The organism is Streptosporangium sp. NPDC000563, from assembly GCF_040299985.1.
Classification (GTDB): Bacteria; Actinomycetota; Actinomycetes; order Streptosporangiales; family Streptosporangiaceae; genus Streptosporangium.
On sequence record NZ_JBEPDA010000001.1, the window covers coordinates 689531 to 744496 of the forward strand.

Sequence of the window (54966 nt, forward strand, 5' to 3'; positions counted from 1 at the left end):
CGACCGGTAGCTGTGCGGCGGCGATCGTCGTCAACATCCGTGTCACCCCATTCCAAGCCGGGCGTTGAAGCACCCGGTGGTCAGGTCTCCGCCGAGTTCCACGAAGGAACTCGGTGACAGTTCCAGAATCCGGCCGCGCGGGGAGGTGCCGCACTCCAGACACCGGTCACAGAATCGGCCGGCGAGGCAGCCGCAGGCCACGATCGGCAGGAGCGAGGTGCGCCCGGCGCACACGTTGCGCACGTTGAGCATCGACCCCAGCGCCAGGTACGGCAACCCCGCGCAGGACACCCCGGTGTCGTCGCACGCCGTGTCGGCCCGCTCCAGCATGGGGTAGGCCACCCCCTGCTCTCCGTCGTCGAAGGTGTCCGACCAGGTCGCCGTGCCCGAGATCCGCGACTGCACGCCTACGTAGCCGGAGGGCGGTGGCGGTACGGCCGTCCACCGGTAGGGCGGCTGCGAGGTCGCGGGCAACCGCGCCCGCGCCGCACCGTCCTCGCGGACCCCGATGGCGTCGAACAGATAGCCGGGCTCGAACCGCGGATGCCTCACCCGCAGCCGGCCTGAGGAGCGGTAGGGGATGACGATCGTGCGCCGCCCGCGGTGCGGCCCGCAGTACAGCTCCACGGTGTGGTCCTTGCCCTCGGTACCGATCGACTGGATCACCCCGGTGATCCTGGTGATGTCCGCCCAGATCCGGTCCACGACCCGGCCGGACCGCAGCGCCTTGATGATCACGTTGGCCCCCCGGGGGAGGTCGGCGGGGCTGACGGCCTCACCGCGCCAGGCGGTCGCCCACGGGGCGATGACGAGCCGCTCCTCCTCGCCCTCCGGGGTGTCGATGACGATCAGATGCGGGCTGACGTCGAGGACGGTGCCGCTGACCGCGTGGAAGGACTCGCCTTCGAAGGGGAGAGGGCCCGGCTCCTGGACGGTCCGGCCAAGCGCGGCGGCAGCCAGCGTACGACGGCGATCGGCGCTGCGATAGGGCATCGTCGCTCCCCAATTCTGCGAGGTGTCGCAGCCAGCGTCACACGCTTCGCGGAATCCCGCTGTCCGCTCCACGAATAATCACGGCAGGTGTCCAACCAGGTACTAAAGTTCCCCTCCCTGGTGGAACGCATTGGCGCCCACCCCACAACAAACCGCTATCTAATGGTTCTTGCGTGCTCCATCGCCCATCGAAGCCGATCTTTACCTTTGATGGATGAAATATAGATTTCGGTTCAGCCGCAGTATGGGTTCGGGCTGCGATTCTGGCACCTAAGCACCTGGAGCACAGGCTGGTGATCGCGGTGATCGGCGGGACCGACGAGGAGTTCCGCGAGTATGTCCTTGCTCGCGGCCCCGCGCTGCTGCGTGCCGCCTACCGGCTCACCGGGCATCCGAGCGACGCCGAGGACCTGCTGCAGGCGGCGCTGGTCAAGACCTACCTCGCCTGGGACCGCATCCAGGACCGCGGCGCCCTGGACGGATACGTACGCCGGGCGATGGTCAACATCAACATCTCCTGGTGGCGGCGGCGCAAGCTGGAGGAGTATCCGTCGGGCGAGCTCCCCGAGCCGGTCGCCGCGGGCGGCCAACACCTGCCGGAACGTGTCGAGCAGGCCCTCGACCGGCTGCCCACCCGGATGCGGACCGCCGTCGTCCTGCGCTACTACGAGGACATGACCGAGCCGGAGATCGCCAAGGCCCTGGGGATCAGCATCGGGACGGTCAAGAGCACGGTCTCCCGGGGAATGGCCAAACTCCGCGGGGACCTCACGCCCTCCGAGCCGCGGCACCTGGATCGGACGGGATGAGCGCGCCCTCCTCCTGCCGGAAGTCCTCGGCCCCCGCGGTGGCGCACGGTCGTACGGCGTCGCGGATGGTCCTGAGGGTGGCGAGGAAGGAGTCGAGCTCCGCGGGAGGGAGAAGCCCGGTGAACCAGGTCTCGATGTCGATCAGGTGTTGCGGGAGGACCTCGCCGAGCCGGTCGACGCCGGTCTCGGTGATGGCCGCGTAGGAGGCCCGCCGGTCGGTGGGACACGCCTGTCTCATGACCAGGCCCTCGCGCTCCAGCCGGTCGACGACCCGGGTCGTCCCGCTCGTGGACAGGCTCGTCTGCGCCGCCAGATCACTCATGCGCAGCCGCCGCTGTGGCGAGCGCGCCAGCCTGACCAACGTCTCGAAGTCGACCTCCGAAAGCCCCGCGGCCGCGAAGGACTCGTGCGACTTCGCCGCGATGCCGCTGTAGACCTCGGCGAGGAGGCCCATCGCCGTCAGCCGGGGGTCGTCAAAGTGGTTCACGGTCATACCCTACCCGACAGTAGTTGACGAGAGGAATATTTCTCGTGTAGAAATCTGTTGACGCAACCATCCAATCGGCAAGCATCTCTTCGGGAGCAGAAAATGACCACTCGGACCTGGGAGAACCTTCAGATCCCCGCCCCGGGCACCTACGCTCTGGACGTCGCCCACACCCAGATCGGCTTCGTCGTCAAGCACATGATGGTGAGCAAGGTTCGCGGTCACTTCAACGAGTTCGCCGGCACCGTCACCATCGCCGAGAACCCCCTCGACTCCTCCGCGCAGCTTTCGATCAAGACCGCGAGCATCACCACCGGTGCTCCCGACCGTGACGGCCACCTGCGCAGCGACGACTTCCTCTCCGCGGAGAAGTTCCCCGAGCTGACCTTCCGCAGCACCCGCGTTCTGGGTCACTCCGGTGACGAGTTCACCCTCGTCGGTGACCTCACCATCCGCGACGTCACCAAGCCGGTCGAGCTCACCGTCGAGTACGGCGGCGCCGGCACCAACCCGTGGGGCCAGGACGTCTGGGGCTTCTCGATCAAGGCCGAGATCGACCGCGAGGAGTTCGGCCTGACCTGGAACCAGGCGCTGGAGACCGGCGGCGTCCTGGTCGGCAAGAAGATCAAGATCGAGATCGAGGGCGAGGCCAACCCGGCCGCCTGATCTCCGTGACCACCCGAGGTCCCACCGGACGGTCGGGACCTCGGAAGTGTTCACGTGGTGAGATGTAGCGTCTCGCAAACTGGGAATCCACAGGATTTCCGCCACACCCAGCTGCGGATTCCCCAGTTTGTCCACAGGGGCGAGGAGAGTTATCCACTGCTTGTGGATAACTCTCCCCCAACTCTTGCCCGAGACGTGATCGTTAACCACTTTGCCGCCTCGCCTGATGGCCGGTACTCTGTGCTGAGCCGAACGGCAACCAGGAGGCTTCGCCTAGTCAGGTCTATGGCGCCGCACTGCTAATGCGGTTTGGGTTTACCGCCCATCCGGGGTTCAAATCCCCGAGCCTCCGCACTTCAGAGGCCCTCTCCCGAGAGACGGGGAGAGGGCCTTTTTGATCTCTAAAGGTGCTGTAGTTGCAGTCCTAGTTGCAACGAGGGTTCAGGACTCCCCCCAGAGCGCGGAGGCCAGCCGTTCCCCGGCATCGCGCATCAACGGTGTGGACACGTGCGCGTACCTCTCGGTCGTGGTCACCCTCGTGTGGCCCAGGACCTCCTGAACGACGCGGATGTTCACACCCTGCTCGATGAGGAGTGTCGCGGCCGTGTGGCGAGCGTCGTGCACCCGGACGTCCCGAACCCCAGCCTGCTTGAGGATGGTTTTCCACACCTTCCAGTCCTCGGTGCGCTCGATCGGACCGCCGTGGCGGGTGGCGAACACGAGATCGTGGTCCTCCCAGCGATCCCCCGCCTTGAGACGCTCGGCGGCCTGGACCTTGCGGTGTGCCTTGAGGAGCGCGAGCAACTCGGGAGGGCATTGAAGGGTGAGCTTGCTCTTGCCCTTTCGCTGACGGAAGACGATGCCCCCGCCCGTGCGTTTCGGGCACTTGTCGGCGTGGCTCGTACAGTCCTTGAGACAGGTCCTCTTGAAACAGGTGTGCCCCTGCTTCTTGCAACCCTCCTTACAGCCGGGGTTGTGTCCGTGATCACTGCACTTCTTTTTGCAGGGCCAGCGGTGCCACCTCTCTCCGCATTTATGGGGATCGGCGCACCCGTGTTGCCATTCGGTGCGCTGGATCTGGAACCACGCCCTGATCACTCCGGTCTCCAGGTCGACGTACTGCCAGCGGAGCCCGAGCGCCTCGCCCTGGCGGATGCCGAGAGCCAGAGCGACCGACCAGCGCGCCCCGTTCCGCCGAGTGCCGGCCACGTCGAGGATATTGCGAGCTTCCTCGCGGCTCAGCGGTTCGATCTCGGTGGAAGCCGCCGAGGGAGCGTCGACGAGGGTTGCGACGTTCCGCGTGAGCTTGTTGCGGCGCACCGCGATGGTCAGCGCCCGCGACAGGATGCGATGAACCTTGAGCACGGTGCTGGTCGAGAGGTTCTTCTCAAGCATCGTGGTGTAGGCCGTGTCGAGGTGCTCGGGAGCGAGCCGGTTGAGCCGATGCCGTCCGAGCAGCGGAATGATCCAGTGACGCGTCTTGGACCGGTAGTCCGTCAACGTGCGCGGCGCCATCTTGCCGGAGATCACGAGCCGCTCACAGATCACGTCGAGATACTCGGTCATCCACTCGGCGACGGTGGGCGCACGGCCAGGCTTGGTGACCTGTCCCGACTCCCGGTTGTTCTCCAGTTCCCTGACCTTGCGGGTCACTTCGGCCTCAGTCGTGGCCATCCGGTGACGACGGTCGAGGGAGCCGTCCGGCTTGATGCCCAAAGTGACCCAGCCGTGCCAGTAGCCGTCATTGCCGAAGTAGATCGAGGACCGGCCGTCCGGTTTCTTCGCCATCATGCCGCCTCTTCCTGGGAGAGCCCCGCCTTGGCCTCCAGCGCGCGGGCGAACTCATGGAGCGCCCACCGGGGAACCAGCCGGTATCCCTCGTCCTTGATCGACTTGAGTTCGCCGGTCTTGATCAGCCGGAAGACGGCCGTACGACTCATGCCGAGCATCACGGCGGCATCCTTAGGCCGGTAGAACAGTGGTTCCATGTCAGGCCGCCTCTCCGATTATCGAAAGATCTTCGATTGGTCGTCCGTCTGCTCTGGCTTGGAGTTCGATCAGGCGTGCGCGGGTGCGCTGGCGGTTGGCGACCTCGCGCAGCAGTCGTTTGGCCAGCGGGGTGCGGTTGGGATCTTTGGAGGAGACCGGTCGCCAGACGTAGCGGTGCGGGTCGGTCACGGTCTCGTCGGGAAGGCCGAGCATGTCGAGCACCCAGGCCCGCCGATCCTGCTTGTGTTCGCGCAGGGTCTTGTTCGACCACTTACGCGAGACCAGGACGCGCCGTCCGGCGTAGCCGAGGTGTTCGGTCTTGTGGGCCTTGCCTCGGCAGCGGCCCGGCACCATGCCCGCTTTGGCGCCCTTGGGTTGCACGCCGTAGCGCAGCCAGTTCGCGCACGCCGGGGAGCACGGTTCGTAGCGCAGTGCTTCGACCATGCGGGTGACGTGGTCGCGACGGGCCTGGTTGTCGGTGTCTTTGGGGTCGAGGGGGTCGCCGAGGTTCTTGGTCAGGTACTTGGACAGGTAGATGAGGCACTGGTCGGCATCCGGCGACCCGGCCAGCACGCCCTGAACATCGGCTTGGGCACCGAAGCGGACCACGTGCAAGGGGTCGGCCGCCTCGTCGGTGCCGAGCTGGTCGAGGGCCTCGTCCCAGGTGGGCAGGAGTTCCCCGGTGGCCGGGTCGAGGTAGTCGCCGGCCTGGCTGTCGGGGTAGGGCTCAGCGCGTTCGGCCCGCTCGCTCCAGACCGGCAGGCGGTCGCCGTCGAAGCGGACTTCATCGACGGACGGCCACCACACCTGGTGGTAGGTCGCGGCGGCGATCGCTTTGACCTCCGCACGGGGCATGGTGCCGCGGATCGCCATGTGCAGATGGGGAGCGAGCCGCTTTTGAGGCTCCACGGTGGCGAAGTACTGCACGTCATAGCCCGCCACCCGGCGAAGGTTCTGCACGAACCGATCCACCAGCTTGGAGAAGTGCAACGCGTCGCGAGCCGCGCGAGCGTAGTCGTAGGTGGCCGGGTTGACCGGGACGCCGTTGTGGATGCGTCCGTAGGAGGGAAGCGTCAGGGTGATGAACATGGACGGCCGGTAGACCTTGCCGTCGGAGGCGATGAACGTTCGCCCGAGGGTGGTGTTCTGCTTGGCCCGCTTGGGCAGGTCCGGCGCATCCTGGCGACGCCTCGTGGAACGGGAGCGCTTGGGAGTCGACCGGCCGCCCAGGACGTTGCCGCGCATCCCGGCGGCGTTGATCTCCGCGTCGATGCCCGCGATGGCCTCGTCCCAGTCGAGGGTGTCGTCCCCGTCTCTCTCGGCCTCGTCCCGTTTGGCCTGGACGTCGGCCCGGAATTCGATCAGCCACCGCTGGTCGTCGGTGGAGGGGTGCGGTTCGGCGATGGGTTCGGCCTCCAGGTGCCAGCCCTCGCGGCACTGAGCCTTACGCAGCTGCTTGTTGCGTTGCGCGCACGGCGGGCATTTGGCTTCCTGCGTGGTCCCGCAGGGGATGTTGAACGACTCGACGGTGCCGGTGTGGGTGTCCAGGCGCCGCAGTTCGAGGGGGCGGATGCAGACGCCGTTGAGCTTGGCCACCTCGATTGCCACGTCGAGGGCGAAGGGCAGGGTGTCGCGCACTAGGCGGGGAAGGGTGCGATCAGCGCCGTCCGGCGAGGAGGAGGCGGGGGAAGCGGGGGTGTCGGTCACTGTTCCTTCTCCTCTCGGTCGAGTCGGTCGAGCACGTCGGCGGTGAAGCGGTAGGCGTCGCTGTAGGGGTCGCGGCGCAGCCGGATGTTCACCAGGTCTGAGAGCACCAGCTCAAAGCGCGCCGGGGAGTCGGACAGGGAGCCGAGGAGGCGGAAGGGGATCGCGTCGATCTCGGCGAGGCTGCCCTGAATGATGATCTTCACTGGGGTGCCTCCCCGGCGAAGTCGGCGACCATGGCGCGAATATCGGCGTCGGAGACGTAGCCGGCACGGGCACGGATCGGATCGGGCGAGGACTCCAAGCGGACGTAGCCGATGCCCGCCCCCTGCTCGGGAACCGGGGAGATGTGATCGGCCAGCGCGCCCCGATCCCGAGCGCCATCGCCGAGCACCATGTCCACCTGCTCGGACTCATCCAGCCGCAACGCGATCTTGTCGGGGAACAGGTTGCGGACGTTCATGACCTCCTTGCGCGGATCCTGAAGAGCCGCCATCACGCCGAACCCGACCGCCCGGCCCTGCGTCGTCAGCGTCGCCAACGCAGCCGAGATGCGCAGCTTGAGACCCTTGTCGGACTGGTAAGCGGTCAGAAACGCCACCTCGTCGACCACCACCAGGACGAACGGGTCATCGACGGTGGGGGTGTGGTTGCGCTGGAGCCCGGCGAACCGATCGGCCCGCTCCTGCATGACCTGCACTGCCGCTTCCAGCAGATCGGCGCAGTCGGCAGGGTTCGCCGCGTAGCGGGTGCCGAACAGGTCACGTCCGAAAGACAGTTCCATGCGCTTGGGATCCAGCGCCCAGACCTGGACCAGGCCCGCCCGCACCGCAGGCAGCAATCCCCGGATGGTGGACCAGATGATCGAGCCCTTGCCCGCTCCGGTAGCACCGGCCACCAGGACATGCGTGCCGTGCACGTTGAGCCGCCACGGGGTGCCGTCCTCACACCGGCCGATCTCGACCGGCCCGACCGAAGCCACCTCGGGAATCGGGAGCGCGGGTAACGGGGTGGCCAGCGGGTCACGCCGGGGGAAGGCCAGCAGCAACCGGCCCGATCGGGCGACGGTGACGCGGCAGGAGGTGGCGCCGAAGCCGTGGGCGAGGTGGTCGAGGCGGTCGGTCCAGTCCTTGACCGACTGTCCGCTGATCATTTTCACCGTGACCAGATCGGCCCACGAGGTACAGGTGACGCGGATGATGCGGGGAAGGTAGTCGCGGCCCCGCAGGTTCCGGCCGAGACCGGAGACGATCATCACCGGTTGCCAGTGACGCCGATACACCCACACCAGCCGCCAGAAGGCCAGCAGCCGCCAGCCCATCCACCGGTTGAACGAGGCCCGATCGAAGAACGGCCACGGCGCGAGGATCGAGAGCGGAACGGCGACGGCGACCAGGGCGACGCGCCAGCCGTACAAGGCGACGAGCACGACGGGAGCGGCGAGGACGGCGACGGCGATCGGGTGACGCCAGATGAGCCGGAGCATTCCGGCCAGCAGTCGCCCCAGGAAGATGGTGATGGTGAGGATGGCCGGGGTCGTGACCACGGCCGGGCGGAAGACGACGGCGGTGTCGGGGGTGGTGGTGACGAGGGTTCGTGTCTCGTCACCGGGCAGTTTTTTGAACATTAGGCTGGAGTCCTCTCTTGATTCGCTGTCTGGGGAGACGAGGGGCCGCCGGAATGCCAGTTCCAGCGGCCCCGCTTGCGTGTCAGGCCGCCTTGCCCTGCTCGGACTCGTCGACGACCTGGTGGGGGTTGGTGGACTGTTCGGTGTGCAGGCGCTCGCAGTCGGCCAGGTAGCGCGCGGCTGCTTCGGCGATCTGCCGGGCGAGGATCACGTCCCGTTCGGTGACCGGTCCGCCGCCGGTGGTGGAGATGACCACCTGGGCCTCACGGGAGGACAGGGACAGGAACGGCCGCCCGTTGTCGCCACCCAGCGCTCTGACCGACAGGTACGGAGTGCGAAACGAGGTGTCGAGCCGGGTGCCGTCCTCGTCGAGCGTCACCACGGCGCGGGTGTAGGGCAGGTACTCCCTCATGCCGCCACGTCCTTACCGGCCGCCGCAGCCTTGGCCGCAGGCGCAGCCGAACGGGGAGGACGCATCGCGGTTGCGCGAATCGACCAGGCCAGACGGCCGGTGTTCTGGCCGACGTAGGCGGTGGCGGTCATGCCGTCGAACTCCACCGGCACGAACGGCACCCCCGGCAGCGCCGCCGGGACGACCGGCTGAACCGGCGACAGGATCTTGACCGCCACCGTCTTCTGTCCGGCCTTCACGGTCGGATCGGCGTCCATCACCGCGACCTGCCAGACCAGTTCTCCGGTGGTCTTGTCCTTGGCGTAGACCGTGCGCCCCTTGGACGAGGCGTCGAAGTCCTTGACCTGCTCGACCTCACCGACGACGTAGCAGCCGTGCGGGAAGACCTGGTGAAAGCTGACGGGGATGGGTCCCTGAAGGGCCATAAAGCAACAACTCCTCTTCTTGACTGGCCAGACTGCTTGACTGACCAAGTTGCCTCTACATTAAGCACGAAGCCCGCTTGGTTAGTCAAGTGCACCAAGCGGGCTTCGTGAGGAAAGTTGGATTACCGGATCGGGTAGGCGTCTTCCAGCTCGTGAAGATCACCGGGAAGCACGGTCTCCACCACCACCCACGGCTTACCGGTCGCATCGCAGGCGACCGCGTACACGGCCAGCAGCGCCGCCGAGGGCTTCACTCCCAGGAGTTTGCGTTCCTCGGCCGTGGGGTTGCGCGCGGTGATGTGCTCGATGATGTGATCCAGCGAGACGCCGGCCGCACTCTCCACATACCGCCGGATGCCCTGGCGCAGATCAGCTGACTCCGCCAGCGCCGTCCAGTCGGCGACACTGGCCGGTACCCAGGTGGCGGAGATCTCGGTAGGTTCGCCGTCGCGCTCTACCAGGAGCCTGCGCAGCACGACCGCGGATTTCTGTTCCAGGCCGAGATAGGCGGCGATGCGGTTGGGAGCCTCCACCGGTCCGGCCGTCAGCAGCTTGCTCGCGGCCTGGGTCTCTGTCCGGTCGAGAAGTTCGCGGCCCGTGCGCGCCTTCTGGTCTTTGGAGATCGCCGGGCGACCGCGCACGAAACGGCCCTTGCCCTGTTGGGTGACGATCCATCCCTGATCGCGCAGAACGCCGAGAGCCTTGACCACCGTGGGCCGTGCCATGCCGAACTCCGCCATGAGCGTGTGTTCACTGGGCAGCAGCGAGCCCGCCGGATACTCGCCGGAGTCGATGCGCCGTTCAAGCTCGGCGATCAACTGCGCGTACTTGGGAGGCGTGTACTCAAACGACATTAGAGCCTCACAATCAACATGCTTGTCTAGCCAAGCAGGCTATCAGCGCATGTCAGTGATGCGAAGCCTTCGACCGACAGGAAGTTCTCACCCCGTGACGCGACGACACGACCAACCAAGGCCAGCCGTGCCGCCGCGTCCGCCTATCGGGCCTCCCCGGAGAGCAACGCCCTCCATATATCGCTGGCCTGCCGGATCGGCCATCGATAGGTCTCGTGAACTTCCGGACTGCCGTCCAGCTGGAGCGTGCGGCGGATGAACCCCTGTCCTCCGGCCTGGCACAGCTCATACAACGTGGCCCGGCACCGGCAGGTCCAGCTGATCACCCGCAGGCGCGCCGTCCCCCTGTCAGGGCTCAGCCAGACCAGCCGCGTGTGACCACGCTGCGGGGTGGTCACATGCGGACTCAGACAGCCCGTCAGTTCGATCACTGCGGAGCGCAACTCGTCGGGCCGGGAACCGGGGCCGGTCCCCGCTCGCGAAGCTCAATGCAACGACTCGCCACCCGGCGCGCGGCCGTCACCGGATCATTCGCCGGACAGAAGGCGTAGCGCCGACGACGAGCCCGGCCTGCCTCCTGCCCGGCCCACCACCGGAACACCTGGCCATCGGTCCACACCACCAGCCCGAACCAGACCGACACCAATGCCAGCCCGTACCCGTCGTGAACATCGGAGGCGATGTTCAACGCGGCCAACTCGTCGTGCAACCGCCGCGCGGCCCGTACCGGCGTGATCGCTTTCTGCCGACTGATGGCCGGAATCTCGTTGCCGCTCATCAGGCCGCCACCTCGCCAGAGCCCAGGCAGTCGAAGCACTTGATCCGGACCGGCTTTACCGCCTGGCCGTCAATGCGGCATTCGACATCGGCACGGCCCCGGCGAATCCACCGCCAGCCACGACCACAGCAAGTCCCGCAACCCTCACCCGTCGACTCACCCTCGGAAATCATGGATCAAGGTTCGTCACCTGCGGTTACCCAACCCATCCCGAGCCGGAATCCTTACCCCGAATAGCCGATATCCCTTGACGGGATAACTCCCAGCGGCAAGCGTGGGATATCCGGAAGCCGCAGCCGCAAAGGAGGCGCCACCTATGCCAGCAGATGCGACTAAACCAGTCGTTATCCTGCCGGAACTGTGGCAGCGCCCCGAAATGCTAACGGCCCTCCAAAACCGCAATATCGGCCAGGTATTTCGGCTCATTCGCCAATACGCCGGAGTCAGCCAAACCCGCATCGGCACCGCCGTGAACCTCAGCCAAGGCAAGATCAGCGAGATCATGAAGGGAACCGTCAAGGTCACCGCCTTCGACGTCTTCGAACGCGTCGCCGACGGCCTGGACATGCCCAACCCCGCCCGCATGGCCCTGGGACTCGCCCCCCGCACCACGCCACCACGCGTGATCGACACCACCACCCATCCCGCCGCAGTCATCCCGTCTCGGGATGGAAGGCCAACAAGCTCCCTGCCTAGCGTGGAAAGCGTTGTAGCCACCGGCCCGCGCCACCTCGATGACCCCTGGGACGTCGACCTTCCAACGCTGGCCTGGATCGTGGGAAGGCTGGACTCACACGTGGACCGTCGAACAATGCTCCTGCTCGCCGCCGGAATGACCGCCGAAGCCGCGGCCACCATCAGCGACCCCTGGGAGCGACTTTCTCGCGCCCTCACCGGACCCCAAGCCCTCGATGACGACACCATCGAGCGCCTCGAAGCGCGCACCATCGGCTTTCACCGCCTGGAGTACGTGCTTCCGGCCCGCGCCATCTACCAAGGGCTCACCACCCACATCAACGAACTCAGCACCCTGCTCCAAAGCGGCCCCTCTGACCGCTACCGCCGACGCCTGGCCGCCACAGCCGGCGAAGCCGCCACCCTCGCCTCCTGGATCGCCTGGGACCTCAAGCAGCCTGGACAGTCCGCCTCGTTCGAACGCGTCTCGGCCCTGGCCGCCAAGGAGAGCGGGCACCAGATCATCCAGGCGTGCACCCACGCCTACAAGTCCTACGCCGTCGAAGGCCGCGCCGCCTACGACGCCATACGCCACGCCCAGCAGTTCCTCCCCGCCCAGGGAGACGACGCCACCCGCGCCTGGCTCCTCAGCCGCGAAGCCGAAGAACTCGCCGCCCTCGGTGACCGCCGCGCCATCGAGGTCATGCACCAGGCCCAAGAGGCATACGGCCGAGCCCGCCCGCACCGCGAACGCGCCTGGACCCGCTTCCTCGACCCCGGCCGCATGGCCGCCTTCCAGCTCTCCACCTACGTACGACTCGGCGATGAGCACCACGTCATCGAAGCCGGCCAGACCGCCCTGTCCGCCGTCGCCCAGGAGAGCGACCACAAGAAGGCCGCGATCGTCTACGCCGACATCGCCCAAGCCCAACTCCAGATCGGCGACATTGCCGAAGGAATCACCTACGCCCGCCGCGCCCTGGAATCCGCCCAGCGCAGCGAATCCACCTGGGGCATCGAACACCTCACCACCGTAGAGAAGACCCTGGCACCCCACACCGACCACGCCGTCCGCGAGCTGCTCGGCGACATCGCCGCTACCCGCCGGAACCAGGGGCCGTCTCCCGCCTGATCCACTCCAAGTAGTCAGCCGTCCCCGCCACGAGTGCGCTGGCGATGATCTGCGGCACCTCATAAGAGTGCAGCTCCTGCACACACCGCGCCAGATCCTCGAACCGCCCAGCGGTCGTCGTCATCAGCAACAACCACTCACCAGAGCGCTGAATCTGCCCAGCCCACCAGTAGGTCGACTCGATCGGCGCGACGACCTGAGCCCCCGCAGCCAGCCGACGCTCCACCACTGCCGAACAAATCCGATCAGCCTCATCACGACTGCTCGCAGTCACGCGGACCTCGATGCAATCCGAAGTTTTTTCGATCATGCCAACACACTGCCGAATTGTTCTCATAGGTATCAAGAGGCGGCGGCGCTGCGCGCCGTCGCCCGGCCCTGCGCCTGCGGCGCACGCCGGGCATGCGGCCTTGGGGCCGGTCCCGACGCGCGAGCAGGACTCCGGGCCGTCGCCGCACGCGTGCCGCGCCGTCCCTATCCCCCCACTGGCGTTTGGTCGCGCCGCCTCGATGCAGCCCGACGATCGCCTCATCTTGGCTGAGGTCTGCTGTGGTCGGGGGCGATCGAAGATCCAGGGTTCGTCCCTCACCCTGGCTCACCGGGGAAGGAGACTGAGCGCCGTTAAGCAGGTCGGAGCTCTAGACAGGCTTGATATTCATGATCATCGGCGATTAAGCTATCGTGAGCTCTGCCATTAGCAGACCAGGTCAGAGAGCGGAGAGCGTGGTGAGCAGTCCTGCTGACGTCGGTGACCAGGTGGACTTGTTCGCCGTAGATCGGGCCGTCCCAGCTCGTGCGCGCAAGCTCACGCCGAAGCGTCCACAGAGCGATACTGCAGGGCTGGCTGATGTCTTCCCGTATTATGCAGGATTTTCTTTTGACTGGGCACAAACTCAGCTTCAGGCCAACAAGACAGACGCTCCGGTTGTTTTGGATCCATGGAACGGCAGCGGCACTACTACTCTTGCTGCTCGCTCAAATGGCATTCGATCCATCGGCTTAGATCTAAACCCCATAGCTAACGTCGTTGCACAGCTTCGGGTCCAAGTTGGCAATGGCGCCGAAAGATGCGAACCTCCAAAATACAGGAAATCTACCCCGTTTACGGACGATGATCCACTCCTGCATTGGTTTAGTCTCGCGACTACCAAAAGGCTAAGAGACTGGACTCGATCCCTACGCGCATTGCCTAGAAGTCGAGCAGCAATCGGCTATGTTTCCCTCTTCAGGGTCGTTCGCCGCCTTACTGATAGTTTCGAAGGTAGCAATCCTACTTGGGTACGGCGGGCATCCGGTGACGATGCCCTAGTGGACTTAGACAGGAAAGAGCTTGACAAACTAATCGTAGAGGATCAGTTCTTTATCTCCACAAGACTGACTAGCGAAGTCTATGCAGATGTTCCTACTTCTATTATTACTGGGTCATCGACTTGTCTTCCGCTTGCCGATCAGACTGTAGATTTGATTCTCACCTCTCCACCTTATCTGACGCGCATCGACTACGCGGTAGCGTACTCACGAGAGCTCGCTGTTCTTGGAATTAATGTGTCTCGCGATCGCACACTTCGCTCTTCCCTAATGGGAACCACACTTATTCGACCTCAGAGAGACCTTTCGGACAGCCCGTATGGATCGATTGCGAGTCAGCTTCTACAAGATGTTTCCTCGCATCAAAGCAAAGCTTCTTCGGGCTATTATCTGAAGCAAACACGTCAGTATCTAGATGATCTAGTCGCAAGTCTCGACGAAATCACGCGTGTAGCAAAGAGTAATGCCGTGATGAAGCTCGTAGTTCAAGATTCTTACTATAAAGATATCCCGATCCGTTTAGCGGAAATTTGCGTTGAAGAGGCTGAACTTCGAGGCTGGCACTTCTCTAAATGGGATCAAACTGAGGTTAGTCGAACTCTCACCCAAGTTAACACAGCAGCGAGAGCTTATGAAAAAGGCAAGGTGCACGAGACGGTCATGAAGCTCGTTAAGGGCTGATATCGCTTCTCGGATTCCCTTTCATTGCAGCCTTCTTGGTTTGTGTAACTTTTGTACCTTTTCGCATCCTGTGTGAACTAGGAAACCCATTGCGAAGAAAGTCCCCAATTGGGGACTTTGACCATTTCGCCGAGGGTAAATGTGAGCCAGCTCTTGTAAGGGGGCGATTCAAGCAATTAGAGTCTTCCTGAGTGCCCACTTGGCCCCGTACCCAAAGACCTCGCGGAGCCAGAGAGTGGGGTGTTCGCTAGGAGCGTCTCGCTCATTGTCTAACAATTAATGTTCAACATCTGCAGGGACACTTAATTTGAACGTGACACCGCAAGAACAACGCAATGAGCTAGACATTCAGCGCCGGCAAGTCGATTTCGATACGTATGATGTAACTGTCGATGAACTGTTGCGACGGGTCGAAAGAGGTCGAGTAGATGTCGCCCCTGCGTATCAGCGAAAATTTCGCTGGGACGGCGAACGTCAATCAAAGCTCGTAGAGTCAATTTTTCTGGGAATCCCAATCCCCCCATTATTCATGGCGACAAACCAGATTATTGGTACTTCCAGTAATTGGGAAGTCGTCGATGGCCTGCAGCGTGTCACGACTTTGGTAAATTTCGCAGGAAATGACAATGCGCGCACCAGAATCGGACTAAAGGGTTCACCGCTTAAGCTTGAAAAGCTTGAAAAGCTAAATTCCTTTCACCAATTTTCATTCTCTGACCTGCCGGGCGACCTACGAGGGCTATTCGAGGATCGCCCACTTAAGGTAATCGTCTTGAATGACAAGAGTGAAATTAGGGTTCGCTTTGATCTTTTTGAAAGAATAAATACAGGCGGAATTAAGCTAACCCACCAAGAGGTTCGCGAGTGCGTCTTCCGGGGCGACTTTATCGACTTAATCGATACGCTTTCGGAGCGGCCTTCATTCGAGGCCGTAGTGCGTCTGCCGGTGTCAAGTAAAAATGACGGCACTCCTCAAGAATATGTTTTGAGGTTCTTTGCTTATCTAGAGCGGTATATGCAGTTCGAGCACGCAGTGAAGGAGTTTCTGGACGAGTTCACCATCACTGCGCGTGACTCTCCGCAAGTCGAAAAACGTACGAAGATTTTCGAGAAAACCTTCGATTATCTAGAGCGGTGTTTTCCCGAAGGTATCAAAAGCCGCAAAGGAACAACCCCTGTTAACCTCTATGAAGGTGTAGCCGTTGGAGCGGCCCTTGCCTTCAAAGAAAATCCAAGGTTATCTCTCCCGAGGGACTTGACCTGGGTTCTAGGAGATGAACTGAAGCAATATATATCAGGCGCGACCAATACTCGTTCTCGTGTAAGAGGCAGAATAGAATATTGCAGGGATAAGTTCCTTGGCCGCTAAGATCGACTGTGATCCCCTAGAGAAGGCGTTACGTGAGCGCGTAGAAGTCGCACGTCGACTTGTTGATGCTACAAAGTTGAAGCCAGTGCCTGCCGGAGATGTCTCCAGAGAAGCTCGTGGTTTAGCTATTGTGCTCCTATTTGCCGCCTACGAGAATTTGCTCACAGCTCTATGTAGGACTCTCCTTGAATCCGCAGCTAAGTCGCGGGCGCGAGGAAGAAGGCTAAAGCCTGGCCTGCAATTATTCCTTGCCCATAATGAGCTTTCTGGGTTAGCGGATGGTGGCAAGAGTCGGATTTGGAGAAGCGCTGGTCTAGAGTTAATCAAGGCGCTTAATGATAGGCCTGCAGCCAGCTTAAATATGAACCTCTTTCCAAATGATGGTAGTTTCATGAAATCTTCGCAAGTGAAACTGTTTTGCGAAGTGTTCGACCTCGGTGACCCCGGACCAATCTTGAGGGAAGTTTGGCCAAGAATTAATACTATTGTTGACCAGCGAAACGCCATCGCTCACGGACGAACAACGCCCGACGAAATTGGCCGGAGCTATAGTTATGATGAGCTCATTAAGCTCACCCGATTATGGGAAGAGCGATGGGTTGACTTTCTTAAATGGGTAGAGGCGTCGTGTCAAGGTCCTTTGGTTTTCCTTAAATCAAGGTGAGTGTACAGATGAGACCCGCAGGAGATGATCGCGCCTGAGGGGCATGGACTTCCAGGATTCCCCGCTTTTGAAAGCTGCCCGACTCTGTCCCGTCGACGTCCGGACCGAGGAAGCCGGCATCAGTGTGGCCGAGGTGCTGGAGTACCTAGAACATGACGAATGGGAGACGGCCCTCCTCCTTCTCGAAGAGTTCGGCGACGCGCATCCTCAGCTCTGAGTTCTGGAGCCTGTTGGCAGAGGCGGCCCGCTTGATGTGGTTTCAAGGGGACGCCGAGTGGTACGGATGGCGATGTAGTGAGGCCCGCAACGGTGCCGTTTGTGCCGAGCTCTGCCTCACGAGCATTGAAGACGGAAGCCGCATGAGCCCTCTACCTCTTCGCGGAGTGCTCCGGCCCATGTGGGACGTCGGCCTTCGCACACCCAAGGACGAACCCCTGCTCGGCATCGCCCGACTCTGGGTCGAAGGTCGTGGTCCGTTGGAGCCGGGCGGGTGCGGGTCGGTGAGACTGCTTCCCTTGACCTTCGAGCACTGGCGGCACCTCAAGCCAGGCGATGTAATCACCATGCACGAGATCCGAGCCCCCATCGGGACCGCGCGCGTCACCGTGATCAGCCTGCCCATGACAGCCGGTTCCCAGTTGCAGTTCTAGTTGCAATCCAGCCCCGTTCAACCCCGTTCCAGAGGGACCGGCTACGCCCGTTGGTCCAGGTGGAACTGATCGGGACGGGCAAGATCAGAGCTGCTAATGCGGTTTGGGTTTACCGCCCATCCGGGGTTCAAATCCCCGAGCCTCCGCACTTCAGAGGCCCTCTCCCGAGACACGGGGAGAGGGCCTTTTTGATCTCCAAAGGTGCTGTGGTCGCAGTCCTGGTCGCAACGTTCAGGACTTTCCCCGGAGCACGGAGGCCGGCCCCGTTCCCCGGCATCGCGCATCAACGGTGTGGACACATGCGCGTACCTCTCGGTCGTGGTCACCCTCGGGTGATCCAGAACCTCCTGAACGGCCCGGATGTTCACACCATGCTCGATGAGGAGCGTCGCGACCGTGTGCCAAGCGGTACCCCGGCCTCCGTGGAGGGTGCCCTCGATGAGGGGGCGCACCGCAAAACCTCATGCGTGAGCCCATTCGCCCTGCAGATCTTCGGTGCACCCGGTGCCGCAGATTACGACCACAGGGCGGTGTGATCACAACTCCAACCCGTGGCCCCTCGCGAGATCCTTCGCAGCATACGGTCGGAGCATGCGCAACTGGATGTGCATAGTACTCGTGGGAACGCTCCTGGCCTGTCTCACTGGCTGCACAGTCGCTGCCAACGGCAATGTCGGTATCAGTGTGGACGAGTCAGGTCACCTCATCGCCGTACTGGCCTGGTGTGGGCCTGCACCGGACGGAGTGAAGCTCTACCACGAGCGTGTCACTCCCCGAAGGAGCCCGACAGGCAACCCCGACGATGCGTACATCGACGACGCGGTATACCAAGCACCCACCTTGAACGGACAGAGCGCCTCGTTTCGACTCGACACCCCCGCCGGTGGCTGGGTGATCACGCCCAAACCTCCCTCTCTGGAGCCGGCGATCACCTACAAGGCGTACGGCTTCACCAACGACAACACCAGTTCGCTACGACACGTGACGTTCGAGCTCGACGATGCCGCCAAGATCGGCCCGGGCCAGGTGCTGATACAGGAATGGGATGAGAAGGAGGAACAAGAGATCGACGTCGTGATCTCTCTGGACACTTTCGAGCGAATGGGTCAGGATCCTCGAAACTGTCCTTGAGGTCATGCTCTCGCGCGATATGCATGAAATGATCATGATAGTGGGAACGGCCGAAAGACGCCCGATGAACTCCTGTTTCTCGTTCGTCCAACGGAAAAGGCGCGGTGAGTATGTCATCCGACCTCACGCACGAACTCTGCCTCGAAATCGGGCGAACCGTGCGGGATGGCGCCCCGGACGGATGGCAGGAGGTCGACGTCCTTCGCTGCCAGCTCGGCACCTTCGGCATAACCGCGATCACCTATCGGATGGCGGACGATTCCCGGCAAATTCGAGATGGCGAGGACCTCGGTGACCTTTTCCATCGGCTGAAAGTGGCCGAGTACAAGCCGGGTGAGGGGACGTGGTTCGTCTGCCGGCTCGGCTACAGCCTGCGCGGGAAGTCGTACGACGCCATGATGCGGACCTTCAGCATGGAGTCGCCTTTCTCCCGGGACTACACCGACATGATGCCGCCCGCCTTCGGGATGGAGCTGCCTTTTGCCCAAGCCGTCGAGGTGCCCGCCTGGGCCTATGCGGAGGAGCTGGCCATGTTCCCGCGCAGGCCGGACCTCACCCCGTCGTGGATGCGCGCCGCCTGGCCCGACGGTGTGCCCCTGCCTGAGGGCGACTCCACTCTCACCTCACCGGCAGACAGCGAACCCGGCTCGGCCTGGCCTTCGCTGGGAACCATGGTCGCGCGAACCGTCGGCCGCGACGAGGACGAGGAGACGATCGTTTTCGGGATGGCCGAACACGAGGACGGCACCGGGAACGCCTTGATCTTCATGATGTCCGCCGAGGAACCTGACGAGCAGGAGACAGGGCTCGGCATGGACACGTACTGCATCGTCCGCGAGGACCAGACAGGCACCACCTACGGCGGCGTGACTCACTGTGGGATCGACTCCGGTCGCCTGACCTTCCACTTCACCGCGGAGGCCGCGAAGGAACTGAACGTGGAGCCCGTCGTCCGGATCGATCTCCAGATCGACGAGGGCGGCGTCGAACTGCTCAGAAGCAGCCTGCGAGAGATCCTGCTGTCCGGCCGTCACGACCAGCACCCCCAGGGCATGCATCTCTGACCGCCGGGCCGTCGGCGGGCTGTCAACCAGGGTGACGAGGGGTCAACCACGGTCACTCACGACCGGCCCGAAGCTCAAGCCGGCAGCCCTACCAGCCGTACTCGACGTACTTGCCAAGCTGACAGCATGCTCACGGCTTCACCCTGTTGCGCGACTATTGGGTGATGAGAGCACAAGTGGGCGCCTTCCGATGGCCGGACCTCGAACTCGGGCGGAGCATCGATGACCCTGCCCATGCCTGCGAGCTGCTGGAGATGTACGTCGGCCCGTGGGGAGAGCCGGGCGAGGAACGGTTCCAGCTCACCGTCTGCACCCCATCGGCCCTCGCCGATCAGCTGCAACGTCATCCTTTTCTCATCGGCCGCCACTGGCTCTTCGTGCCCGAGTTGCATCCCGCCGAGGTGACCAAGTGGCTGAGCGATCGGATAGCGGTGCTGGAGGCTCCGACGTGGAGCGACCTCGCGGAGAAGGTCGGCCGGATCGGAGAGTGGGAGTTCGAGGAGTGTGACGATCGCATTTCGAGAAGCCATCTTGAAACCGCCCTTCGGAACCATCGAAAGGAACCTGTGCCGGAATTCTCAGAGAAGTCCGTGCAAGCGGTCGCTCGGGCAGATGCCCTCCACCAGTTGGGCACCATCGCCCAGTGGCGTCCTTGCTCTCGCCATGTCGCGCACAGGCGAATGCCTCGCGGCTGCGATGACTGCATATTCGATGAGGTGAAGACGTGTCCCACTTGTCGTATATGGCCGTGCCCCACGCACTTGGCCTTGTACGACGAGACGGAAGAAGGCTGTGGTCACCGAATTCCCGTCGATCCGGTCACAGATGGGACAAGCCATCATTCCGAGCTGTCGATCGTCGTCGGCGACCGCAGAGCAACCACGGATGTTTACGCGTGGTGGAGCCAGTCAGGATGGGAACGAGCAGCGTTCTGTTTCACCTTCATCGCCGACCTCGCGCCTGAAGAGGTGCTAAGCCGACTGGGACTCACCGAGGACCCCGAACAGGAAGGTTTCGCCACCATCGAAGTCGGCCGTGCGGTCGGTGGATCAATCATGGTGGAGGACGGCAATGCCGGGATCTTGCGCGACGTGGTGCGCGCCCTCTCACAAGGTACGTCGATCGTCAGCGTGGAGTGCAATGTCAACCACCACTCCCACTTCGTCCATGCCGTGGACGGTCACATCGTCGAGCGCCTGGTTCCGATGTTCGCCCACTGGGGTGACAGTACCGACCCTGAACGACTGAAGCAGGACCTCGAAGAACTGGGCATGCTCTGGGATTTCGACCCGGACCCCGAAGTCTTCCCGCCTTACATCGAGGGTGCTTTGGCGCTCGCTGAACGACGTACCGGCGTCCGACTGGAACCTCGCCACCTCCAGCCCGGCGCCTTGTCTCACCGAGCCTCCATCGCCCGCTACTACGAAAGTCCTGAAGGCTCATTTCCAGAGCTGGCTTGACGTCGGTGTTCGTCCTGTGGGGAAGCCCGTCTCGATGACGGGATTGGTCGGTAACCCCGCCTCATACGACGGCGGAGCGGCGGACGCGGAGTGACCTGGGAGTGTGGTGTCACCCAGGTCCGACCACATCGCGCATCGTGGGGGAGGTGCGCCGTGTTGGCGCTACCAAATCGCGGTGTGACCTCCCTTCGGCAACCCGGCGTCGCGGGTGGTGATGACGGAGAGTCAATACAGCGGGCCCGGATGTTGTCAAGGGACGGGGGTTCTCGGGGGGCGTCTGCGCCAGGCATCGCCGAGAAGGGCGTCGCTGCCTGCGGAGCTCGGTCCTCGATTCCGGAAGTTGCGGTCCTGATGTGAAAATTTCAGGACGAGACTGCCGATAGATTTCTCCTATATGCCCTGAAGAGATGCCGTGCCCTGGCTGTATCGGACCCGTGGTGAGGGGCATCGGTGCTGGAAGAGCGTGACCGAAAATTTCGCTCAAGTATTGACATGTTTCGGATAGATTTCCAAACTGAGTCTCCAAGCGGCCGGCCCTGCCTGATGTGGTGATCGAGTAAGGGTCGTCGGCCATGACGCCATCGTGGTGTGCGTCCCCGTCCGGGGTGCGGCGTCGTTCGCGGGGGTTCCCGCGTATCCCTCTTTCCGTGATTTCAGTATGGAGTCAGGCATGGGCATGAAGGTTTCACCCCCATCCGCGCGCCGAAGTTTCGGTGCCCTCACCAAGATCATCAGTGCCGGCGTCGTGGGTGTCGTCGGTGCGGCGCTGATGGTGTCGGCTCCCGCGGAGGCGGCGGAGAGCACGCTGGCCGCCGCCGCCAAGCAGAGCGGGCGATACTTCGGCACCGCGATCGCCGCGGGCAAGCTCGGTGATTCGCAGTACACCACGATCGCGAACCGTGAGTTCGACATGATCACGGCCGAGAACGAGATGAAGATCAACGCCACGGAGCCGAACCAGAACCAGTTCAACTTCACCAACGGCGACCGCATCTACAACTGGGCCGTGCAGAACGGCAAGCGGGTACGCGGGCACACGCTGGCCTGGCACTCCCAGCAGCCGGGCTGGATGGAGGCCATGTCGGGCAACAACCTTCGTCAGGCGATGATCAATCACATCAACGGTGTGATGAACCACTACAAGGGCAAGATCTACGCCTGGGACGTGGTGAACGAGGCCTTCGCCGACGGCAACTCCGGCGGACGGCGGGATTCCAACCTGCAGCGCACCGGCAACGACTGGATCGAGGTCGCCTTCCGCACCGCGCGGGCCGCCGACCCGGCCGCCAAGCTCTGCTACAACGACTACAACATCGACAACTGGAGCTGGGCCAAGACCCAGGCCGTCTACAACATGGTCCGTGACTTCAAGGCGCGCGGGGTGCCGATCGACTGTGTGGGCCTGCAGTCGCACTTCAACAGCCAAAGCGCCTACAACAGCAACTACCGCACCACCATCTCCAGCTTCGCGGCGCTGGGTGTGGACGTGCAGATCACCGAGCTGGACATCCAGGGCGGCTCTGCCCAGACCTACGCCGCGGTGGTCAACGACTGCCTGGCGGTGGCGCGCTGCACCGGCATCACCGTGTGGGGGGTGCGCGACAGCGACTCCTGGCTGGGCGCCAACACCAGCCCGCTGCTCTTCGACGGCAACGGCAACAAGAAGGCCGCCTACACCTCGGTGCTGAACGCGCTCAACGCCGCCAGCCCCAACCCGAACCCCACCCCGACGGTGACCCCGACCACGACCCCGCCGCCCTCGGGTAGCGGGGGACAGATCCGGAGCGTGGCCGCCGGCCGATGTGTGGACGTACCGAACGCCTCGACCACCGACGGTACCCAGGTCCAGTTGTGGGACTGCCACACCAACTCCAACCAGCAATGGACCTACACCTCCGACCAGGAGCTCCGCGTTTACGGCAACAAGTGCCTGGACGCCGCGGGCACCGGTAACGGATCCAAGGTGCAGATCTACTCCTGCTGGGGCGGCAGCAACCAGAAGTGGCGCATCAACTCGGACAACACCATCGTGAACGTCCAGTCGGGTCAGTGCCTCGACGCCGCCAACGCCGGCACCGGCAACGGGACCCTGATTCAGACCTACTCCTGCTGGGGCGGCAACAACCAGAAGTGGACCCGAAGCGGGTCGTAAGACGGCACCTGCCGGTGCCGATCGGAGCCGGGGCGGCAACGCCTGAGAACGGCGGCCGGCGGCCTCTCCTCGGCACGGCATATCCGCAGGAAGCCGGCTGAAGGAAGAAGGACGAACCTCCCCTGGTCCGGGGTGATCCCCGGACCAGGGGAGGCTGACCCGTTCATGGTCCGCCACCGGATCACATGGTGGAGGTGAGCCCTTCCCCGATCTTCTTCAGCTCGGCGTCGACGGCCTCGGCGTCGGAGAACTCCTTGGCGTACCCCGGGCTGAACATGATCTCGGCCCTCTGCCTGTCGCCCGTTCCGAGGAAGAGGGTCGGGGTGCCCTTCATGCCGTCCTCGCCGACGTGCTGCACGACCAGGTAGCCGCTCCGGCCGCCGACGATCACCTCCTCACCGTCCTCCTCGGCGCGATACGCCTGGATCCGGTCGTCGAGCTCCTGGACGGCCTCCTCCTCGTACACGAAGATCTGGACCTGATAGAAGCCCTCGGGGTCGCCCGTGGAGTTGTACGAGGTCGAGTAACTGTCGCCGAGGTCCACCGACCACCGGGACCATCGCAGTCCCTTCGGCAGGTATCCCACCTTGACGTGCCCGAACTCCTTCCCGTCGCCCAGATCCCCGAGGTCCGGCGGGGTGGTCGGCACGGGCGGGGTGTCGTCGATGGGGGGTGGTTCCGGTACCGCGGAGAACGTGCTCCGATCATCGATCATGGGCCCTTGGGCGGCGGTCAGGTAGGTGAAGGACGGGACGACGACGGCCATGGACGCGGCCACGGACGCGACGACCGCCGCGGTCCTCGCCTTCCTCCTCCTGTCCCGGTGGGAGCGCATCACCCGCGCCAGCAGGTCGGGGGCGGCGTGCAGCCTCGCCGTCTCGTCCGCCATGAGTCTGCGGATCTCGTCCTCAAGCATGGGCATCCTTGATCGCTCCTTCCAGTGTTTCCCAGCCGAGCGCCGAACGGAGCTTGGCCATCGCCTTCGACGCCTGGCTCTTGACCGTGCCGACCGAGCATCCGAGCACCTCGGCGGTCTGCGTCTCGCTGAGGTCCTCCCAGTACCGCAGGACGACCACCGCCCGCTGCCGGGGTGGCAGGGCGCGCAGCGCGTCCATGAGCACATGGCGCAGGTCGGGGTCGCCCGTAGGGGCCGACGTCTCCGGCGGGCTGTGCATGGGGACGATGCTGAGGATCGCCCGGCGGCGGGCGCGGCTGATGGCGGCGTTGACGATGACGCGCCGTACGTAGGGTTCGGGGTTGTCGTGGCGGACCACCCGGTTCCAGTTTCTGTAGGTGCGTTCGAGCGCCGTCTGCAACAGGTCCTCGGCCTCCGTCTGGTCGCCACAGGCGAGATAGGCGACCCGCAGCAGGCTCGTGGCACGTGTGGCCACGAAAGCGCCGAAGTCATGTTCCACGCCGCTCTCCGGCTGTCCGTCCGATTTCACACCTCCTAATACGCCTCGCCCCTCGCGACCGTTGCCCGCCCGCGAAAGACGTTTCGCGGGCAACCCTTCGAGCGGGCCAGGCGTATGAATGGGCGTGACCTCGAATCCATGGAGCAACCTGATGACGTTCGCGACCGCGCGGGGCCGGCGGCTGATCAACCTCGGTGTCGCCCTCACCATGGGGGCCACCGTCCTGGGAGCGCCGTCGGCCGTCGCGGCCGCTCCACCGGAGGGGGCCTACTGGCACACCAGGGGACTGTCGACGTCCACCCACCCCTGGCGGTTCGGCACCAAGGCGGACCCGTACTCGCTGGCCCAAGGGGAGATCTCGGAATCGTGGGGCGCCCCCGACGGCAGGGAGTGGTTCGGATATCGGGAGCTGGGGACACTGCCGAAGAGCACGGCGGACAAGAAGGCGTGGCAGCGCGACGGCTCCCCTTCCAGGTGGAGCGAATCGATCGACGGCAAGACGGTGAAGCTGTCCGCCGAGCCCGCCAAAGGCAGCATGTTCCCGGTGAGGAAGGAACGGAACCAGTTCTCATTCGCGGGGCAGTGGCTGACGTACGACGAGGTTCAGCGGCTGCCCGCCGACGTGAACCGTCTGAAGGACTGGATCACGAGGGCGGGCGTGGTCGGCAGGGAGACCGACACGGTCGGCTGGCTCAGGGTAACCCTGGTCGAGCTCCTGCATGCTCTTCCCGCTCCGAAGGAGGTCCGCGCGGCGGCCTACCAGGCCCTGCTGACGCTGCCAGGCATGCGCGCCGACGGCAACGCGAAGGACGATCTGGGCAGACCCGGCGCCGCCGTTGTGATCGTCGGTTCGTACGGAACGGGGAAGAAGGCGTACTCGTACACGGAGAGGTTGATCGTCGACACCGGCAGGATGGTGTTGCTGTCACAGGACCGGACAGGAACGGGCGACGGCAATGTGGACGCGGGGCTCTCCTACAGGAAGACGATGATCGAGGTCGGCTGGACCGACTCCCCCCCTGCCGTTCCGGCCCTGCCCTGACGCGCCGCGACCGGTGTTGAGCTTTCCCGGGACGGGATACCTCACCTGGGGCGATCGCGTGCCGGCCGGAAGGGAAGGTCCGCGCCCGCACCATGGCCGACATGGGGTCGATGAGGCCCTTACCCGGCGTCGGTGTGATGGGAGCGGGCCTCGTTGATGTCGGCCTCGTGGCGCACCGCCCAGTCGGCGAGGGCCGAGAGGGGCTCCAGCAGGGTCCGGCCGAGCGGGGTGAGGCTGTACTCGACGCTGGGAGGAACGGTGGGATACACCTCGCGCCGTACCAGACCATCGGTTTCCAGGGTGCGCAGCGTGCGGGTCAGCATGCGCTGGCTGATGCCTTCGATCGCGCGGTGCAGCTCGTTGTACCGGTGAGGGTGACCGCCGAGCAGGACCAGCAGCAGCATGCTCCACCTATCGCCCAGGCGTCGGAACACGTCCCCGACCGGGCATGCTTCGAGCTCGTCGATCGGCACCGGACGAGGCAACGTGTGAGCCAGCACCGAGGGAACACCCGTGTGCGTACCGGACATGAAACTGCCTTCTTCCGTCTCCGACGTGGCAGCCCGACGATTGGACCGGCCGATCACCAGCCTATGGAGGACACGATGCCGGGCCAACGGGGAAAAACCGTGATCATCAGTGGGGGGACCGATGGCATGGGGCGCGCGACCGCTCTGGAACGGCTCGCGAGGGGCGACCGTGTCACCGTGATCGGCAGCAGCGAGGCCAAGGGGCGCGCGCTGCTCGACCACGCCGCGAATCCGAACCTGCGGTTCCTGCGCGCGGACCTGTCCTCGATCGCCGAGGTCGAACGGGTCGTCGCCGACATCGCCGAGCGCCACGACGCCGTCGACGCGCTCGCCCTGTTCGCCAACCGGATAAGCCCGAAGCGCAGGGAGACCGTGGACGGGCTGGAGTTCACGTTCGCCCTGTACTACCTGAGCCGCTATCTGCTCGGTTCTCGCCTGCGGCCGTTGCTGGACGCCGCACCCGCCCCGGTCGTCGTCAACGTCGCCGGGGTCGGCAACACCGCGGGCCGGATCTTCTGGGAGGACCCCCAGCTGACCCGCGGGTACGGCCAGGTGCGTGCACAGCTCCAGGCCGGGAGGGCGAACGACCTGCTCGGTGTCGCTTTCGCCAATCAGTCCGGGAGCTCCGGGGACGGCGGGGACGGCGGGGACGGCGGGGACGGCGGGGACACAGTCCGCTACGTTCTCTATCATCCCGGCTTCACCCGCAGTGGGGTCGACGGCCATCCGAATCCGCTGGTCCGCGGGACGATCAAGCTGCTCGCGACCTTTTTCGCGCGCCCGGTGGCCGACGCGGTCCGGCCGATCGTCGAGTGGATCGACAACCCGCCGACCGAACCGCTCTCCGCGATCGACCGGGGCAAGGCGGTCGACAGGTCACTGAAGACGCTCGACCCTGACGACGCCGCGCGCCTGGTCGCCTACACCGAGGACCGCCTTCGCCGTCTCCGCGATCTCGGAAGGCCGGAAGCGCCTCAGACCGGACGGTAGACGTCCTCGTCCATAAGATCGGACCTGTCAGCTCGGTTCCTCCTCGCTGTCAACACTGTTGAGAAGCAGTTCCATGATCTCCAAGGACTTCTCCAACTCCTCCTGATGGATGGCCGGGCGTACCTCGGCGAGGCGGCGGCGGATGGTGACGGCTTCTGTCGCCACCTCCAATGCCTCCTCGCGTCGTCCGAGATCGCCCAGCTGGATCGCCTGGGTGATCAGGCTGTCGGCGAGGTCTGGCAGGAGGACCCCGGGTCGGGTTTCTGCCAGACGGCGGCGGATGGTGACGGCCTCGGTGACCACCTCCAATGCCTCCTCGTGTCGTCCGAGATCGCCCAGCTGGATCGCCTGGCTGGACAGACTGTTGGCAAGGTGTGACAGGAAGGCGTCGGGACGGGCTTTGGCGAGGCGGCGGCGGATGGTGACGGCCTCGGTCGCCGCTTGCAGTGCCTCCTCATGTCGTCCGAGATCGCCCAGCATGCTCGCTTGGTTGTTCAGGCTCATCGCGAGATGTGGCAGAAAGGCCTCAGGCCGGGTTTCTGTGAGGCGGCGGCGGATGGTGACGGCTTCGGTGATCGCTTCCAGTGCCTCCTCGCGCCGTCCAAGCGCGCTCAGCCGCGCTGCCTGGTTGTTCAGGCTCATCGCGAGGTTGGGCAGGAAGGCGTCGGGGCGACCTTCGGCGAGGCGGCGGCGGATGGTGACGGCTTCGGTGATCGCTTCCAGTGCCTCCTCGCGCCGTCCAAGCGCGCCCAGCCGGATCGCCTGGTTGTTCAGGCTCATCGCGAGGTTGGGCAGGAAGGCGTCAGGGCGACCTTCGGCGAGGCGGCGGTCGATCTCCACGGCTTCGGTGATCGCCTCCAGTGCCTCCTCGTGCCGTCCGAGATCGCCCAGCCGGATCGCCTGGTTGTTCAGATTCATCGCGAGGTGGGGCAGGACGGCGTCCGGTTGGGTCTGGGTGAGGCGGCGGCGGATGGTGACGGCTTCGGTGATCGCCTCCAGCGCCTCCTCATGTCGTCCGAGATCGCCCAGAAGGGTCGCCTGGTTGTTCCGGCTCATCGCGAGGTGGGACAGGAAGGCCTCGGGGCGACCTTCGGCGAGGCGGCGGCGGATGGTGACGGCTTCGGTGACCGCCTCCAGTGCCTCCTCGCGCCGTCCGAGCTCGCCCAATTGTGCTGCCTGGTTGTTCAGGCTCATCGCGAGGTCGGGTAGAAAAACGTCCGGCTGGGTTTCTGTGAGGCGGCGGCGGATGGTGACGGCTTCGGTGACCGCCTCCAGTGCCTCTTCACGCCGTCCGAGATCGCCCAGCCGGATCGCTCGGATGGTCAGACTCGTAGCAAGATCGGAAGGGGCGGAGCGCCGACGATGGTGGGCTACCAGGAGGGCCGAGAGGTCAGCGGCCCATTCGGCCAGCGCGTAGCTGGCGTGCGGGAGCAGGTCGGCCCACCGATTCAAGGTCTCGAAGTCAAGATCGGGATTACGGAGCAGCTGTTGGAAAGCCGCCAGCAGCGGGCCGGGTGTTTCGACCTGGGTACTCACCTGAATCGCCGGTTCGGCCAAGATCTCCGGATGGCGCACGCACATCCCCGTCAACGCCGCATCCAGGCGGTGATCGAAAACAGGGTGGGCCGCGGCGCGTGCGTACATCGTCAGTAGCCGGGCCGCCTGGCCGGGAGAGGCGCCTTCGACGAGATGGTCGGCCAGTCCGGGGGCGGCGTGCAGACGGCGGCCGAGGAAGCGCTCGGCCAGCCGGTCGGGCTGTAGCGTTCCCCAGGGAGCACCCTCGACGGCGGGCGGGTAGAGATCACTCAGCCAGGAGCACATCCGGTCGCGGCGTTCGCGTGGCTGATCGGCCAACGCGGGAATCCGCGCCAGCAGCACATCACCGTCGGCACGGTCGGCGGCGCCCATGCCGATCATCGCGGCCAACGCGTCCAGCAAGACGTCGGCCAGCGGCTCCTCAGGACGAGCCGGGTGCAGGCCATGGCTGATCGCAGTCGCACTCCAGTACCGATATTCGTGACGCAGCAGTCGATCCTCCAACCTTTGGACGGCCTCACGCCGCACTTCCGGCGCGGTCGCATGTGCGTCGGTGGGGACGACCGAGGCGTGGTCGGTGTCCAGCAGGTCGGCCAACGCGCTCATGTGCACGGTCAACGCGTTGTCCAACCCGGCCCGCTCCAGGACCGGGGATGGCATCCTCGCGGCCCGATCGCGCCATAATCGCCCTGAGGGGACCTCGGCGGTGTCCAGCGCGTGGGCGAAGGCGTCAACCGCTCCCCGGTAGGCGGTCGCGCGACCGCCGGGATCGGGTTCCAAAGGCGGCAATTCTGTGACGAAAGCGCCGTCCAGCAGCGCCTCGGCCGTCGATGAGATCGCCTGAGCGTTCTCCCACCAGGATCCAGCGGTGCGGGCCAGCAGTAACACTTTGATCGGTGCGGCGCCGCTGTGGCGGGCACAGGCTGCCAGCACAGCCTTGAGTTGGCCGGTACGCGACTCGGCGTAATCGACGACGATCAGCAACGGCGCGGCCGCGTCTTTGAACGTGGCCAGGTCCGCTTCCGGCACGTGGGCATCCAGCCACAACACCGCCCACCCCGACGCGGCCAGTTGCCCGGCCAACTGCTGGGCCAGCCGGGTCTTGCCCTGGCCACCGACGGCATGGATCAGCCGCGCACCAAACCCCGGCGACCCCGCCCAGGCTCGTAGCTCGGCCAGAATCCGCTCGCGGCCGCGAAACGGTACGACCTGCCGACGGGCGCGCAGTAATCCCGCCGGGGACCCCAGCGCGGAGACGGCGGGTTCGCCGGATTCGGCCAGATGCTGATACTCGATCGGTTCCAGTACCGCGACCGTCTGCCCGGAGTGCTCAGCCAGTACCGCGCGAAAGACCGGATCATGGTGCAGGACGTAGGCCGGGACCGCCTCCAGATGGGCGTGTGTTCGTCCGGCGGGGTCGATCGCGATCACCCCGGCCAGCAGGTCCCCGCAGAATAGTGCGGCTCCCGACAGCCCGCCCCACGGCGAAACCCCATCCGCCCGCGGATCCGGAGGATGGGTGCCGATGGCCATCACATAACGATCGCCTACGTAGCGCTCACCGGGATTCAACACTCCCGCCGACTGCCAGACCTCGGCCGCGCGGCCGGGGCGCTGAACGAGCTCCGGCCAGCCCCAGGTCTTACAACCGATCCCCGGCCGGTAGGTGACGGTGCGTCCCCATTGCACCAGTGGCCGACCCGCCGGGACCCGCCACAGTGGATCATCGATCGTGATCAGCGCGGCGTCATCCCTACCACCGGGGGTGCCGCGCCAGACCACCTCGGCGCGCACCGGTTCCTGGCGTAGCCCGAACACCTCCGCCCCGGTGCCGACATCGCCGACCACATGCGCGGAGGTCAGCCCCAGCCGTGGGGTGACCACATACCCCGACCCGTTTCCGGTTCGGCTCCTCACGGCGATGACCCGATCGCTTTCCACCCCGCGCCTTCCCTTCCGCGCCGCCGGTGCGAGAGTCAGGGATCAACTGTCCGCGATCCGCGTCGGATCAGCGACCGATCGTTCCCGCTCCCTCGGAGTCGGGAGCGATACGCGCACCGGTGATCAGAAGGTCGGCGCCATCTGGGCGCTTGGGAGAGAGAGTGACCTTCACCTTGTGCGTATGGCCTCGCGCGATGCCGGCCTCCACATCCCCGGTGACCACCCATGCCTTGAAACCGGTCTTGGCCTTGGCATCGACCTTCAGCTCCACGGCGAACTCCAGCTCGATCGGTCCCACCGCGAACGCGATCTCACTACCGGCGCCGCGCACCGAGGCCTCCAGCAGCTCATCGCGTACCGCCGCCACCGCATCCGCCAGTTCGATGTCCACCGCGCGCTCCCGTTTTCTAAGCCCTTCGCCGGGCTCGTGCCCGCCTGCGTGCGGCCGCGCTCTGTACGGCGACCGCATCATAGGATCACTCACCGTAAAACAGACGTCCAGATGACGCTGAAGGTTTCCTTTGGGTGAAAGGGGCGCGATGAACTTCGATATTCGGAAAGGGCGGGCACGCGCTCAGCCGCGCGGCGCCCATGGTCCTTTCAGCGGTGTTGCCGCGCGTAGTAGCGGACGACCAAGCCTGCGGCGGCGAGGATGAGGAAGACGAGCACGATGTCCAAAGGATTCACCATGCGCGCCCTCTGCCCTGTTTCGGGGCGGATAGTCACGATTCATTCGCGGAAGGGCGGCGAACTACTCCTCCTGCCGGCTGAAACACGGCTTTCGGGCCGAGTGTCCGACACCTTCAGCGGCCGAGGACCCGCGTCGTCCTGAAGGAGGGCGCGGCCCCCGGCCGCCGGTCGGTGCTCTCGGCCGGATTCGAACCGGCGCCCGCCGCCCACCGAAGTGACCGTGTGTCCTCGACCGCTAGACAACGAGAGCGGTGCAGGGGGACGGAGTCGAACCGCCACAGCCGAAGCGTCCGGGTTACAACCGAGTGAGCTCACCACGTGCTCAGCCCCTGCGCGTTGAGGTGACGGTACCTGGCGAGTCTCGACGCTCTCATCTGGTTTTCGCGCGTCGGTCCTGTCCATGACCATTGATCAGGCCCGGTCCCGGGAGACGAAGCCTCCCCGGGGACGGCGATCCGGCCACGAAGGTGGTGAACGCCTCCACGGTGTGGCGAGCGCCTCCGTCGGGGAGAGCCGGGAGGCGCGGACGGCGGGGTAGAGACCGGCGAGGGCGCCGATGACCAGGGGCGTCGCGAGATCGCCGATCGTCGCCCAGACGGGGAGCACGAGCGGCCAGCCCTGGTAGAGCGCGTATCCGGCGGTGACGCCCACGCCGAGGAGGACGCCGCCCGCCCCATCCAGAGCCGAGAGCAGCAGCGACTCGGCGAGGAACTGCGCGCGGAAGGGGCGCTCGTCTCCGCCGAACGGCTGCTGGAGAAGGCGTAGGACGAGTACGCCGACCCCTTCACCGGCGTGGTGCGCCTCACCATACTCAAACTCCGGCGCAAGCTCGGGGAGCCGCCGGTCATCGAGACGATGCCGGGGGAAGGGTACCGGATCGCATGATCATCGACAGGTTGCCCGGTCTCACGCTGAGAACCCGCCTCACCCTCGTGTACGGCGCCCTGTTCCTCGCCGCGGGCCTGACCCTGCTCGGCGTCACCTACCTGCTGTTCGACCAGCAGCTGGTCCAGTCCTTCGCCGACAGGTACGGAGGGCTCGGGAGCGAGCGGAAGGTGGTCTTCATCACCTCGAAAGGGCACATGTTCACCGGCCCTGAGGCGGTCCAGTGGCTGCAGCGGCAGGAGGAGGCACTGCGCGCCGCCGCGACCACCTCGCTGCTCACCCAGGGGGCGGTCGCGCTGGTCGCGGTCGGTTCCATCGCCGTGGGCCTCGGATGGGTGGTCGCGGGGCGGGTGCTCGCCCCGCTGCGCCGGGTGACCGACACAGCGCGGCGGATCGCGGTCACCACGGTCGCCGACCACGGCCTGCACGCGCGGATCGCGCTACGCGGCCCGGAGGACGAGGTCAAGGAGCTCGCCGACGCCTTCGACACCATGGTCGAGCGGCTCGACCACTCCTTCGACGGCCAGCGCAGGTTCGTCGCCAACGCCTCGCACGAACTCCGCACCCCGCTGACGCTCAACCGGGCGCTGGTCGAGCTGGCCATGCACCGCAGGGCGGCGTCGTCCGACGTGAAGCAGCTCGGCGAGAGCCTGCTGGAGATCAACGCCCGGCACGAGCAGCTCATCTCGGGACTGCTGCTGCTCGCCCGCGCCGAACACGAGATCGCCGACCGGTCGCCGGTGGACATGGCCGACGTGGTGTCCCACGTGATCGCGCAGACCGCCCAGCAGGCGGAGCAGGCGAAGGTCACCGTCCACGAGTCGGCGGGGCACGCGCCCACCAGCGGGGACGCGCTCCTGCTCGAACGCCTGGTGCACAACCTGGTCGAGAACGGGATCCGGCACAACACCGGCGACGGTACCGGCTGGGTGCGGGTCGTCAGCCGTACCGCGTCCGAGGGGCACGTCGAAGTGGAGGTCAGCAACACCGGACCCGCCGTACCGCCCTACGACATCCCGGAACTCTTCACACCCTTCCGCCGCCTGGGGGCCGACCGCCTGGTCACGTCGAAGAGCGCGGGACTGGGCCTGTCCATCGTCCGCTCCGTGGCCCGTGCCCACGGCGGCGACGTCACGGCCCGCCCGCGCGGCGGCGGCGGCCTGGTCATGACGGCTGTTCTTCCCCGGGCCAGGGAGTGAGGCGCGGGTCGTGTCGCGGCTTCATGTCGGGGAGCGAGGGGTGGGTCGCACCGCGACGTCGCGCTGGAGAGTGAGACGCGGGTGTGTCGCGGCTCCGCGTCGGGGCGTGGGGGGTGGGTCGTGTCGCGGTTTCGCGCTGGGAGTGAGCTGTGGGGACCGTTTCGCGCTGGAGAGCGAGCCGTGGGGGCCGTGTCGAGACCCCGAGCCGGTACGGCCACCGCGCGATCCTCGGTCCCCATTCCCGACGGATCACGCGGTGGCCGTACCGGTCGGCCTCATCCGCGCCGCCACCAGGTGCTGTGACGGCGCGATCCGGGGTCGTACGGATTTCGTGAGGTCATGTTCGCGTACCGAAGCGGCCTGCCCCCTGTCCCGCGCGGTTCTCACCGCGGCACGCCGCTTCGGTACGGCCTAGCATCCGACGGGTTCCGCCGTGCTGAGAACGCTGACGGTGCTGTACTGGCCGGGCAGGCAGAGAGAGCCGGCGTATGCGGTCGAGGCGACGGGAATGACGGGAACGCTGAGAGCGGTGACGGAGCACACCGGTGTAAGAGCGATCAGGGGACTGGCCGTGACGCATCCCGTGGGCTTGGTCGGCTTCGCGAGCGTTGTCACGCCCGCCGGGCCTGTCGGTCCCGTTGGGCCCGCCGGTCCTGCCGGCCCTGTCGGGCCGGCGGGTCCCGCTGGCCCTGCGGGGCCTGTCGGTCCGTTCGCTCCCGGAAGTCCGTCCGCTCCGTCCGCTCCTGCGGGTCCTGGGGGTCCTGCGGGTCCTTTCGGTCCTGCGGGTCCCGCTGGTCCTGCGGGTCCTGGGGATCCTGCCAGTCCTTTCGGTCCTGCGGGTCCCGCGGGACCCGCTGGTCCTGCCGGTCCCGCAGGTCCGGGTGGTCCTGCAGGGCCCGCGGGTCCGGGCGGTCCCGCGGGACCGGGAATTCCAGGCGGGCCCGGCAGTCCACGGGGCCTCGGGCGCCCAGATTCGGCGGCATTGGTGGAGCCGGTCGCGGTGGGAGCCGCGGGCCTCCTGACGGGGACGACGATCACTCTGCCGTCGTCGTCATCGTCGTCGTCCATGTGTCGCGGCCGATCTCGGTCGTCGTTCCAGCGACACCCCTTACCCCGACCGCCGGGTCCCGGCCCGCGACCGCCGGATGGGCAGTCGCAGTTACGCGCGCCCTTGTTGGGTCGGCACGGGCGAAGGATGGACTTCTCGCCACGGTGTACGGAATTTTGCAGCCGGGCTTTCCCGCCGGAACCCCCGGTGTCCCCGTTGTCGCTGTGGGGTGCGAAATTGAGAAGATTCGTCTCTCCTGTGGCGTTCGCCGGCGCCTGATTCGACGACATCACGAGGATGCCGGCCATCGCTGCGACGGCCAGGGCGCCGACGCGCTTGCCGGAAAGGGCCGGCACCAATTTGCTATTACGAGGAAGCACGTTATTTCCCCATGTCGTTGCTAATTCCGAAATTGTTCGGACCTGTCAGGTGATCACGAAAGTGATGACACACAGGAGATACCCGGGGCTTATGTGGATAACGCGCCGCCATAGTTCGGGAAGAGCAAATAAACAGTGTTGTGAAGGAAAACCTGCACCTCATCTACGATTTAGCTACATTTATAATGATTGTTCGTTCATAGTGTTCAACGGCTGATTTCAGGATGGCCGGTGGAGAGGGGATGGCCGGGTTCATGCGGGGCGACTCGCTTTTGCCCGGAACCGCTGTGGCCCGCTCGCTCCGGTACGCGGAATGCCGATGAGAGTGAAGCGGGAACGGTGGTGCGCGGCCGGTTCCTCGTCGTGTCGTACCGGTCGCCCGGTGGGCTTCGGCGGCCGGTCCCCGTCGCGGTGGTGCGCGGCTTTTCGCGTTCCGTCGCGACGGGGCACGGGAAATGTCCCGCCGGATTTATTTCTCGCGAACGATGATCTCTGGGAATGACGGGTCGTCCTGGAGCTCCCTCATCATCCGCTCCTCCCGGGAGAGGCGCTCGCGTCCCGCCGGCGCCGCGTTCTCGCCCCTGCGCCCGCGATAGCGATCACGATCGCGGTCGCGGCCGTGGGGCCGGTCCTGATAGCGCTGCGGCTTTCCCCGCCACCTGTCGGAGGGCCTCATCTCACGTCCGCGATGCTGGTCGCGGGAGGGGTCGGGGCGTCGGGAGGAGTGGCCGTCGGGATGCGGCTGTGAGATCGAGCCGGGCGTCTGGGCCTGCCCGATGGTGGCGTTGGCCGGTACCTGGTTCGACGTCATGAGGATGCCGGCGACTGCCGCGATGGCGAGAACGCCCACCTGCCTGCCGGAGTTCGGCCCCGGTGTCCGTCCGCTCTTTCGAGGAAGCACGATATTTCCCCATCTCGTTTCTGGTTCCGAAAACATCTGATATCCCTTACTGCTCCATAAGTGGCAGCAGCTAGGAGATACCCCTCGGACCGTGAGATAGCGTATTGAAACGGTTGAGGCAGAGCAAATAAATGACACTGTGAATGCTGATGGGAGTTTATCTATTGTTATTTAGTGTTTTGTCGTAGTTGTTCGTGCGGTAGGGGAAACGGGATTGTTTAAAGGAAATAGGAGAAAGATAGAGCCCTTCCTCCCCTCCCGGCAAGGTCCGGAAGCGGAGGAAGGGCTCGCGGGTCCTTACAGGTAGACGCGGCTGTCGGCCTGGAGCGGACGCGACAGGCGCACGGTGATGAACTCGTTGTCGTCGGGCCTGCCCGGCGTACGGCCTGCGGAGAACGGGAAGTTGTTGTCGTTCAGCACGCCCAGGGTCCGGTCGTCGAGGATCACGACGTCCTCGATGGTCTGGAACGGGAAGCGGAAGGTCTCCCCGAACCCGCCCAGCCCGCGCGGGTTGGCCAGGTCGAGCAGGTCGGCGACGAGGGTCTTGCGCAGGTCCGCGTGGCGGGTGTCCACCAGATAGACGCGCTTGGTCCTGGCCTCGTCCCCCTGGAGGTTGTCACGCTCGATGACGAGGAACCGGTGCCGGTCAACAGCGATCATGTCGCCGATCGCGTTGTCGGGGCTCTCCAGCCGGTAGGTCCAGCGCTTGCCGGTGTAGGACCGTTTGCGCAGGTCGAACTCGTTCATCCGCAGCGTACCCGCGGCGTCGCCGCTCACGGTGCCTTCGAGCAGCGGATACAGCGTACGGCCGTCGACCGAGCGCGCCATGCCCTCGAACCCCTTGCTCCGCCCCAGGTTCGGCTGCTCGCCGTTGAGGGAGGGGTTCTCCGGGGCCTTCACGCCGGGCAGCGGGATCGGAGCCTCGAGCAACCTGCCCGAGGAGGAGAAGTGCAGCAGGAACGGGCCGAACTCGTCCCCGATCCAGTAGGTGCCGTCGACGGTCCTCACGATCGACTCCACGTCGAAGTCGGCGCCGGTCAGCTTCCGGTCCGCCCTGGTCAGCGGCCAGGTAACGCGCCTGTCGGGGTCGCTCAGGTCGAATCCGCCCAGCACCGTCACCTTCTCGCGGCGGAAGTCGGGCCTCACCCGGTGCACCCGCAGCAGGAAGTCCGCGCTGTTGGCCTGGGAGCCGAAACCGTTGTCGGACAGTGCCTCGAAGGTGCCGTCGTGCCGTCGCACGACGCCGCTGAAGCCCTGCACCGGCTGCCCGGCGAACGGCGGGGTCACCCCGTTGACGGGAGCCGTACCGAGCTGGGATCCCGACGGCTCGCTGCCGGGGACGAAGGTGAGCGCGGGCAGGAATGCGAACCCGGTCAGCGTGGCACGTCCGAATCCGGCGCCGTCGGCCCCCGGATGATCGGAGGCGGGGTGCCCAGGTCCCGGCCGTCGCGAGTCCACCTCCCGTGCCCCCGCGCTGTCGGTAGAGGGGAGGCCGGGGTCGGGCCGGCCGGGGTCGGCCATCGCCGGTGCGGACACCGCGAGTGCCAGCACGGCCGCGCCGATGCCGATCGTCATGCGTCGTCTCATGCCGGGCACGCTAGGGAAGCGGCGTGAACGGCCGGTGTTGCGGCGCGGGCCGTACAGCGAAAACACGATGCGACCGTAAGAAAGGCTGACGGAAACCTGCGGGAGGGCAGTACGAAGGAAACCGGCGGGGGAGAGTGTGACGGAAGCCGGCCGTGAAGCGGTGCGCCGGAGAGGGCGGGCCTCTCCTTCGCGCTCCTCGACGGGACCCTCTCCACGTCACCGAGGAGCAGGGACGACCGATGCCCGCGGACCTCCCGCTCGTCCGGGACCGGGAGACACGGGGATTCGAGGGTGAACCTTCTCGCCGCGCCCTCAGCGAAATAAAGTCCCAGGCATGAGGACTTTCGCGAACATCATCGAGTTCAAGGCCGCCGTCGGGGAACACCTCGGCCATACCGAGTGGCGCGAGATCACCCAGGAGCAGGTCAACCTCTTCGCCGACGCGACCGGCGACCACCAGTGGATCCACGTGGACGTGGAGCGGGCCAAGCAGGGGCCGTTCGGTGCCACCATCGCCCACGGATACCTGAGCCTGTCACTCCTGCCCTCCCTGATGTCGGAACTGTTCGAGGTGGGCAACCTGGCGATGGGCATCAACTACGGGCTCAACAAGGTCCGCTTCCCCGCGCCGGTCCCGGTCGGCGCGCGGATCCGTGCCGAGGGCGAGCTCGTCGACCTCAAGGGCACCCCCTCCGGCTATCTGGCGAACGTGCGCATGACCGTTGAGGTTGAGGGCGGGAAGAAGCCCGCCTGCGTCGCGGAGACCCTCGCCCTCTACGTCCCCGCGGAGAACTCCTGAGTCCCCTTCACCCCTTGAGTCCCCTTCGCGTCTCGGCGGATCTCCTTTTCACGCCCGGGTGGCGGGCTCCTGAGCCGGACTTCTTTCACATCCGGGCTAAGGACTCCTGAGTCACGGGAGCTCCTGAGCCAGGATCGCGGCCTGTACGCGACTGCGGAGACCCAGCTTGTTCAGCAACCGGCTGACGTGGGTCTTCGTCGTCGCCTCCGCCATGTCCAGCTCCACGGAGATCTCCGTGTTCGACAGGCCCCGGCCGATGCAGGCCAGCACCTCGCGTTCGCGCGGGGTGAGAGCACCGATCTCGTACGACCTGCGCTCGGGGACCGACGCGCCGAAGGCCGAGATCAGCCGCCGGGTGACCGAGGGCGCGATGAGCCCGTCGCCCCTCGCCACCACCCTCACCGCGTCCACCAGGGCGTCGGCGTCGGTGTTCTTCAACAGGAACCCGGCGGCTCCGGCCCGCAGCGCCCCGAAGACGTACTCGTCGATGTCGAAGGTGGTCAGGATCAGCACGTCGGCGATCCCGCTCAGCTCGCGCGTCGCGGAGATCCCGTCGAGCTTCGGCATCCGGATGTCCATCAGCACCACGTCCGGACGGAGTTCGGAGGCCATCGCGACGGCCTGCTCACCGTTGGCGGCCTGGCCGACGACCTCGATGTCGTCGTGACCGTCGAGGATGAGGACGATCCCGGCGCGGACCGCCGCGTGGTCGTCGGCGACGAGGACTCGGATGGTCACGTGCTCTCCAGGGTGGGCAACTCGGCGCGAACACGCCAGCCGTCATTGTGCGGACCGGCCTCGAAGAGGCCGCCGACGAGGTTCGTACGCTCCCGCATGCCGATGATCCCCGCCCCCGCGCCGGGCAACTCCCGCCCCGCCGCGCCCACCGGGTTGTCCACGGTGAGCGTGACCAGCCCCGGCAGGTAACCGATCACCACGTCGGCGGCCCTGCCGCCGTGCTTGAGCGCGTTGGTCAGCGACTCCTGGACGATCCGGTAACCGGCCAGATCGACCGAGGCGGGCAGCTCCCTGGCGTCGCCCTCAACCCGCATCCGCACGTCAAGCCCCGCCTCCCGGGCCCGTTCCACCAGTTCTCCGGCCTCGGCCACCCGGCGCCGGGTCGCCTCCGGTTCCTCTCCGTCCTGCCGGAGCAGCCCGATCATGGCGCGCATCTCGTTCATGCCCTCGACGCTGTTCTCCCTGATGGACTCCAGCACCTGCCGCACGACCCGCGCGTCCAGGTCCCGGCGGGAGAGGACGGCGGTGGACTGGATGGCGATCGCGCTGAAGTGATTCGCGATCATGTCGTGCAGCTCCCGTGCCATTCTGGCCCGCTCGGCCTGCACCGCCGCCGCCCGGTCCAGCTCCGCGAGCCGCGCCACCTGCTCGGCCCTCGCGCGCTCGGAGGACGCCAGGTCCTGCAGCTGCCTCATGAACATGGCGGTGAGGACGGGGGTCCCCCCGACCAGCCCCACCTGGACGGAGACGATGGCGGCGGCCGACCAGTGCCTGAACACGACCCCCGCGACCAGGCCCGCCGCGACGGCGATCACCGAGGTGATGCCGAGCATCCACCGGCCCAGCGCCCGGGGGCCGTACCTCACCCCCGCGTAGAGGTTGTCCGTGACGATCAGGACCGTGCCCAGCGAAGGACCCATCGCGAGGTCGCCGAGGAGGGCCACCACCCCCAGCCCGAGCGCGAGCAGCGGCCTGCTCCGCCGTACCGCGACCCCCGCGCACGCGACCGCCAGCGGCCCGGCGAACAGCGGAAGGGCGGCCCATCGTTGCTGGTAGGCACCCGCGGCGAGCAGCAGCAGGCCGACGAGGAAACACGCCACCGCCCACAGCGCGTCTCGTCTCATGCCTGTCATCTCACCATGTCGATACGGCCCGCAGGAGCGGCGCAGGGAGGATCGTCGGTACATATAAGGGTGTACGCCGGTTCATCAGCGCCGACGATGTCCCAGACCGACCGGCCCGTGAGCATGGACTCATGATTCTGGCCATCATCATCGGCTGCGAGATCGGCTTCTGGATCCTGCTGGGCCTGGGACTCGCCTCACGTTACCTGTGGGGGATGCGCCGGCTCAGCACCGCGCTGCTGCTGGCGGTCCCGCTGCTCGACGTGATCCTGCTCGTCGCCTCCGTCGTCGACATGCGCGGCGGCGCCCAGGCCGACTGGCGCCACGGCCTGGCCGCCGCCTACCTCGCCTACTCGATCGTTTTCGGCCACCGTACGATCACCTGGGCCGACGCGAAGTTCGCCCACCACTTCGCCGGCGGCCCCGAACCATGGCAGCCACCGTCCGGTGGCATGGCGAGGGCCCGGTACGAGTGGGGCATCTGGTTCCGGATCGTTCTCGCGTACGGCATCGCCTGTGCCCTGCTGTTCGGCCTGATCCTCATCGTCGGCGACCCGTCACGGACCATGGCACTGAACGAATTCATGATCGGCGCGCTCAAGATCCCCCTGATCGCCGTGCTCTGGCCGCTGAGCTACACGCTCTTCCCCAAGAAGGCCGGCGTCACCGGTGATCCCGGCAGCTGACCCGGCACGTCCGATCACGGCGTCACCGGCGATTCCAGCCGTTTCCCGGCACATCGGCTGTGGTGTCACCGGCGCTTTCAGCGGTCGGACCCGGACGTGGGCCGCGATGTCACCGGCGCTTTCAGCCGGAGACCCGCCTCCCCGGCGCCCTCACCGTGATCCTCCAGACCATCTGACCTCGCCCATCGCGACACGCTCCCTTCGGCATCCCACCGGATCCTCGCCGGATTCCCCGCCTCCGCCGGGGAATCCGGCGCGGATGGACGGATCGGAGGTTGATCGCTTAACCGGTTCGAGGCATCGCCCAAAACCCGCTATGCTTGCTTACGCAGCGAGCGGCCGTAGCTCAATGGATAGAGCATCTGACTACGGATCAGAAGGTTGGGGTTTCGAGTACCTCCGGCCGCACAGTGCGAAAGCCCAGGTCATCACCGCGATGACCTGGGCTTTTTCGTGTTCTGGATCAGGTACGGGTGCCCGGTCGTGTCCGGCTGTCGTCGGCTGTCTCCGGCTGATCCTTCCCAATGGGTTCCCGCGCTCCGGGGCGCAGAACGTCACTGATCCGGCGCATGGCGATCTCGTCATGCCCCACGAGGCACTTCTCGTAGGTGCGGTGCAGGACCTCCACGCTGTTGCCTGCCCACTCGGCCACCTGCTTCGGTGAGACCCCCGCGTTCAGCCAGGTGGACAGGCAGGCGTGCCGAAGGTCATAGGGCCGTTTGGCCAGCGGTGAGGCGTACTCCTCCTTGCTCAGCGCGTCCCGGCGAGCCCTGTCCCACACCCGCTGAATGGTGCTTGTGGCCAGCACGTGCCCCTGCACGCCGTGAAGACCCGACCACCGGGGCCGGTGCCGTGCTCTTTGAGGTGGGCGCGCAGGATGGCCACCAGCTCTGGCGCACAGGGAACGGGACGGCTCTCGCCCTCGGGGCGGTGCTTCAGGCTGCGATCGTCACGCTGTTCTCCGGAGTCGGTCCATTCCTTTCCCGCGTCTGGCGTAGCGGCTGTCAGGTAGATCTCGCCCCATGTGTCCGGAGCATCAGGCAGGGTTATGTCCTTTTCCCGTAGGTTGACGGCTTCCTCCGGGCGCAGACCCGCGAAGTAGAGGGCCGCGAAGAAGGGCATGAGCAGGGGGCCGCTTGGCCTGCGCTTCTCGATGGCGTCGAGCAGGGCGCGGGCCTGGTCGGGATTGACGACGGAACGGCGGTCTACCTGGAACGAAGTCTTGGAGATCTTCCACTTCAGGTCCGTAAGGGGGTTCTTGTCGAGCAGCTTGAGCTCTACTCCATACGCCATGGCGTTGGACAGGACGACACGATGCCGGCGGTTTGAGCTTGCCGCTACTCGCCTTCCGTCGAGTCGGGATGTGGCGGCGTTCAAGAGTGCCCGCGCGGTCGCCGGAACGGTGAGGGCGGATACGGGAAGGCTGTTCCGCTCGACCCACGCGAGAATGTCACGAGTCCGCTCCGGACAGTGCTTCCGCTCCTTGGTGTTGAATCCCCAACGGCGGAGCGCGGTCCGGACTTCCTTGGCGTCGTAGGGGCATGCCGTGCCGTCGAACATGGCAGGGCTGGCCAGCGTCAGCACGTAGGCGATGCCCGCACGGTGCTTGGCGGATGCGTCAGTCCACTTCATGTCCACGAACTTGCAGGCGAAGCTGTACCAGTTCATTTCAGGCTTGTCCGTGCGAGCCCACGAGACCGGTTCGCCAGTGACCAGGCTGAACGGCTCTCCCCTGCGCGCGGCAGTCACGAGAGCGCTCCGGAAGGCGTCCGCTTGCGCGTCCTTCTGGAACGGCTTCTTCCAGGGTCTTCCATCGGTCTGCCACAACACTCGGTAGGAGGTGACCACACCCTTGATGTTCCTGCGCTTCTCGGTCTTGTAGATGCGGACATTGAACGTGGTGTCGTTCATCGGGAAGCTTCCTCCAGACTGGCCAACCAGCGGTCGTACTCGGCACGGCGGACCCGGAGAGTGCCGTTGGGGAGCTTCATGCACTTGGGGGCGCGGCCCTTCTGGCGCCAGTCGTAGAAGGTGGATCGGTCGATGTCGAGGTCTTCGCAGATGTCGGCGATGGTGAGCTTTTCGCCCTTGGGCATGGGTGTCTCCTGGCAGGTCCGCAGCAGGTTAGGGAGGGGGAGCCGTCCAAGCCGTCCCAGCATCGTTTGTGCTGGTCAGGCTGGGACGGCTCGCTGTGGTGGGACGGCTTAGCCGTCCCAAAGGCAGAAAACGGTGGGAATCGTTGGGACGGCTTAGCCGTCCCATGGATGGAAGGCGTCCCGCGCTGACCTGCAATGACGAGGTTGGGACGGCTTGGACGGCTACCCCCGAACTCGCGGAGGCTTTCGGGCTCTCAGAAGGCGAGCTGGTCACCTACGTCATCACCAGGGCCACCGAGGACGGGCGGCCAATCTCGATCTCGGACACCTACCAGCCGGTGGATATCACCGGTGTGTCGGGAGCGGTCTTCCTGGAAGAGACCATCTCCGACCAGCTCCCGACCGCGCCGCACGCCGAGTGGCTGCGCACACCCCCTGGCGATCTCGTCAAGACGATCCACCAGCAGTTCCTGTCCGCCAATGACCGAGTCATCATGATTTCCGATGTGTCGTACCCGCGAGACCGCTACGACGCATTTGTGTTCCGCATGGCTCTCAAGCAGTAAGGGCGCAGCAAAAAGGGGGTGCCGGAAGATCGGCACCCCCTTTTTGCTGCGCTCTCAGCGCCGAACCCAGCCCTGCGCGGTGTCCGTCTCCGTCCACCACGAAACGAAGTGTGGATCTACAGAGTCCAACTTCCAGCGGGCCGAGAGGGCATCAAAGAAGGCATCGTTACCGGTCTTGCCGCCCTTCGGCTCTCCGATGTAGATGAGTCGTTCGCCCCCTGCTTTCTCGAACGAGGCCAGCGCTTCGGACGACATCGTGTCCCCCCAACCGGGCGGCCAGCAGAGGAACAACACATGATCCGCGGTCCGGGCACGTGCCTCGAACTCACCCAGATCGCCGACCGGGTGCCACACGTCCGCCTGGCCGGCAACTCCAAGGAATGAAGCGTTCTTGGGTGGCTCCAGGTCGTACGCCTCAACAGTCAGCCCTGAGCGGGCCAGCTGCGCAGCCCAATACCCCCGACCGGCCCCCAGCTCCACGATTGGGAGATCAGCACAGAAGCTGGACATCCATTCGATGGTCTGCGGGGAAGGCACCGCGTAGGCGTAGGTTGCTTGCAGGATCATCTATGCAAAGGCGAGTCGCGCGCTTCCTTCCGCTCGGCCACCGTTCACCACGCGGCGGCCTTCATGTTCGAACACGAACGGCTCAACGATGTCCCAATAAGGGTTCGGACTCACGGCGCTTCCGCCGGTCATGTAGTGCACGAACCGTAAGTCGAACGCCCCATCGGCTTCAACGTCACCGGTCCCTGATAGCCCTGTTGCCATGTCCAAGTACTCGGCCACCTTGGGGTACTCGGCCTGAAGGCGCTGCTCATCGTTCAGGAGTGCAGTAAGTTCACCCCATCGCGCTGATGTCATTGTTAGCTGAGCCATGCAGACAAGTTTCTCGCACTGAACCCGCCCGCGCCATGTTGCCTGATGCCTTCGAAGCTGACCTTCCACCAGGCCGGTTGAGGCTGGGGGTTCCCCTGTCGCTCCATCGTCGTCCCGGTATGCAGCCTCGCGAGCCAGCCCGACCAGCGGCAGCTGGAGCGTCGAGGTCTAGACGCCACCCTCTACATAACTTACGCACTATACCCGGTTGTGCGTCTACAACGAACAGCAGGAATATGAAAAAGTTTCAGAGCAGCCTAACCTGTGGACCGTTGACCAAATCACAGTTTGGCACGACCAGGTCAAACGGATGCTGTACCAGCCCAATCACCGATTTGACGGACACTGAACCCTTAACGGCTGCAACCAGACTTAAAGTCTCCTAGCCGCCCTTGTAGAAAACTCTCAGCGAGAACTGTATTTTGCAACGATTTGGTTACAACTGTTGCAGGACTCCTATTGTGATGCCGACACTCTTAGCAAACACAGGCTCAATCTTAGGCGATAGGTGAATTTGATGACACAGCGCACAGGTATCAAATTATCAATTTTAGCTCCTGACAACAATTCGCGAGGCGATCTACTGACGAGATTATCTGTCGACCTTTTTCATACTTTGGGTTATGAAAATTTTTTAGTCAACGTTGCCAAGTCGGGCCGGGAAGTAGACATTTCTGGTGATCACCGCTTCGAGAACTCAAAGATGATCGCCGAGTGTAAGGCATCAAAAGGGCCCATCGGTGGTGCTGATATAAATAAATTTGCTGGGGTTCTAGATGCAGAAAGACGTAGTGGAAACTTGAAGTCCATTCATGGGTACTTTGTTTCCACTGGCGGGTTTCGAGACTCCGCAAGGGCACAGGAGGAAAATTTTCTCCCCCCTCGCGTTATCCTCCTAGATGGTCCCGCCATTATAAAGCAGCTTGTTAACGGTGGAACTCTCATATCATCTGAGCGTGCGCTTGCGCGCGTTGCGAGAGTTTGTGAGGCTAATAATATACGCGGAACAATTGATCCACATATTGAACTTCTAGCCCATGAGCATGGTTGGATATGGTGTGTTTACGTAAGGCATGGCAGGCTGCGCACTCATGCTTGTTTAGTGCATGCCGATGGGGAGGTTATCGCGGATGAACTGTGTACCTCCATAAAAGAATCTGCGGACCAGAACAATCATGAACTTGCTAAATACCCTCTTCTAAATCCGCGCGTCTCTGATTTAGTTTCTGAACTTTCTGCGGCAAAACAACGCTACTTGGACTATATCCGCAGCGAATACGATTCCATAACTCTGGAAGGATTGCCCGCCGATCACGAAGTAGGCGCACAGCGGTTTCGACTTGATGATTTGTACGTAGAGCTGACCGTAGAGAATATAGCCGAACCTGAGGAGGTACGGCCTACGCGCAAAAGGCGATCTCGGAGACTCCGAGAAAATGGATCTTCTAATGCAGATAACGCAAATCCAGGTAGTTCGACAGGCATGTCGATAGGTCGCGCGCTCACTTCAATTAAGCATATGGCAATACTTGGTTTACCTGGTGCAGGAAAAACCACTCTGCTAAAGCATCTAGCAGTGTCGTATGCAGACCCTAATCGGCGAACGTCTAATAACGATTTTCTGCCAGCCGAAGAATGGTTGCCTGTGGTGCTTAGATGTCGGCACCTTGGAGATATGGCAGATAAGCCAATAATGGACATCGTACGAGACCTAGCAACGCGTGCGGAGATGCCTGAGTTGGCTCAGGCGTTTCAGGATCTAGTTCGACTAACTTTACGAGAAGGAAAATTACTCCTTCTTGTCGATGGGCTAGATGAAATTAGAAGTCCATCAAGCAGGCAAGCTTTCGTAGTTCAACTACGCACCTTCCTGTCAAAATATCCCAATGTTAATTTGGTTATCACGTCAAGAGAGACTGGCTACCGAGTCGTTGCAGGAGCTGTCCGTAGTTTCTGTAAGCCGCTTCGAGTTGCGCCATTATCAGACGCAGCAATCACGGATCTAACTCTTGCATGGCATCGTCATGTTATTGGTCCTAGCGCAGCGGTTGCGCAAGACGCTCGGGCGTTGGCAACGGCAATCAGGTCTTCTGATCGAGTACATCGCTTAGCAACCAACCCTTTGATGCTAACTACCTTGCTATTAGTTAAGCGATGGGTAGGACAGCTTCCGCGACGTAGAAGTGTTCTATACCAGAAGGCCATCGAAGTTCTCCTAATGACGTGGAACGTAGAAGGCCACGAGCCTCTTGATCAAGATGAAGCTATTCCACAACTTTCTTATGTCGCTTATTGCATGATGGATTCCGGGAAAACAAGCGTCACAGCTCAGGAGTTGACAGGATACATCTCACAAGCCCGAACTGATCTTCCAGAAGTTCTCGCTTATACATCGTTATCGGTAGCGGCATTCGTTCGTCGTGTCGAAGAACGAAGTAGCCTTCTCACCGCAAGCGGTGTAACAATTGAATACGGTCAATTGGTTGATGTATACGAATTCAAGCACCTGACATTCCAGGAATATCTTGCTGCACTCGCTATAGCCAATGGTTATCTCCCAAGGGAAATCATAGATCTATCTCCGATCGAAGTAATTGGGGCTAGATTTAAAGACGATACCTGGCGTGAAGTGGTAGCACTTACAGCGGTTCTTTCAGGGCGAGGAGCCAGCGATTTAGTACGGCATTTAATGGTATTAGTTCGAGCACTTAAATCTAGAAGCGAAAATAGTAATTATGATGACAAAGGCCGGACTCCATACGATAGTTTAGTTGGCTGCCTAGAGGACGAGGTATCTATCGCACCGCAAACTGCTCGGGAAGCTATCGAGCTATGCGTTCGCAAAATGAGCCCTATTGATGAGCGACGATTGCCGAATGCGCTTCATGGTGGAAGGTATTCACAGGAACTCATTAGCGTCTGTCTCGATGAGTTGAAAAAACTTGACGCGAATGCAATGGATTTTGGAGGGGCTATCGGCCAGATCCGAGTGTTGGAAATAGACTCCAAATATGGCTCAAAGTCAACTGGTGCAGATGAATGCATATCTGAACTACTGAAGGAATTGAACGCGGGGGGAGATCGCCGTTTAGTTGCCACTTCGGCATTAATGATCCTCTCGTACCGTACCGTCACTCATGATAGAAATATTTTCAAAGAAAAGCCAGTCAGCAGAGATATAGGTCCTGCGATTAACAATGTAGTGGAATATCTCACCGAAACTCCCGATATTCCCGACTACATGTTATTAATGGCCTTATGGGCTATGTGTTGGGGTGCTGCCGGCTACGATCTTTCTGACGAACAAGTATTTAAACTTCGCCGTAGAGCTGTTGAAACTTGGTTGAATACTGAAGAGGCTCCGTTGCAGCATGTAGCCACATGGCTGATTAGATCGCTTCCACTTAATAAAAAGCCTTTGGTGACATCTCAAGACAAGGATTCCCTTGGCGCTTTTTTGAAAAATAAAGCGAGCGAATTGGACGCTAGTTCACCTGACAGTGAGAAGAGGCTGCGTGCGCTTTCTGCACATTTGGTGGCACACCAAGCTGGACTGAATTGGTCTAAAAAAGATCTTATCGAGTTACTGAAATTTGACGCTCATAATAATACTTATATATTGAGGCGCCTTGAAGGTATACGCAAGGCTCTTGCGGCTTTAGGGGAAGAAGGGTTGAAGGCAGCTCGCGGGCTTGACGAAGATATCGCGAAGCGCAACTTAGAGAATCCTCCGAGTCAGCTTGATGTCAATGACTAATCCGCCTGAAGATCCACTCAACCAGACGACGATGGGGTCTCCGGGACTGATCCTGTCGTGGTGTTTAGCGATGGTCCAATTTGAGGGCATCCTGCCGTCCTGAGAGCATATTCCGCAGGCGGAAGATCTCCGGTTTGCAGATCAGTACCCAAACAGGCATCAGACTCTCGTCTCCGCGCGGCACTCACCCATATCTACTGGTCCGCAACATCAGGATGTGGTAAACCGTCGAGTCTCGTTATCGCGCGACTTGATGAAGGACTCTGCAGTCGTGATCACTCCCAATGCCTTCCCACGAAGGATATTGTCAACTCATAGGCTTGGCATTTGAGCAGTTCAAAGGGGCGGAGAGGGCAGGGTGAGGCTCTTCCTACGGATCAGAAGGTTGGGGTTTCGAGTACCTCCGGCCGCACAGCAGGTCAAAGGCCCTCCGGGATCATCCCGGAGGGCCTTTTTCGTGTCCGTACAGCAGTGAAATACACCGAAGAGGCGGTTGCCGTTCATACCGTCGTGCGCCCTATGCTCCTGGCATGCACCCCGGTCCTCTACTCGGTTCCGGCCGCACTGCGGACGTATTCGTGGTCGACGACGCATGGGTGCTGCGCCGCTATCGGAACGGCGGTGACGCGTCCGCCGAGGCGGCCGTGATGTCTCACCTTTCCAGCCAGGGTTATCCGGTGCCGCGTGTCGGACCGATTGCAGGCGGGAATCTGATCATGGAGCGGCTGTCCGGCCCGACCATGGTCGAGGCGCTCCAGCAGGGCATGATCACTCCAGAAGAAACCGGCGCGATTCTCGCAGGGCTGCTGCGTCGCCTGCACGCTCTTCCGCCGCGGGTCTCGACCGATCCAACGGATCGTGTTCTCCACCTCGATCTGCACCCGGAGAATGTGATGCTCACACCCGAGGGACCAGTGGTGATCGACTGGGCCGATGCCGGGGAGGGCCCACCCGCGCTGGACTGGGGGATGTCCGCTCTGATCCTGGCGGAGGTCGCGGTGGGCCCGCGGGCCGAGGCGTCCCTGGCCCGCACGATCCTGGTTTCCCTGCTCAGCGACGTCGATCACACGATCGACCTCGAAAGGGCTCTGGTGATACGGGCCGCCAACCCGACGTTGAGTCAGGCCGAGAGACAACTCCTCGGCGAGGCCGTGGCGCTGGTGAGCTCTCTGCACCCTGCGATCGGCCACGTGGCGGATCGCAGAGACTGAAGGCCGGTCAAGATCGAGAGATTTACGTAGCCATCGACCAGGATTTCCGGTGTCCGCCCACCTGGACCCACACGTCCGCCGACCAGGGTTTTCCTGTGGCCGCTTACACAGGAGCAACCTACATAGGAAGCCCACCTCGGTTGACTCAGGAAACTGCCGCGGACCGACTTTGTCGGTCCTTGCCACCGGATGAGGGGGCTGGTCGAGTGCGTCCCCAGGAGAAGATCGTCAGAACCCGGAAAACCAAGGGGGAGGCGTCGTGTCTCACTCGTCTGCGAAGATCCTGAACTCCGCGTACCCGAAGTGACGGAGTCCCACGACATGAGTGATGAGCGGTTCGCAGGCGTTGACATGTACCGCTACTACCGGCGTCTTCTCAAGGATAACTGGCTGGAGACGGCCATCTGCTGGACCGTCGTTGTCCCCGACAACGGTGAACCGCTCACGCTCGCCGAGATCGGGGAACGAGTGAGCGGCGGCGCGAGCTATGAGATCCACGAGAAGGCGTCCTTCGAGGACGTCTACTCCGACGAGGCAGCCTGGGCGATGCTGGTGGGCCAATCCGGTCCGGTGACCGAGTTGTTCGAGGACAACGGCTACCACGGTGTCCATTCGCCTACGCTTTCACGGCTCAGTGTCGGAGCCCGGGCCTACAGCGTCTACTGGAACGTGAACGCCAACAACCGCGTCGCCTTCGCCGCCGATGGAGAGCTGCTCCTGATGGTCGATGCCATGTACCCGGAGGAGTGGGCACAGGAGCCGAATCTGGCACGCTGGCCCGAATTGGCGGCCATGGCGCCGCACTTCAAGTGGAGGAACGGGAAGAACTGGCGAGCGGCGGCGCTGGCGACGATCGAGCTGACCACAGGAGCCAGGCTGAGCCTGGACTGGTTTGACCAGGAGCGCCCTTATCTCACCTCCCAAGATCCTGTATCGGATTGAGCAGAGGTGGGGGCCCAGTGGGATCAGGCCAGGCATGGAAGAAGGCTCTCAGAGTCCTTGGGGGCCTTCTTGCTGACTGCGGTCGTTAACCGTTGAGGCTGGCGTTCGATCGATCGAGTGCCTCACGCGTCTCGGGCGACGGGGCAGTGTTGATCACGAAACTGTCGGGGATGTCTGCTTGAGTCGCCCCTGGAACGAGCACTTGAGCGGACAGGGGTGGGAATGCGGCGGTCGGAGCGTCTTTGGCACCTCGTTCGGTCCTACGGCATGAGTGAGTGGTTCATGACCGCCTGGGTGGAAGGGCTGGAGGTGTGGGAGGTCGCCCGGCGCCTGGGGGTGTCGGTCGCGGATGTGGACGACTCAGTCGAGTGCACCTGGACGGATGTCCTGCGTGAGCGGCCTTCCCACGGTGAGGCGGGGATCGTCTGGGTCGGCCGGTTGGCGGCGGACTGGACACAGATCATCCAGGTGAACGGGTTCGACTGTGAGGGGGCGCTGCGGGAGCTTTCGTACGGCGGGCGGGCGTTGCTGGTGAGCTGGGACATCAACGGGCCGCGTGATCTCGAATACGTGGTCAACGGTCACTATGTGACGGGCTTCGGTGTCACCGTCCCCGGCAAGCGCTGGGGAAGTGATCCTCAGGCACTCGACTCCTACGCGCAGGGGTTGCAGTTCGACCTAGGCGACTCCGGTTGGGAGAGCGATCCCGAACTGCCGGTGGGATGGCTGGAGTACTGCGCGTGGGAGGAGGCCTGGATGGAGAGCGGACAGGATTACGGGGAGGGGGACATCCCCGACGAGTGGGGGGACTTCATCGGGCTTGTCCATAACGGATACAGCCCACCCATGGCGACCTGCCTCACGTCGGCCCTGGCGCTTGTCGGCAGGGTGACGGGCAGGGAGATCGACAGGGAGTGGATGGACGGGGCCCATACTCGCTACGTGATCCGCGATCAGCGCAACGGCTGAGGACAGCGTCCCGTCTCAGCGGAAAGCTCCTGGACCGGGGTGTTGCAACGCCCCCTGAACCCAAGCAATACACCAGCGCCGCCTACGCCGCACTGGCCAAGCAGTTCGGCATCCGGTTGTCGGCGGGGCGCACTGGACAGTGCTGGGACAACGCATTGGCCGAATCGTTTTTCTCCACTCTCAAGGGCGAGATGCTGGGCGATCGTCCCTGGCCCAGCCGCGCTGCCGCCCGCACCGCGATCTTCGAGTTCATCGAAAGCTGGTACAACCTGCATCGGCTGCACAGCAGCCTTGGCTACCGTAGTCCCGCCGCTTCGAAGCCGCAGCAGCCTGAACACCACACCACTGGTGTCCGTCAAAGCGGAGCAAGCTCACCCCAGACAGCCCGCGCGTCACCAGGCAGCGCAGGAATGCCGGCCCGCGCCATCCTCGGCGGAGGTGACCTCCAGGTCAAGGATCTCCCGCTTGCCGCTTGTGTTAACGGCGGTGGCCACCAGCACGTGCACGTTGATCAGTGCTTGTTCGGCCTAGAGAGAAGTGCCCAAACCCGGCCCGGGGGCTGGGTTTGGGCGTCTTCAGGGTTAGAACAGTCCCAAGCTCGCCATGATCAATAGAGTGAGCGTCACCGTTCCAGCGAAGGCGACGCTGCCCTTCCTGATCGCCGCGTGAGGCGCGTCTCCGCTGGTCCGTACGAGGAAGCCTTCAATCAGACCACCGATGATCCCGATGAGGAGGGCCATGACGACCAAGAGGGCCTTCAGGGGGGTCATTGCTCGTGTTTCTCTTTCACTCGGGGATTGAGTGCGACGCAACGATTTCCGCACGCAGCACCAACCACGACTCGATACAACCAAGTCACCGGATGCTCCGGCTGATGATGTTTGGTGACCGCGCCAGCGGGAGCCGTCATCCCCACGAGCTCCATGCCTTCGGGCAGGCCTGACTTGTGGTCCGGTCTGCCCGTTGTGGCGCTTTCTGAAGAACATTTTGGCACATACCTAGCGGGTACAACTAAGTTGATCTTGCAATTCCATTGCCGAAATTGACTTTATGGGACTTACTGTGACTTTTTGTCTCGTGGTGACGGTAAGCCCGGACGGCCCTACCAGGGGCCTCGCGCCCAGGCCCTCGCGATCAGCCATGTGTGCTGGATCTGCGGGTATGACAACACCAAAAAGTCCACCCGTGCCTGGTGGTGCGAACTATCAGCTGTTGCCGGTTCACGCCAGGCTGGTACTTCCGGGGCCTGATCAGAAGTCCGGGCAGATGTGTGTCCTGACCGCCTTCAGGATCCCGGCAGCCTTGGTTGCCCCGAACCCTTCCGGGCGATCCGGAGACGAGAAACGCTGATTCGTCAGCTCCACCAGCTTGGCCTGGTCGTCAGGGAACTCCTTCACCGAGCTGCACTGGTTACGCGCCCGGTCCACGGCCTTGTCCTCCTTGCCGTGCACGATGTCTGGGTCGATCGCCTCCAGGGCCGCGATGAACTTCGCCTGCGTCGCCGCATCCGGCTTCGGGGGGATACCAGTCGCGACCTCGGGGGCGGCGTTCTTGGCAGGGGTGCCGTCTTGTGAGGGGGCGGTCCCATCAGAGGGGGCCTGTTGTGTGGGGGCGGGGGTCTCGGGGACGGCAGCCGGAGCGCCACCTCCACCCGATCCGCAGGCCGCCAACGCCACAGCCAGCACGATCACGGACACAGTGAGTCGTAACGGTCTCATTCAGTCACCGTAAACATGCATGCCGCACTCAGTCCCGGATGTGACCGGTCCGATACATGGAGCAGCCATGACCAGCTCACGCCGCAGCGGTCGACCCTGCCAGCGCCTACGCACGACAGTGCAAGCCAACCCCAATGGCTGGATCTGCTGCCGCTACCCCGAACCCATCAACCCGAGCCTGCGCTGGCCACACAGCCGCTCGGTTCCGTCCCGGAAGTGGTGCATCCCTCTCTGCCGAGCTGGCGTGACAGGCGTAGGGGCTGCTGCGTGCCATGCGGAATCTGGGTCGTTGCGCTTCTACCGTGTCGAGGTGAAGGACGAGGCGACCAGCCAGACGACGGTGGCCGCGATGACGACCGCGACGGCGACTTTTTTCGCCTGTCCCAGAATCCTGTCCTTCGACGGTCCGTGGAATATCTGCCGTGCTAGGCGGGCGGTTTCGGCCCAGGAGATTCGCTGTCGGGAGTTCCGGACGGTCGACGCGACGAGGACGGCCGCGAGAAGCAGGTGCCATCGCACCGAATCGACGAGAGGCATCTGGAAGTCCTCGTCGTAGCAGCGGACGTACTCCACGACGTCAAGAAGTGGGAAGAGGAGAAGGATCGCTATGGCCGTGGTGCCGGTCGGCCGTGCCCAGCGAGTAGGGGCTGCCATTGCCGCCAACGTGACGAGAACGACCGGCAGGCCGATCATGTCGGCATCACCGGACCACCGTGCGAGGTCGTTCCAGGACGACTCCAGAGTCTCGACGTCGGTGTAGAGGATCGTGAGGAACCTGCCGGACGTGACCGGGAAGCGGTGGAACGCCGCCGCCCACGCCGCGGCGCCGAGGGCACCCGCCCACAGGATGGTCCTGTGCCATCTTGGGGGAAGTGGTTGCCGGTGCAGTGGTGACCGGGCCGCCAGGAGCAGCGCCCCGGCGGCCGTCGAATAGCAGATGATCAAAGGCCAGGGCGGTACGGCCACACGCTCCTGCCCGGTGCACGGGTCGAGGCCCGGCAGGAGAAAGGCGATGAAGAGTCCGAACGCGAGCACGGTGCCGACCGCTGCGACCGCCGTGAGCATGGCCTGACGCGACTCGCGCAGGAGAAGACCCGCCACGATGACCGGCAGCAGGAGAACACTCCAGAACAGCAGCTCGCCCGGCACGCTCACCAGCGCGTAGGGACCCTCCGACGGGTAGAGGGCGGGGTTCCTCGCGGAACAGAACCAGCCGACGCTCTGCCTACCGGCTCCGAACGTCGTCAGGATCACCGGCCCTGACACCGCCAGAACCGCACCGAAGCGCAGCACCGCCACCATCGGGGCTCGCGTTTCCGATCCGGGTTCCTGTGTCACGGCACCCTCTTCTGAAAACGATCAATTCGAGTGAGGGTAGCGGATGGCCGTCGACTGAGTGGGAGGTTGCTTTCTGCGGCAGTGCCAGCTGATCATCGGCGTCGGTAGGGGACGGTGACAGCGCAGTTGTACGGCCCCTGCTCGGGGACGGACTGTGTGTCCGCGGAGATCATTTCCGGGTGGCGGTGATCAGGTTGCGGGCGCCCTGGCGGAGCAGATCGGTGGCGACGCGGGCACCGAGGGTGGCGGGGTCGGAGTGATCTCCCCAGGTGTGGGAGCGGACGAACTGGGAGCCATCACGGTTGAACACCATGCCGAACAGGCTCATCTTCCCGTCGGCGGTGGTGGAGGCGTGTCCGGCGATCGGGCTGTTGCAGTGGCCCCGCAGCATGTGCAGCATGGTGCGCTCGGCGAGAACGTGCCGGGCGGTCGGCACGTGGTTGAGCTCGTCCAGGAGCCGCATGACCGGCCCGTCGGACTGACGAGCCTGGATACCGATGACGCCCGCACCTACGGGCGGCACCGTGGACACGCCGTTGCCTGCGGTGTGGAACTCCAGGGGCAGGATCTCGTGATGGCGGTCCAGGATGCCGAGGCGGCTCAGGCTGGCGCGGGCCAGGATCAGCGCGGCGTACTCGCCGTCCTCGTCGAGCTTGGTCAGGCGGGTGTCGACGTTGCCGCGGATGCGTTCGGTGCGCAGATCGGGCCGGTGGATGCCGAGCTGGGCGCGACGCCGTACGGAGCTGGTGCCGATGAGGGAACCGGCGGGCAGGTCGGCCAGGGCGCCGCCGTCGCGGGTGACGACGACGTCGTGGACGTCGTCGCGTTCCAGGTAGGCGCAGAACGCGGTCCCCTCCGCGAGGGGGACGTCACCGGGGACGTCTTTGACGCAGTGAACGGCGATGTCGATCCGGCCGCTGGTCAGCGCGCTGTCGATTTCCTTGCTGAAGGCTCCCTTGCCGCCGATCT

General features: G+C 64.1%; 57 protein-coding genes, 4 tRNA genes and 3 pseudogenes (2 of these 64 only partly in view). 27 read left to right on the forward strand and 37 right to left on the reverse strand.

The genetic code is table 11. The annotated features are described in order from the left end of the window. Both ABT352_RS03175 and ABT352_RS03180 read right to left on the reverse strand, forming a co-directional pair. Positions 1 to 37, reverse strand: the 5' portion of a protein-coding gene (locus tag ABT352_RS03175; protein ID WP_350942087.1) for a MauE/DoxX family redox-associated membrane protein. The gene continues 809 nt to the left of window position 1, outside the view; only the first 37 of its 846 coding nucleotides appear in the window; its start codon is at positions 35 to 37; the stop codon falls past the left edge of the window. A gap of 5 nt (positions 38 to 42) precedes the next feature. Beyond that, entirely contained in the window at positions 43 to 993 is a 951-nt protein-coding gene (locus tag ABT352_RS03180) for a hypothetical protein (protein ID WP_350942089.1), read from the reverse strand. A gap of 293 nt (positions 994 to 1286) precedes the next feature. On the opposite strand from ABT352_RS03180, the gene ABT352_RS03185 reads away from it, so the two are divergent. Beyond that, on the forward strand, positions 1287 to 1802 hold the full coding sequence (locus ABT352_RS03185) for a SigE family RNA polymerase sigma factor (protein WP_350942091.1): 516 nt from the start codon (positions 1287 to 1289) through the stop codon (positions 1800 to 1802). On the opposite strand, the gene ABT352_RS03190 is transcribed toward ABT352_RS03185, so the two are convergent. After that, positions 1762 to 2295 carry a MarR family winged helix-turn-helix transcriptional regulator gene (locus ABT352_RS03190; RefSeq protein ID WP_350942092.1) on the reverse strand — a complete coding sequence of 178 codons (534 nt, stop codon included), beginning with the start codon at positions 2293 to 2295 and terminating at the stop codon, positions 1762 to 1764. The genes ABT352_RS03185 and ABT352_RS03190 overlap by 41 nt on opposite strands. 96 nt (positions 2296 to 2391) lie before the next feature. On the opposite strand from ABT352_RS03190, the gene ABT352_RS03195 reads away from it, so the two are divergent. Both ABT352_RS03195 and ABT352_RS03200 read left to right on the forward strand, forming a co-directional pair. Beyond that, positions 2392 to 2955 carry a YceI family protein gene (locus ABT352_RS03195; protein WP_344915082.1) on the forward strand — a complete coding sequence of 188 codons (564 nt, stop codon included), beginning with the start codon at positions 2392 to 2394 and terminating at the stop codon, positions 2953 to 2955. Positions 2956 to 3217: 262 nt separating this feature from the next. Further along, positions 3218 to 3307 (forward strand) — tRNA-Ser (locus ABT352_RS03200). A gap of 89 nt (positions 3308 to 3396) precedes the next feature. Here the strand turns inward: ABT352_RS03200 and ABT352_RS03205 are convergent. From ABT352_RS03205 to ABT352_RS03240, 8 genes are all read right to left on the reverse strand, one after another. After that, the gene (locus tag ABT352_RS03205) at positions 3397 to 4746 is read right to left on the reverse strand and encodes a tyrosine-type recombinase/integrase (RefSeq protein WP_350942094.1); all 1350 of its coding nucleotides are present in this window, start codon (positions 4744 to 4746) and stop codon (positions 3397 to 3399) included. Beyond that, positions 4743 to 4943: a helix-turn-helix domain-containing protein gene (locus tag ABT352_RS03210; RefSeq protein WP_030926231.1), complete on the reverse strand. Its 201-nt coding sequence runs from the start codon at positions 4941 to 4943 to the stop codon at positions 4743 to 4745. The genes ABT352_RS03205 and ABT352_RS03210 overlap by 4 nt, the downstream gene beginning before the upstream one ends. 1 nt (position 4944) lies before the next feature. Beyond that, positions 4945 to 6651: a replication initiator gene (locus ABT352_RS03215; RefSeq protein ID WP_350942095.1), complete on the reverse strand. Its 1707-nt coding sequence runs from the start codon at positions 6649 to 6651 to the stop codon at positions 4945 to 4947. Further along, positions 6648 to 6854 carry a hypothetical protein gene (locus ABT352_RS03220; protein WP_350942096.1) on the reverse strand — a complete coding sequence of 69 codons (207 nt, stop codon included), beginning with the start codon at positions 6852 to 6854 and terminating at the stop codon, positions 6648 to 6650. The genes ABT352_RS03215 and ABT352_RS03220 overlap by 4 nt, the downstream gene beginning before the upstream one ends. Then, the gene (locus tag ABT352_RS03225) at positions 6851 to 8275 is read right to left on the reverse strand and encodes an FtsK/SpoIIIE domain-containing protein (RefSeq protein ID WP_350942097.1); all 1425 of its coding nucleotides are present in this window, start codon (positions 8273 to 8275) and stop codon (positions 6851 to 6853) included. Before ABT352_RS03225 ends, ABT352_RS03220 begins: the two co-directional genes overlap by 4 nt. Positions 8276 to 8357: 82 nt before the next feature. Beyond that, complete coding sequence (locus ABT352_RS03230; protein ID WP_350942098.1) at positions 8358 to 8687, reverse strand: hypothetical protein; 330 nt, start codon at positions 8685 to 8687, stop codon at positions 8358 to 8360. Further along, positions 8684 to 9112 carry a plasmid replication, integration and excision activator gene (locus tag ABT352_RS03235; RefSeq protein ID WP_350942099.1) on the reverse strand — a complete coding sequence of 143 codons (429 nt, stop codon included), beginning with the start codon at positions 9110 to 9112 and terminating at the stop codon, positions 8684 to 8686. The genes ABT352_RS03230 and ABT352_RS03235 overlap by 4 nt, the downstream gene beginning before the upstream one ends. 122 nt (positions 9113 to 9234) lie before the next feature. Then, a complete protein-coding gene (locus tag ABT352_RS03240) occupies positions 9235 to 9966 on the reverse strand; it encodes a GntR family transcriptional regulator (RefSeq protein ID WP_350942100.1) in 732 nt (243 codons plus the stop codon). Positions 9967 to 10221: 255 nt separating this feature from the next. Between ABT352_RS03240 and ABT352_RS03245 the strand changes: the two genes are divergently transcribed. Continuing rightward, the gene (locus ABT352_RS03245) at positions 10222 to 10344 is read left to right on the forward strand and encodes a hypothetical protein (RefSeq protein ID WP_350942101.1); all 123 of its coding nucleotides are present in this window, start codon (positions 10222 to 10224) and stop codon (positions 10342 to 10344) included. Positions 10345 to 10393: 49 nt separating this feature from the next. On the opposite strand, the gene ABT352_RS03250 is transcribed toward ABT352_RS03245, so the two are convergent. After that, positions 10394 to 10744 (reverse strand): hypothetical protein, encoded by a 351-nt coding sequence (locus ABT352_RS03250; RefSeq protein WP_350942102.1) that lies wholly within the window; start codon positions 10742 to 10744, stop codon positions 10394 to 10396. A 376-nt stretch (positions 10745 to 11120) separates the two neighbouring features. On the opposite strand from ABT352_RS03250, the gene ABT352_RS03255 reads away from it, so the two are divergent. Beyond that, positions 11121 to 12551 carry a helix-turn-helix domain-containing protein gene (locus ABT352_RS03255; protein WP_350943530.1) on the forward strand — a complete coding sequence of 477 codons (1431 nt, stop codon included), beginning with the start codon at positions 11121 to 11123 and terminating at the stop codon, positions 12549 to 12551. Here the strand turns inward: ABT352_RS03255 and cutA are convergent. Next, positions 12517 to 12861, reverse strand: coding sequence for a divalent-cation tolerance protein CutA (cutA, locus tag ABT352_RS03260; protein ID WP_350942103.1), 345 nt, complete (start codon positions 12859 to 12861; stop codon positions 12517 to 12519). The genes ABT352_RS03255 and cutA overlap by 35 nt on opposite strands. A gap of 416 nt (positions 12862 to 13277) precedes the next feature. Here cutA and ABT352_RS03265 point away from each other — a divergent pair, with 416 nt between their 5' ends. From ABT352_RS03265 to ABT352_RS03285, 5 genes are all read left to right on the forward strand, one after another. Next, positions 13278 to 14540 (forward strand): class I SAM-dependent methyltransferase, encoded by a 1263-nt coding sequence (locus ABT352_RS03265; RefSeq protein ID WP_350942104.1) that lies wholly within the window; start codon positions 13278 to 13280, stop codon positions 14538 to 14540. 313 nt (positions 14541 to 14853) lie between these two features. Beyond that, entirely contained in the window at positions 14854 to 15909 is a 1056-nt protein-coding gene (locus tag ABT352_RS03270) for a GmrSD restriction endonuclease domain-containing protein (protein WP_350942105.1), read from the forward strand. Further along, positions 15899 to 16573, forward strand: a complete 675-nt coding sequence (locus ABT352_RS03275; protein WP_350942106.1) for a HEPN domain-containing protein — start codon at positions 15899 to 15901, stop codon at positions 16571 to 16573. The genes ABT352_RS03270 and ABT352_RS03275 overlap by 11 nt, the downstream gene beginning before the upstream one ends. 43 nt (positions 16574 to 16616) lie before the next feature. Beyond that, positions 16617 to 16790, forward strand: a complete 174-nt coding sequence (locus ABT352_RS03280; protein ID WP_350942107.1) for a hypothetical protein — start codon at positions 16617 to 16619, stop codon at positions 16788 to 16790. A gap of 142 nt (positions 16791 to 16932) precedes the next feature. Next, positions 16933 to 17223 carry a hypothetical protein gene (locus tag ABT352_RS03285; RefSeq protein WP_350942109.1) on the forward strand — a complete coding sequence of 97 codons (291 nt, stop codon included), beginning with the start codon at positions 16933 to 16935 and terminating at the stop codon, positions 17221 to 17223. A 41-nt stretch (positions 17224 to 17264) separates the two neighbouring features. On the opposite strand, the gene ABT352_RS03290 is transcribed toward ABT352_RS03285, so the two are convergent. Then, a complete protein-coding gene (locus tag ABT352_RS03290; protein ID WP_350942110.1) occupies positions 17265 to 17675 on the reverse strand; it encodes a tyrosine-type recombinase/integrase in 411 nt (136 codons plus the stop codon). Positions 17676 to 17814: 139 nt separating this feature from the next. Between ABT352_RS03290 and ABT352_RS03295 the strand changes: the two genes are divergently transcribed. Continuing rightward, positions 17815 to 18354, forward strand: coding sequence for a hypothetical protein (locus ABT352_RS03295; RefSeq protein WP_350942112.1), 540 nt, complete (start codon positions 17815 to 17817; stop codon positions 18352 to 18354). 113 nt (positions 18355 to 18467) lie between these two features. Here ABT352_RS03295 and ABT352_RS03300 read toward each other — a convergent pair whose 3' ends face one another. Then, positions 18468 to 18659: a hypothetical protein gene (locus tag ABT352_RS03300; RefSeq protein WP_350942113.1), complete on the reverse strand. Its 192-nt coding sequence runs from the start codon at positions 18657 to 18659 to the stop codon at positions 18468 to 18470. Between the two features lie 9 nt (positions 18660 to 18668). Between ABT352_RS03300 and ABT352_RS03305 the strand changes: the two genes are divergently transcribed. From ABT352_RS03305 to ABT352_RS03315, 3 genes are all read left to right on the forward strand, one after another. Continuing rightward, positions 18669 to 19418 carry an Imm10 family immunity protein gene (locus ABT352_RS03305; RefSeq protein ID WP_350942115.1) on the forward strand — a complete coding sequence of 250 codons (750 nt, stop codon included), beginning with the start codon at positions 18669 to 18671 and terminating at the stop codon, positions 19416 to 19418. 164 nt (positions 19419 to 19582) lie between these two features. Beyond that, positions 19583 to 20878, forward strand: a complete 1296-nt coding sequence (locus ABT352_RS03310) for an Imm8 family immunity protein (protein WP_350942117.1) — start codon at positions 19583 to 19585, stop codon at positions 20876 to 20878. Between the two features lie 670 nt (positions 20879 to 21548). Next, positions 21549 to 23030: an endo-1,4-beta-xylanase gene (locus ABT352_RS03315; RefSeq protein ID WP_350942119.1), complete on the forward strand. Its 1482-nt coding sequence runs from the start codon at positions 21549 to 21551 to the stop codon at positions 23028 to 23030. A gap of 181 nt (positions 23031 to 23211) precedes the next feature. Here the strand turns inward: ABT352_RS03315 and ABT352_RS03320 are convergent, their stop codons facing one another. Both ABT352_RS03320 and ABT352_RS03325 read right to left on the reverse strand, forming a co-directional pair. Further along, a complete protein-coding gene (locus ABT352_RS03320; RefSeq protein WP_350942120.1) occupies positions 23212 to 23952 on the reverse strand; it encodes a hypothetical protein in 741 nt (246 codons plus the stop codon). Next, positions 23939 to 24475 carry a SigE family RNA polymerase sigma factor gene (locus tag ABT352_RS03325; protein WP_350942122.1) on the reverse strand — a complete coding sequence of 179 codons (537 nt, stop codon included), beginning with the start codon at positions 24473 to 24475 and terminating at the stop codon, positions 23939 to 23941. Before ABT352_RS03325 ends, ABT352_RS03320 begins: the two co-directional genes overlap by 14 nt. Before the next feature lie 121 nt (positions 24476 to 24596). On the opposite strand from ABT352_RS03325, the gene ABT352_RS03330 reads away from it, so the two are divergent. Continuing rightward, positions 24597 to 25487, forward strand: coding sequence for a hypothetical protein (locus tag ABT352_RS03330; RefSeq protein WP_350942124.1), 891 nt, complete (start codon positions 24597 to 24599; stop codon positions 25485 to 25487). A 119-nt stretch (positions 25488 to 25606) separates the two neighbouring features. Here the strand turns inward: ABT352_RS03330 and ABT352_RS03335 are convergent, their stop codons facing one another. Next, positions 25607 to 26017, reverse strand: a complete 411-nt coding sequence (locus tag ABT352_RS03335; RefSeq protein ID WP_350942126.1) for a winged helix-turn-helix transcriptional regulator — start codon at positions 26015 to 26017, stop codon at positions 25607 to 25609. A 75-nt stretch (positions 26018 to 26092) separates the two neighbouring features. On the opposite strand from ABT352_RS03335, the gene ABT352_RS03340 reads away from it, so the two are divergent. After that, positions 26093 to 27007: an SDR family NAD(P)-dependent oxidoreductase gene (locus ABT352_RS03340; RefSeq protein WP_350942128.1), complete on the forward strand. Its 915-nt coding sequence runs from the start codon at positions 26093 to 26095 to the stop codon at positions 27005 to 27007. Positions 27008 to 27034: 27 nt separating this feature from the next. On the opposite strand, the gene ABT352_RS03345 is transcribed toward ABT352_RS03340, so the two are convergent. The 5 genes from ABT352_RS03345 to ABT352_RS03365 form a co-directional block, all read right to left on the reverse strand. Then, positions 27035 to 30484: a tetratricopeptide repeat protein gene (locus ABT352_RS03345; RefSeq protein WP_350942130.1), complete on the reverse strand. Its 3450-nt coding sequence runs from the start codon at positions 30482 to 30484 to the stop codon at positions 27035 to 27037. A 67-nt stretch (positions 30485 to 30551) separates the two neighbouring features. Beyond that, positions 30552 to 30875 carry a trypco2 family protein gene (locus ABT352_RS03350; protein ID WP_350942132.1) on the reverse strand — a complete coding sequence of 108 codons (324 nt, stop codon included), beginning with the start codon at positions 30873 to 30875 and terminating at the stop codon, positions 30552 to 30554. Positions 30876 to 31346: 471 nt separating this feature from the next. Beyond that, a tRNA-Asp gene (locus tag ABT352_RS03355) sits at positions 31347 to 31424 on the reverse strand. 2 nt (positions 31425 to 31426) lie between these two features. Next, positions 31427 to 31507, reverse strand: a tRNA-Tyr gene (locus ABT352_RS03360). Positions 31508 to 31585: 78 nt separating this feature from the next. Beyond that, the gene (locus ABT352_RS03365) at positions 31586 to 31825 is read right to left on the reverse strand and encodes an ABC transporter permease (RefSeq protein WP_350942134.1); all 240 of its coding nucleotides are present in this window, start codon (positions 31823 to 31825) and stop codon (positions 31586 to 31588) included. Positions 31826 to 31882: 57 nt separating this feature from the next. Between ABT352_RS03365 and ABT352_RS03370 the strand changes: the two are divergent. Beyond that, a pseudogene (locus ABT352_RS03370) lies at positions 31883 to 32059 on the forward strand (winged helix-turn-helix domain-containing protein); the annotation flags it as partial. Beyond that, on the forward strand, positions 32056 to 33258 hold the full coding sequence (locus ABT352_RS03375) for a sensor histidine kinase (RefSeq protein ID WP_350942136.1): 1203 nt from the start codon (positions 32056 to 32058) through the stop codon (positions 33256 to 33258). The pseudogene ABT352_RS03370 and the gene ABT352_RS03375, both read left to right, overlap by 4 nt. A 1897-nt stretch (positions 33259 to 35155) precedes the next feature. Here ABT352_RS03375 and ABT352_RS03380 read toward each other — a convergent pair. Both ABT352_RS03380 and ABT352_RS03385 read right to left on the reverse strand, forming a co-directional pair. Then, positions 35156 to 35587: a hypothetical protein gene (locus ABT352_RS03380; protein WP_350942138.1), complete on the reverse strand. Its 432-nt coding sequence runs from the start codon at positions 35585 to 35587 to the stop codon at positions 35156 to 35158. Between the two features lie 297 nt (positions 35588 to 35884). After that, on the reverse strand, positions 35885 to 37174 hold the full coding sequence (locus ABT352_RS03385) for an esterase-like activity of phytase family protein (protein ID WP_350942139.1): 1290 nt from the start codon (positions 37172 to 37174) through the stop codon (positions 35885 to 35887). A 334-nt stretch (positions 37175 to 37508) separates the two neighbouring features. Here ABT352_RS03385 and ABT352_RS03390 point away from each other — a divergent pair, with 334 nt between their 5' ends. Further along, positions 37509 to 37973, forward strand: coding sequence for a MaoC family dehydratase (locus ABT352_RS03390; RefSeq protein ID WP_350942141.1), 465 nt, complete (start codon positions 37509 to 37511; stop codon positions 37971 to 37973). 111 nt (positions 37974 to 38084) lie between these two features. Here ABT352_RS03390 and ABT352_RS03395 read toward each other — a convergent pair whose 3' ends face one another. Together ABT352_RS03395 and ABT352_RS03400 are read right to left on the reverse strand one after the other, a co-directional pair. Next, positions 38085 to 38711, reverse strand: a complete 627-nt coding sequence (locus ABT352_RS03395) for a response regulator (protein WP_350942143.1) — start codon at positions 38709 to 38711, stop codon at positions 38085 to 38087. Then, entirely contained in the window at positions 38708 to 39835 is a 1128-nt protein-coding gene (locus ABT352_RS03400) for a sensor histidine kinase (RefSeq protein WP_350942145.1), read from the reverse strand. Before ABT352_RS03400 ends, ABT352_RS03395 begins: the two co-directional genes overlap by 4 nt. A gap of 131 nt (positions 39836 to 39966) precedes the next feature. Here ABT352_RS03400 and ABT352_RS03405 point away from each other — a divergent pair, with 131 nt between their 5' ends. Together ABT352_RS03405 and ABT352_RS03410 are read left to right on the forward strand one after the other, a co-directional pair. Then, entirely contained in the window at positions 39967 to 40521 is a 555-nt protein-coding gene (locus ABT352_RS03405; RefSeq protein ID WP_350942147.1) for a hypothetical protein, read from the forward strand. Between the two features lie 335 nt (positions 40522 to 40856). Then, positions 40857 to 40929 (forward strand) — tRNA-Arg (locus ABT352_RS03410). A 55-nt stretch (positions 40930 to 40984) separates the two neighbouring features. Here ABT352_RS03410 and ABT352_RS03415 read toward each other — a convergent pair. The 3 genes from ABT352_RS03415 to ABT352_RS03425 are packed head-to-tail and all read right to left on the reverse strand — an operon-like array spanning position 40985 to position 42617. Next, on the reverse strand, positions 40985 to 41302 hold the full coding sequence (locus ABT352_RS03415; protein ID WP_350942149.1) for a site-specific integrase: 318 nt from the start codon (positions 41300 to 41302) through the stop codon (positions 40985 to 40987). Further along, positions 41272 to 42432 carry a tyrosine-type recombinase/integrase gene (locus ABT352_RS03420; protein ID WP_350942151.1) on the reverse strand — a complete coding sequence of 387 codons (1161 nt, stop codon included), beginning with the start codon at positions 42430 to 42432 and terminating at the stop codon, positions 41272 to 41274. Before ABT352_RS03420 ends, ABT352_RS03415 begins: the two co-directional genes overlap by 31 nt. Continuing rightward, on the reverse strand, positions 42429 to 42617 hold the full coding sequence (locus ABT352_RS03425) for a helix-turn-helix transcriptional regulator (RefSeq protein ID WP_350942153.1): 189 nt from the start codon (positions 42615 to 42617) through the stop codon (positions 42429 to 42431). Before ABT352_RS03425 ends, ABT352_RS03420 begins: the two co-directional genes overlap by 4 nt. A 164-nt stretch (positions 42618 to 42781) precedes the next feature. On the opposite strand from ABT352_RS03425, the gene ABT352_RS03430 reads away from it, so the two are divergent. Continuing rightward, positions 42782 to 43183 carry a UTRA domain-containing protein gene (locus ABT352_RS03430; RefSeq protein ID WP_350942154.1) on the forward strand — a complete coding sequence of 134 codons (402 nt, stop codon included), beginning with the start codon at positions 42782 to 42784 and terminating at the stop codon, positions 43181 to 43183. A gap of 54 nt (positions 43184 to 43237) precedes the next feature. Here the strand turns inward: ABT352_RS03430 and ABT352_RS03435 are convergent, their stop codons facing one another. Both ABT352_RS03435 and ABT352_RS03440 read right to left on the reverse strand, forming a co-directional pair. Beyond that, complete coding sequence (locus tag ABT352_RS03435) at positions 43238 to 43750, reverse strand: class I SAM-dependent methyltransferase (protein WP_350942156.1); 513 nt, start codon at positions 43748 to 43750, stop codon at positions 43238 to 43240. After that, complete coding sequence (locus ABT352_RS03440) at positions 43751 to 44062, reverse strand: hypothetical protein (RefSeq protein WP_350942158.1); 312 nt, start codon at positions 44060 to 44062, stop codon at positions 43751 to 43753. Positions 44063 to 44579: 517 nt separating this feature from the next. On the opposite strand from ABT352_RS03440, the gene ABT352_RS03445 reads away from it, so the two are divergent. From ABT352_RS03445 to ABT352_RS03465, 5 genes and pseudogenes are all read left to right on the forward strand, one after another. Continuing rightward, on the forward strand, positions 44580 to 47819 hold the full coding sequence (locus ABT352_RS03445; RefSeq protein ID WP_350942160.1) for an NACHT domain-containing protein: 3240 nt from the start codon (positions 44580 to 44582) through the stop codon (positions 47817 to 47819). Positions 47820 to 48349: 530 nt separating this feature from the next. Next, the gene (locus tag ABT352_RS03450; protein WP_350942161.1) at positions 48350 to 49030 is read left to right on the forward strand and encodes a phosphotransferase; all 681 of its coding nucleotides are present in this window, start codon (positions 48350 to 48352) and stop codon (positions 49028 to 49030) included. Between the two features lie 321 nt (positions 49031 to 49351). After that, positions 49352 to 49972 (forward strand): DUF6461 domain-containing protein, encoded by a 621-nt coding sequence (locus ABT352_RS03455; protein WP_350942163.1) that lies wholly within the window; start codon positions 49352 to 49354, stop codon positions 49970 to 49972. A gap of 267 nt (positions 49973 to 50239) precedes the next feature. After that, positions 50240 to 50941: a DUF6461 domain-containing protein gene (locus ABT352_RS03460; protein ID WP_350942165.1), complete on the forward strand. Its 702-nt coding sequence runs from the start codon at positions 50240 to 50242 to the stop codon at positions 50939 to 50941. Then, positions 50887 to 51240: pseudogene (locus ABT352_RS03465) on the forward strand (integrase core domain-containing protein); the annotation flags it as partial. The gene ABT352_RS03460 and the pseudogene ABT352_RS03465, both read left to right, overlap by 55 nt. 49 nt (positions 51241 to 51289) lie before the next feature. Here the strand turns inward: ABT352_RS03465 and ABT352_RS03470 are convergent. From ABT352_RS03470 to hemC, 5 genes and pseudogenes are all read right to left on the reverse strand, one after another. Beyond that, a pseudogene (locus ABT352_RS03470) lies at positions 51290 to 51456 on the reverse strand (transposase); the annotation flags it as partial. A 66-nt stretch (positions 51457 to 51522) separates the two neighbouring features. Beyond that, a complete protein-coding gene (locus ABT352_RS03475; RefSeq protein ID WP_350942166.1) occupies positions 51523 to 51711 on the reverse strand; it encodes a hypothetical protein in 189 nt (62 codons plus the stop codon). A gap of 480 nt (positions 51712 to 52191) precedes the next feature. Next, positions 52192 to 52632, reverse strand: coding sequence for a hypothetical protein (locus tag ABT352_RS03480; RefSeq protein WP_350942167.1), 441 nt, complete (start codon positions 52630 to 52632; stop codon positions 52192 to 52194). Between the two features lie 324 nt (positions 52633 to 52956). Then, positions 52957 to 53997 carry a hypothetical protein gene (locus ABT352_RS03485; protein WP_350942168.1) on the reverse strand — a complete coding sequence of 347 codons (1041 nt, stop codon included), beginning with the start codon at positions 53995 to 53997 and terminating at the stop codon, positions 52957 to 52959. A gap of 169 nt (positions 53998 to 54166) precedes the next feature. Beyond that, a protein-coding gene (gene hemC / locus ABT352_RS03490; RefSeq protein WP_350942169.1) for a hydroxymethylbilane synthase crosses the window boundary here: on the reverse strand, positions 54167 to 54966 show its 3' portion. The gene runs 184 nt beyond the window's last position; only the last 800 of its 984 coding nucleotides appear in the window; its start codon lies beyond the right edge, outside the window; its stop codon occupies positions 54167 to 54169.

Bases quoted from the DNA above. Each gene is read 5' to 3' on its own strand.
- ABT352_RS03285 (WP_350942109.1), top strand. From the start codon at position 16,933: ATGAGCCCTCTACCTCTTCGCGGAGTGCTCCGGCCCATGTGGGACGTC.
- ABT352_RS03440 (WP_350942158.1), bottom strand. From the start codon at position 44,062: ATGGCTCAGCTAACAATGACATCAGCGCGATGGGGTGAACTTACTGCA.
- ABT352_RS03195 (WP_344915082.1), top strand. From the start codon at position 2,392: ATGACCACTCGGACCTGGGAGAACCTTCAGATCCCCGCCCCGGGCACC.
- ABT352_RS03250 (WP_350942102.1), bottom strand. From the start codon at position 10,744: ATGAGCGGCAACGAGATTCCGGCCATCAGTCGGCAGAAAGCGATCACG.
- ABT352_RS03405 (WP_350942147.1), top strand. From the start codon at position 39,967: ATGATTCTGGCCATCATCATCGGCTGCGAGATCGGCTTCTGGATCCTG.
- ABT352_RS03190 (WP_350942092.1), bottom strand. From the start codon at position 2,295: ATGACCGTGAACCACTTTGACGACCCCCGGCTGACGGCGATGGGCCTC.
- ABT352_RS03445 (WP_350942160.1), top strand. From the start codon at position 44,580: ATGACACAGCGCACAGGTATCAAATTATCAATTTTAGCTCCTGACAAC.
- ABT352_RS03255 (WP_350943530.1), top strand. From the start codon at position 11,121: ATGCTAACGGCCCTCCAAAACCGCAATATCGGCCAGGTATTTCGGCTC.
- ABT352_RS03315 (WP_350942119.1), top strand. From the start codon at position 21,549: ATGGGCATGAAGGTTTCACCCCCATCCGCGCGCCGAAGTTTCGGTGCC.
- ABT352_RS03340 (WP_350942128.1), top strand. From the start codon at position 26,093: ATGCCGGGCCAACGGGGAAAAACCGTGATCATCAGTGGGGGGACCGAT.
- ABT352_RS03180 (WP_350942089.1), bottom strand. From the start codon at position 993: ATGCCCTATCGCAGCGCCGATCGCCGTCGTACGCTGGCTGCCGCCGCG.
- cutA (WP_350942103.1), bottom strand. From the start codon at position 12,861: ATGATCGAAAAAACTTCGGATTGCATCGAGGTCCGCGTGACTGCGAGC.
- ABT352_RS03335 (WP_350942126.1), bottom strand. From the start codon at position 26,017: ATGTCCGGTACGCACACGGGTGTTCCCTCGGTGCTGGCTCACACGTTG.
- ABT352_RS03390 (WP_350942141.1), top strand. From the start codon at position 37,509: ATGAGGACTTTCGCGAACATCATCGAGTTCAAGGCCGCCGTCGGGGAA.
- ABT352_RS03240 (WP_350942100.1), bottom strand. From the start codon at position 9,966: ATGTCGTTTGAGTACACGCCTCCCAAGTACGCGCAGTTGATCGCCGAG.
- ABT352_RS03205 (WP_350942094.1), bottom strand. From the start codon at position 4,746: ATGATGGCGAAGAAACCGGACGGCCGGTCCTCGATCTACTTCGGCAAT.
- ABT352_RS03280 (WP_350942107.1), top strand. From the start codon at position 16,617: ATGGACTTCCAGGATTCCCCGCTTTTGAAAGCTGCCCGACTCTGTCCC.
- ABT352_RS03375 (WP_350942136.1), top strand. From the start codon at position 32,056: ATGATCATCGACAGGTTGCCCGGTCTCACGCTGAGAACCCGCCTCACC.
- ABT352_RS03425 (WP_350942153.1), bottom strand. From the start codon at position 42,617: ATGCCCAAGGGCGAAAAGCTCACCATCGCCGACATCTGCGAAGACCTC.
- ABT352_RS03385 (WP_350942139.1), bottom strand. From the start codon at position 37,174: ATGAGACGACGCATGACGATCGGCATCGGCGCGGCCGTGCTGGCACTC.
- ABT352_RS03235 (WP_350942099.1), bottom strand. From the start codon at position 9,112: ATGGCCCTTCAGGGACCCATCCCCGTCAGCTTTCACCAGGTCTTCCCG.
- ABT352_RS03450 (WP_350942161.1), top strand. From the start codon at position 48,350: ATGCACCCCGGTCCTCTACTCGGTTCCGGCCGCACTGCGGACGTATTC.
- ABT352_RS03300 (WP_350942113.1), bottom strand. From the start codon at position 18,659: ATGGAAAAGGTCACCGAGGTCCTCGCCATCTCGAATTTGCCGGGAATC.
- ABT352_RS03295 (WP_350942112.1), top strand. From the start codon at position 17,815: ATGCGCAACTGGATGTGCATAGTACTCGTGGGAACGCTCCTGGCCTGT.
- ABT352_RS03430 (WP_350942154.1), top strand. From the start codon at position 42,782: ATGGATGGAAGGCGTCCCGCGCTGACCTGCAATGACGAGGTTGGGACG.
- ABT352_RS03225 (WP_350942097.1), bottom strand. From the start codon at position 8,275: ATGTTCAAAAAACTGCCCGGTGACGAGACACGAACCCTCGTCACCACC.
- ABT352_RS03400 (WP_350942145.1), bottom strand. From the start codon at position 39,835: ATGAGACGAGACGCGCTGTGGGCGGTGGCGTGTTTCCTCGTCGGCCTG.
- ABT352_RS03435 (WP_350942156.1), bottom strand. From the start codon at position 43,750: ATGATCCTGCAAGCAACCTACGCCTACGCGGTGCCTTCCCCGCAGACC.
- ABT352_RS03245 (WP_350942101.1), top strand. From the start codon at position 10,222: ATGAACCCCTGTCCTCCGGCCTGGCACAGCTCATACAACGTGGCCCGG.
- ABT352_RS03310 (WP_350942117.1), top strand. From the start codon at position 19,583: ATGAGAGCACAAGTGGGCGCCTTCCGATGGCCGGACCTCGAACTCGGG.
- ABT352_RS03210 (WP_030926231.1), bottom strand. From the start codon at position 4,943: ATGGAACCACTGTTCTACCGGCCTAAGGATGCCGCCGTGATGCTCGGC.
- ABT352_RS03420 (WP_350942151.1), bottom strand. From the start codon at position 42,432: ATGAACGACACCACGTTCAATGTCCGCATCTACAAGACCGAGAAGCGC.
- ABT352_RS03475 (WP_350942166.1), bottom strand. From the start codon at position 51,711: ATGACCCCCCTGAAGGCCCTCTTGGTCGTCATGGCCCTCCTCATCGGG.
- ABT352_RS03460 (WP_350942165.1), top strand. From the start codon at position 50,240: ATGAGTGAGTGGTTCATGACCGCCTGGGTGGAAGGGCTGGAGGTGTGG.
- ABT352_RS03455 (WP_350942163.1), top strand. From the start codon at position 49,352: ATGAGTGATGAGCGGTTCGCAGGCGTTGACATGTACCGCTACTACCGG.
- ABT352_RS03320 (WP_350942120.1), bottom strand. From the start codon at position 23,952: ATGCCCATGCTTGAGGACGAGATCCGCAGACTCATGGCGGACGAGACG.
- ABT352_RS03230 (WP_350942098.1), bottom strand. From the start codon at position 8,687: ATGAGGGAGTACCTGCCCTACACCCGCGCCGTGGTGACGCTCGACGAG.
- ABT352_RS03330 (WP_350942124.1), top strand. From the start codon at position 24,597: ATGACGTTCGCGACCGCGCGGGGCCGGCGGCTGATCAACCTCGGTGTC.